General features: G+C 71.5%; 51 protein-coding genes and 1 tRNA gene (2 of these 52 cut by a window edge). 24 read left to right on the top strand and 28 right to left on the bottom strand.

The genetic code is table 11. The features are described 5' to 3' along the window. Positions 1-339, top strand: partial view of a PepSY-associated TM helix domain-containing protein gene (locus tag ACFQS7_RS05020; RefSeq protein WP_380065920.1) — the 3' end only. It extends 753 nt beyond the left edge of the window; only the last 339 of its 1,092 coding nucleotides appear in the window; its start codon lies off the left edge, out of view; the stop codon is at positions 337-339. After that, complete coding sequence (locus ACFQS7_RS05015; RefSeq protein ID WP_380065919.1) at positions 336-494, top strand: hypothetical protein; 159 nt, start codon at positions 336-338, stop codon at positions 492-494. Before ACFQS7_RS05020 ends, ACFQS7_RS05015 begins: the two co-directional genes overlap by 4 nt. Before the next feature lie 26 nt (positions 495-520). Here ACFQS7_RS05015 and ACFQS7_RS05010 read toward each other — a convergent pair whose 3' ends face one another. The 4 genes from ACFQS7_RS05010 to ACFQS7_RS04995 form a co-directional block, all read right to left on the bottom strand. Then, the gene (locus tag ACFQS7_RS05010) at positions 521-3,664 is read right to left on the bottom strand and encodes an efflux RND transporter permease subunit (protein WP_380065918.1); all 3,144 of its coding nucleotides are present in this window, start codon (positions 3,662-3,664) and stop codon (positions 521-523) included. Between the two features lie 6 nt (positions 3,665-3,670). Further along, positions 3,671-4,807, bottom strand: coding sequence for an efflux RND transporter periplasmic adaptor subunit (locus tag ACFQS7_RS05005; protein WP_380065917.1), 1,137 nt, complete (start codon positions 4,805-4,807; stop codon positions 3,671-3,673). 125 nt (positions 4,808-4,932) lie between these two features. Next, a complete protein-coding gene (locus ACFQS7_RS05000; RefSeq protein WP_380065916.1) occupies positions 4,933-5,184 on the bottom strand; it encodes a hypothetical protein in 252 nt (83 codons plus the stop codon). A 47-nt stretch (positions 5,185-5,231) separates the two neighbouring features. Continuing rightward, the gene (locus ACFQS7_RS04995) at positions 5,232-5,741 is read right to left on the bottom strand and encodes a carbonic anhydrase (RefSeq protein WP_380065915.1); all 510 of its coding nucleotides are present in this window, start codon (positions 5,739-5,741) and stop codon (positions 5,232-5,234) included. 115 nt (positions 5,742-5,856) lie between these two features. On the opposite strand from ACFQS7_RS04995, the gene ACFQS7_RS04990 reads away from it, so the two are divergent. Next, positions 5,857-7,026: an acyl-CoA dehydrogenase family protein gene (locus ACFQS7_RS04990; RefSeq protein ID WP_380065914.1), complete on the top strand. Its 1,170-nt coding sequence runs from the start codon at positions 5,857-5,859 to the stop codon at positions 7,024-7,026. 163 nt (positions 7,027-7,189) lie between these two features. Here the strand turns inward: ACFQS7_RS04990 and zupT are convergent, their stop codons facing one another. Then, entirely contained in the window at positions 7,190-7,984 is a 795-nt protein-coding gene (gene zupT / locus ACFQS7_RS04985; RefSeq protein ID WP_380065913.1) for a zinc transporter ZupT, read from the bottom strand. Positions 7,985-8,158: 174 nt separating this feature from the next. Between zupT and ACFQS7_RS04980 the strand changes: the two genes are divergently transcribed. Then, positions 8,159-9,289: a CaiB/BaiF CoA transferase family protein gene (locus ACFQS7_RS04980; RefSeq protein WP_380065912.1), complete on the top strand. Its 1,131-nt coding sequence runs from the start codon at positions 8,159-8,161 to the stop codon at positions 9,287-9,289. A 127-nt stretch (positions 9,290-9,416) separates the two neighbouring features. Here the strand turns inward: ACFQS7_RS04980 and ACFQS7_RS04975 are convergent, their stop codons facing one another. Both ACFQS7_RS04975 and ACFQS7_RS04970 read right to left on the bottom strand, forming a co-directional pair. After that, complete coding sequence (locus ACFQS7_RS04975; protein ID WP_380065911.1) at positions 9,417-10,229, bottom strand: lytic transglycosylase domain-containing protein; 813 nt, start codon at positions 10,227-10,229, stop codon at positions 9,417-9,419. Between the two features lie 360 nt (positions 10,230-10,589). Next, entirely contained in the window at positions 10,590-11,456 is an 867-nt protein-coding gene (locus ACFQS7_RS04970) for an N-formylglutamate amidohydrolase (RefSeq protein ID WP_380065910.1), read from the bottom strand. Between the two features lie 126 nt (positions 11,457-11,582). On the opposite strand from ACFQS7_RS04970, the gene ACFQS7_RS04965 reads away from it, so the two are divergent. Continuing rightward, positions 11,583-11,657, top strand: a tRNA-Val gene (locus tag ACFQS7_RS04965). A gap of 157 nt (positions 11,658-11,814) precedes the next feature. On the opposite strand, the gene ACFQS7_RS04960 is transcribed toward ACFQS7_RS04965, so the two are convergent. The 4 genes from ACFQS7_RS04960 to ACFQS7_RS04945 all read right to left on the bottom strand — a co-directional run bounded on the left by ACFQS7_RS04960 (position 11,815) and on the right by ACFQS7_RS04945 (position 16,836). Then, on the bottom strand, positions 11,815-12,963 hold the full coding sequence (locus tag ACFQS7_RS04960) for a thiolase C-terminal domain-containing protein (RefSeq protein ID WP_380065909.1): 1,149 nt from the start codon (positions 12,961-12,963) through the stop codon (positions 11,815-11,817). Beyond that, positions 12,963-13,379, bottom strand: coding sequence for a Zn-ribbon domain-containing OB-fold protein (locus tag ACFQS7_RS04955; protein ID WP_380065908.1), 417 nt, complete (start codon positions 13,377-13,379; stop codon positions 12,963-12,965). Before ACFQS7_RS04955 ends, ACFQS7_RS04960 begins: the two co-directional genes overlap by 1 nt. Before the next feature lie 135 nt (positions 13,380-13,514). Continuing rightward, positions 13,515-14,390, bottom strand: a complete 876-nt coding sequence (locus ACFQS7_RS04950) for an MBL fold metallo-hydrolase (RefSeq protein ID WP_380065907.1) — start codon at positions 14,388-14,390, stop codon at positions 13,515-13,517. 127 nt (positions 14,391-14,517) lie between these two features. After that, positions 14,518-16,836 carry a methyl-accepting chemotaxis protein gene (locus tag ACFQS7_RS04945; protein WP_380065906.1) on the bottom strand — a complete coding sequence of 773 codons (2,319 nt, stop codon included), beginning with the start codon at positions 16,834-16,836 and terminating at the stop codon, positions 14,518-14,520. Positions 16,837-16,972: 136 nt separating this feature from the next. Between ACFQS7_RS04945 and ACFQS7_RS04940 the strand changes: the two genes are divergently transcribed. The 4 genes from ACFQS7_RS04940 (at position 16,973) to ACFQS7_RS04925 (ending at position 21,445) form a co-directional block, all read left to right on the top strand. Then, entirely contained in the window at positions 16,973-17,614 is a 642-nt protein-coding gene (locus ACFQS7_RS04940) for a flavin reductase family protein (protein ID WP_380065905.1), read from the top strand. A gap of 60 nt (positions 17,615-17,674) precedes the next feature. Next, positions 17,675-19,351 (top strand): ABC transporter permease, encoded by a 1,677-nt coding sequence (locus tag ACFQS7_RS04935; RefSeq protein WP_380065904.1) that lies wholly within the window; start codon positions 17,675-17,677, stop codon positions 19,349-19,351. A 163-nt stretch (positions 19,352-19,514) separates the two neighbouring features. Beyond that, the gene (locus ACFQS7_RS04930; RefSeq protein WP_380065903.1) at positions 19,515-21,071 is read left to right on the top strand and encodes a sensor histidine kinase; all 1,557 of its coding nucleotides are present in this window, start codon (positions 19,515-19,517) and stop codon (positions 21,069-21,071) included. Further along, positions 21,068-21,445, top strand: a complete 378-nt coding sequence (locus tag ACFQS7_RS04925; protein WP_380065902.1) for a response regulator — start codon at positions 21,068-21,070, stop codon at positions 21,443-21,445. The genes ACFQS7_RS04930 and ACFQS7_RS04925 overlap by 4 nt, the downstream gene beginning before the upstream one ends. Before the next feature lie 142 nt (positions 21,446-21,587). On the opposite strand, the gene bfr is transcribed toward ACFQS7_RS04925, so the two are convergent. The 7 genes from bfr to ACFQS7_RS04890 form a co-directional block, all read right to left on the bottom strand. After that, entirely contained in the window at positions 21,588-22,088 is a 501-nt protein-coding gene (bfr, locus tag ACFQS7_RS04920) for a bacterioferritin (RefSeq protein ID WP_380065901.1), read from the bottom strand. Between the two features lie 70 nt (positions 22,089-22,158). Then, positions 22,159-22,353, bottom strand: coding sequence for a bacterioferritin-associated ferredoxin (locus ACFQS7_RS04915; protein ID WP_380065900.1), 195 nt, complete (start codon positions 22,351-22,353; stop codon positions 22,159-22,161). A 14-nt stretch (positions 22,354-22,367) separates the two neighbouring features. Continuing rightward, a complete protein-coding gene (locus tag ACFQS7_RS04910) occupies positions 22,368-23,396 on the bottom strand; it encodes an extracellular solute-binding protein (RefSeq protein ID WP_380065899.1) in 1,029 nt (342 codons plus the stop codon). Between the two features lie 174 nt (positions 23,397-23,570). Next, positions 23,571-24,362, bottom strand: coding sequence for an HpcH/HpaI aldolase/citrate lyase family protein (locus tag ACFQS7_RS04905; RefSeq protein WP_380065898.1), 792 nt, complete (start codon positions 24,360-24,362; stop codon positions 23,571-23,573). Between the two features lie 127 nt (positions 24,363-24,489). Beyond that, positions 24,490-26,322, bottom strand: a complete 1,833-nt coding sequence (locus ACFQS7_RS04900) for a tetratricopeptide repeat protein (protein WP_380065897.1) — start codon at positions 26,320-26,322, stop codon at positions 24,490-24,492. Between the two features lie 167 nt (positions 26,323-26,489). Continuing rightward, a complete protein-coding gene (locus ACFQS7_RS04895) occupies positions 26,490-28,106 on the bottom strand; it encodes a cisplatin damage response ATP-dependent DNA ligase (RefSeq protein ID WP_380065896.1) in 1,617 nt (538 codons plus the stop codon). Then, the gene (locus tag ACFQS7_RS04890) at positions 28,103-29,155 is read right to left on the bottom strand and encodes a ligase-associated DNA damage response exonuclease (protein WP_380065895.1); all 1,053 of its coding nucleotides are present in this window, start codon (positions 29,153-29,155) and stop codon (positions 28,103-28,105) included. Before ACFQS7_RS04890 ends, ACFQS7_RS04895 begins: the two co-directional genes overlap by 4 nt. A 200-nt stretch (positions 29,156-29,355) precedes the next feature. Here ACFQS7_RS04890 and ACFQS7_RS04885 point away from each other — a divergent pair, with 200 nt between their 5' ends. The 5 genes from ACFQS7_RS04885 (at position 29,356) to ACFQS7_RS04865 (ending at position 36,198) form a co-directional block, all read left to right on the top strand. Further along, positions 29,356-30,381, top strand: coding sequence for a sensor histidine kinase (locus ACFQS7_RS04885; protein ID WP_380065894.1), 1,026 nt, complete (start codon positions 29,356-29,358; stop codon positions 30,379-30,381). 56 nt (positions 30,382-30,437) lie between these two features. After that, positions 30,438-32,984: a ligase-associated DNA damage response DEXH box helicase gene (locus tag ACFQS7_RS04880; protein ID WP_380065893.1), complete on the top strand. Its 2,547-nt coding sequence runs from the start codon at positions 30,438-30,440 to the stop codon at positions 32,982-32,984. Between the two features lie 220 nt (positions 32,985-33,204). Further along, positions 33,205-33,930, top strand: coding sequence for a ligase-associated DNA damage response endonuclease PdeM (gene pdeM, locus ACFQS7_RS04875; protein WP_380065892.1), 726 nt, complete (start codon positions 33,205-33,207; stop codon positions 33,928-33,930). Between the two features lie 70 nt (positions 33,931-34,000). Then, positions 34,001-35,470, top strand: coding sequence for a cryptochrome/photolyase family protein (locus ACFQS7_RS04870; RefSeq protein ID WP_380065891.1), 1,470 nt, complete (start codon positions 34,001-34,003; stop codon positions 35,468-35,470). Further along, positions 35,467-36,198, top strand: coding sequence for a metallophosphoesterase (locus ACFQS7_RS04865; RefSeq protein ID WP_380065890.1), 732 nt, complete (start codon positions 35,467-35,469; stop codon positions 36,196-36,198). The genes ACFQS7_RS04870 and ACFQS7_RS04865 overlap by 4 nt, the downstream gene beginning before the upstream one ends. Positions 36,199-36,217: 19 nt before the next feature. Here ACFQS7_RS04865 and ACFQS7_RS04860 read toward each other — a convergent pair whose 3' ends face one another. After that, complete coding sequence (locus ACFQS7_RS04860; protein ID WP_380065889.1) at positions 36,218-36,682, bottom strand: GNAT family N-acetyltransferase; 465 nt, start codon at positions 36,680-36,682, stop codon at positions 36,218-36,220. A 157-nt stretch (positions 36,683-36,839) separates the two neighbouring features. Here ACFQS7_RS04860 and ppk2 point away from each other — a divergent pair, with 157 nt between their 5' ends. Then, positions 36,840-37,802 (top strand): polyphosphate kinase 2, encoded by a 963-nt coding sequence (gene ppk2, locus ACFQS7_RS04855; protein WP_380065888.1) that lies wholly within the window; start codon positions 36,840-36,842, stop codon positions 37,800-37,802. Here ppk2 and ACFQS7_RS04850 read toward each other — a convergent pair. The 3 genes from ACFQS7_RS04850 to ACFQS7_RS04840 are packed head-to-tail and all read right to left on the bottom strand — an operon-like array spanning position 37,799 to position 40,813. Beyond that, on the bottom strand, positions 37,799-38,563 hold the full coding sequence (locus tag ACFQS7_RS04850) for a creatininase family protein (protein ID WP_380065887.1): 765 nt from the start codon (positions 38,561-38,563) through the stop codon (positions 37,799-37,801). The two genes, ppk2 and ACFQS7_RS04850, sit on opposite strands and share 4 nt — an antisense overlap. Positions 38,564-38,615: 52 nt before the next feature. Continuing rightward, positions 38,616-40,172 carry a cryptochrome/photolyase family protein gene (locus ACFQS7_RS04845; protein ID WP_380065886.1) on the bottom strand — a complete coding sequence of 519 codons (1,557 nt, stop codon included), beginning with the start codon at positions 40,170-40,172 and terminating at the stop codon, positions 38,616-38,618. Then, on the bottom strand, positions 40,172-40,813 hold the full coding sequence (locus ACFQS7_RS04840) for a DUF6134 family protein (RefSeq protein ID WP_380065885.1): 642 nt from the start codon (positions 40,811-40,813) through the stop codon (positions 40,172-40,174). Before ACFQS7_RS04840 ends, ACFQS7_RS04845 begins: the two co-directional genes overlap by 1 nt. Positions 40,814-40,929: 116 nt before the next feature. Between ACFQS7_RS04840 and ACFQS7_RS04835 the strand changes: the two genes are divergently transcribed. The 6 genes from ACFQS7_RS04835 to ACFQS7_RS04810 all read left to right on the top strand — a co-directional run bounded on the left by ACFQS7_RS04835 (position 40,930) and on the right by ACFQS7_RS04810 (position 46,722). Further along, entirely contained in the window at positions 40,930-41,484 is a 555-nt protein-coding gene (locus ACFQS7_RS04835) for a SixA phosphatase family protein (RefSeq protein WP_380065884.1), read from the top strand. 176 nt (positions 41,485-41,660) lie between these two features. After that, the gene (locus ACFQS7_RS04830) at positions 41,661-43,010 is read left to right on the top strand and encodes a CHAD domain-containing protein (RefSeq protein WP_380065883.1); all 1,350 of its coding nucleotides are present in this window, start codon (positions 41,661-41,663) and stop codon (positions 43,008-43,010) included. A 78-nt stretch (positions 43,011-43,088) separates the two neighbouring features. Next, on the top strand, positions 43,089-43,652 hold the full coding sequence (locus tag ACFQS7_RS04825; RefSeq protein ID WP_380065882.1) for a thermonuclease family protein: 564 nt from the start codon (positions 43,089-43,091) through the stop codon (positions 43,650-43,652). Positions 43,653-43,785: 133 nt separating this feature from the next. Beyond that, positions 43,786-45,105 carry a citrate synthase gene (gene gltA, locus ACFQS7_RS04820; protein WP_380065881.1) on the top strand — a complete coding sequence of 440 codons (1,320 nt, stop codon included), beginning with the start codon at positions 43,786-43,788 and terminating at the stop codon, positions 45,103-45,105. A 229-nt stretch (positions 45,106-45,334) separates the two neighbouring features. Continuing rightward, positions 45,335-45,985 (top strand): hypothetical protein, encoded by a 651-nt coding sequence (locus ACFQS7_RS04815; protein WP_380065880.1) that lies wholly within the window; start codon positions 45,335-45,337, stop codon positions 45,983-45,985. Positions 45,986-46,026: 41 nt separating this feature from the next. Beyond that, the gene (locus ACFQS7_RS04810) at positions 46,027-46,722 is read left to right on the top strand and encodes an aspartate/glutamate racemase family protein (protein WP_380065879.1); all 696 of its coding nucleotides are present in this window, start codon (positions 46,027-46,029) and stop codon (positions 46,720-46,722) included. A gap of 1 nt (position 46,723) precedes the next feature. Here ACFQS7_RS04810 and ACFQS7_RS04805 read toward each other — a convergent pair whose 3' ends face one another. From ACFQS7_RS04805 to ACFQS7_RS04795, 3 genes are all read right to left on the bottom strand, one after another. Continuing rightward, on the bottom strand, positions 46,724-46,972 hold the full coding sequence (locus tag ACFQS7_RS04805) for a hypothetical protein (RefSeq protein ID WP_380066196.1): 249 nt from the start codon (positions 46,970-46,972) through the stop codon (positions 46,724-46,726). 464 nt (positions 46,973-47,436) lie between these two features. Beyond that, complete coding sequence (locus tag ACFQS7_RS04800) at positions 47,437-47,586, bottom strand: hypothetical protein (RefSeq protein ID WP_380065878.1); 150 nt, start codon at positions 47,584-47,586, stop codon at positions 47,437-47,439. 100 nt (positions 47,587-47,686) lie between these two features. Continuing rightward, entirely contained in the window at positions 47,687-48,757 is a 1,071-nt protein-coding gene (locus ACFQS7_RS04795) for a tartrate dehydrogenase (protein WP_380065877.1), read from the bottom strand. 151 nt (positions 48,758-48,908) lie between these two features. Here ACFQS7_RS04795 and ACFQS7_RS04790 point away from each other — a divergent pair, with 151 nt between their 5' ends. After that, on the top strand, positions 48,909-49,886 hold the full coding sequence (locus ACFQS7_RS04790) for a phosphoribosylaminoimidazolesuccinocarboxamide synthase (protein WP_380065876.1): 978 nt from the start codon (positions 48,909-48,911) through the stop codon (positions 49,884-49,886). A gap of 64 nt (positions 49,887-49,950) precedes the next feature. On the opposite strand, the gene ACFQS7_RS04785 is transcribed toward ACFQS7_RS04790, so the two are convergent. Both ACFQS7_RS04785 and ACFQS7_RS04780 read right to left on the bottom strand, forming a co-directional pair. After that, a complete protein-coding gene (locus ACFQS7_RS04785; protein ID WP_380065875.1) occupies positions 49,951-50,871 on the bottom strand; it encodes a sulfite oxidase heme-binding subunit YedZ in 921 nt (306 codons plus the stop codon). A 46-nt stretch (positions 50,872-50,917) separates the two neighbouring features. Continuing rightward, positions 50,918-51,850: a mitochondrial fission ELM1 family protein gene (locus tag ACFQS7_RS04780; protein WP_380065874.1), complete on the bottom strand. Its 933-nt coding sequence runs from the start codon at positions 51,848-51,850 to the stop codon at positions 50,918-50,920. Positions 51,851-51,910: 60 nt separating this feature from the next. Here ACFQS7_RS04780 and ACFQS7_RS04775 point away from each other — a divergent pair, with 60 nt between their 5' ends. After that, positions 51,911-52,657, top strand: coding sequence for an orotate phosphoribosyltransferase (locus tag ACFQS7_RS04775; RefSeq protein WP_380065873.1), 747 nt, complete (start codon positions 51,911-51,913; stop codon positions 52,655-52,657). A 93-nt stretch (positions 52,658-52,750) separates the two neighbouring features. Further along, positions 52,751-54,415 carry a peptide ABC transporter substrate-binding protein gene (locus tag ACFQS7_RS04770; RefSeq protein WP_380065872.1) on the top strand — a complete coding sequence of 555 codons (1,665 nt, stop codon included), beginning with the start codon at positions 52,751-52,753 and terminating at the stop codon, positions 54,413-54,415. 167 nt (positions 54,416-54,582) lie between these two features. Here ACFQS7_RS04770 and ACFQS7_RS04765 read toward each other — a convergent pair whose 3' ends face one another. Next, positions 54,583-55,514: the 3' portion of a TonB-dependent receptor gene (locus tag ACFQS7_RS04765; RefSeq protein WP_380065871.1), read on the bottom strand. It continues 1,228 nt past the right edge of the window; the window shows 932 of its 2,160 coding nt (coding positions 1,229-2,160); the start codon falls outside the window, past its right edge; the stop codon is at positions 54,583-54,585.

Raw genomic sequence — 55,514 nt, 5'->3', positions numbered from 1 at the left:
CGGGAGGCGGCGCCGGGCATGGACATCTTCTTCGTCGCCTGGCCGCAGACCATGTTCTCCGGCCCGCACCACTATGCGGTCTTCCTGCGCGGCGACACCCCGCTGACGCATCGCGTGCTGACGCCGGCGCTGGTCGATGCGGCGAGCGGCGCGCTGACGGATATCCGGCCGATGCCCTGGTACGTCCAGGCGCTGCTGCTGTCCCAGCCGCTGCATTTCGGCGACTACGGCGGGCTGCCGCTGAAGCTGGCCTGGGCGGTGCTGGACCTGGTGACGATCGTGGTGCTCGGCAGCGGGGTCTGGCTGTGGTGGCGGCGGCGGCGGGGCAGCGCGGCATGAGGCGCGGCTGGCCGATCCCCGCCGCGCTCGCCGCGGTCTCCGCCGCCGGGTTGCTCGCCGGGCTGGTGGGCGACGGGGCCTGGGACGCGATGGCGAGCCTCGGGCTGGTCCTGCCCCTGGCCGTGGCCTGGTGGGGGGGACGCCGGCGGGCCTGACGCGCCGGACGGTTCCCCGCGCGCCGTCAGTGGGTCGTTGCCGGCACCTTCGGCTTGGCCATCCCCAGCGCCGCCTTCGCCTTCTCCCGCGCCGTCTGGAACACGACATACAGCATCGGGATCATGAAGATGCCGATGGTCGATGCCGCCAGCATGCCCCAGAAGACCGGCGTGCCCACCGCGCGCCGGCTGATCTCGGACGCGCCGCTCGCCACCACCAGCGGATAGAGGCCAAGGATGAAGGCGAAGCTGGTCATCATCACCGCGCGGAAGCGCAATTTGGCGCCGAGCGTCGCCGCCTCGACGATCGATTTGCCGTGCTCCCGCTGCTCCTTGGCGAATTCGATGATCAGGATGCCGTTCTTCGCCGCCAGCGCGATCAGCACCACGATTCCCACCTGGGCATAGAGGTCGAGCGCCAGCCCCGACGCCCCGATCGAGGCCATCGCCCCCAGCACGCCGACCGCGACGGACAGCAGCACCGGCACCGGGATGGTCCAGCTTTCGTACAGGCCAACCAGGAAGAGGAAGGCGAACAGGATGGCCAGCGCCAGGATGATGGCGGTCTGCCCCTCGGCCGCCTTCTCCTGGAAGGCGGTGCCGGTCCATTCGAAGTTGTAGCCCTGCGGCAGGGTGTCGCGGGCGACGCGCTCCATCGCCGCCAAGGCCTCGCCGCTGCTGCGGCCCGCGGCGGGTTCGCCGTTGATCGTCAGGCTGTGGACGTTGTTGTAGCGGACGATGCTCTGCGGCCCGTACTCGATCCGCGCGTCGGCCACCGCCCGCACCGGCACCATGGAGCCGTCCTTGGCCCGCAGGTGCACGCGGTAGATGTCGGTGATGGCGGCGCGGTCCTGCTGCTCCGCCATCACGTTCACCTTCCAGCTGCGGCCGAACAGGTTGAAGTCGTTCACATAGGCGCCGCCGAGCGTCGCCTGCATCGCGCCGAACAGGTCGCCGATGGACACCCCGAGTACCTGCGCCTTGTCGCGGTCCACCTCAAGGAAGACCGAGGGCGTATTGGCCGCAAAGGTCGAGAAGACGCGCGACAGCGCGGGGTCCTGGTTCGCCGCCAGCACCAGCGCCCGCATCACCGCGGCCATCTCGGCCGGGGTCTGGCCCTCCAGGTTCTGCAACTGGAACTCGAAGCCGCCGCCGGTGCCGAGCCCCATGATCGGCGGCGGCGCGAAGGGGATGACCTGCGCCGGCACCCCGGCCGTCGCCCGGATCACCTCGGCCAGCAGGCCGGACACCTTGGCCTCCGGCGCGGTGCGTTCGCCGAAGCTCTTCAGGGTGACGATGAAGAAGGCGTTGTTCGACTGCGCCAGGCCCGACAGCATCGAATAGCCGGCAACGGTCGAGACATGCTCGACCCCGGGCAGCCCCTCGATCGCCGCCTCGACCTGCCTCGCCACCTCCCGCGTGCGGTTGAGCGAGGCGCCTTCGGGCAGCTTGGCCTCGACGAAGAAGGCGCCCTGGTCCTCCTGCGGCAGGAAGCCGCCCGGCGTCCTGCCGCCGACCCAGACGATGCCGGCCGTGATGACCCCGAGCAGCACAAGGCTGAGCACCGAGACGCGCACCAGCCGGGCGACGATGGCGCCGTAGCCGTCCCTCACCCGGTCGATCCCGGCCGAGATCCTGCCCATGATGCCGCGCTTCGGGCCGTGATGCCCCTTCAGCAGGATGGCGCAGAGCGCCGGCGACAGGGTCAGCGCATTGACCGCCGAGAACAGCATCGAGACGCTGACGGTTACCGCGAACTGCCGGAACAGCTCGCCCGAGATGCCGGGGATGAAGGCCAGCGGCACGAAGACGGACAGCAGAACCAGGGTGATGGCGATGATCGGCGCGGTGATCGTCTCCATCGCCTGCTTGGTGGCATCCGGCACCGAGAGCCCGGGATGGGCCTCCATCGTCGCCTCGACGGCTTCGACCACCACGATGGCGTCGTCCACCACGATGCCGATCGCCAGCACCATCGCCAGCAGGGAGATGGTGTTGGCCGAATAGCCCATCGCCAGCAGCACGATGAAGGTGCCGATCAGGCTGACCGGCACCGCGACCAGCGGGATCAGCGTGGCGCGCAGGTTGCCGAGGAAGATGAAGACGACCAGCACCACCAGGATGAAGGCCTCGACCAGGGTATGGATCACCGATTCGATCGTCAGCTTGACGAATTCGGTGGTGTCGTAGGTGACCTGGTAGGACAGGCCGGCGGGGAAGCGCGCGGACAGCCCCTGCATCACCTTGTCGACCGCGCTGGCCACGCCGACCGCATTCGCCCCCGGCGCCAGGTAGACCGGCACCAGCACGGCATCCGCGCCGTCCTGCCGCGTCTGCACATCCTGGTTGTAGGCGCCGAGCTCTATGCGCGCCACGTCACGCACCCGCAGCACGCTGCCGTCCGGGTTGGCGCGGATCAGGATGCGGCCGAACTCCTCCGCCTCCACCAGCCGGCCGGTGGTGCGGATGTTGAGCTGGTAGGAGGTGTCGTCGCTGATCGGCTGGGCGCCGATCCGGCCGATCGGCGCCACCTTGTTCTGCGCCTGGATGGCGCCGATGACGTCGGCCGGCGTCAGGCCGAGCCCGGTCATGCGATCGGTCTGGAAGGAGATCCGCATCGCATAGTCGAGCGGGCCGAACATGGTGGCATCGCCCACGCCCGGCACCCGGCGCAGCGCATCCAGGATGTTGATGGTGACGTAGTTGCTGATGAACAGCGGATCCTGCTGGCCGGCGTTCGACTGCACCGCGATCACCTGCAGCAGCGCCGCCGACTTCTTCCTGACCGAAAGCCCCTGCCGCTGCACCTCGTCCGGCAGCAGGGCGAGCGCCAGCTGCACCCGGTTGTTGACGTTGGTGGTGTTCTGGTCCGGGTCGGTGCCGACGGCGAAGGAGACGCTCAGCGTATAGCTGCCGTCGTTGCCGCTGGTGCTTTTCATGTACAGCATCTTGTCGACGCCGTTGACCTGGCTCTCGATCGGCTGGGCGACCGTCGCCTCGACGATCTCGGCGGAGGCGCCAGGGAAGCGCGCCGTCACCTGCACCTGCGGCGGGACGATGTCGGGGAACTGCGCCACCGGGATCTGCAGCAGGGACACCAGCCCGGCGATGACGGTGACGATGGCGATGACCAGCGCCAGCCGCGGCCGGTCGACGAAGAGCTTCGACATGGCGGCTCAGCCCGCCCGCGCCTGGCCGAGCATGGGCGGCGCCGGCCTCGGCGCCACCACCGCGCCGGGCCGGGCACGCTGGCCGCCCTCGGTGATCACCCGCGCGCCCACCGCGAGGCCCTCCTCGACCACCTGCTGCCCGGTCGGGCCGCGGCCCAGCTTCACCCGCTTCTGCTCGACCTTGTTGCCCTCGCCCACCACCAGCAGAAAGGCGCCGGCCTGGTCGACCTGCACCGCCGATTGCGGGATCAGGATGGCCTGTTTCGGCGCCTCGGCCTCCACCACCACGCCGACGAACTGGCCGTCCGACAGCAGCGCCTGCGGGTTCGGGAACAGGGCCTGGACCAGCACGCTGTCGGTCGCCTTGTCGGTCTGCACGTCGAGGAAGTTGACCTTCCCCACCTGGTCGAAGACCGTGCCGTCCGACAGCTTCAGCCGGACCTGGATCTGCTCGACCGCCTTGTCCGCGGCCTTGCGGCGGAATTCCAGGATCTGCCGCTGCGTCACCGGGAAGGTCACCCGCATCTGGTCCTGCCGCACCACCGATGTCAGCACCCCGCTGTCCGGCCCCACCACGTTGCCCGGCGTCAGCGTGGCGCGGCCGATGCGGCCGGCGATCGGCGAGACGATCTGGGTGTAGCCGAGCTGGATCTGCGCCCGCTGCAGCTCCGCCTGGGCGCCGGACAGCGCGGCCGCGGCGGTCTGCTGCTCGGCGATCCGCTGGTCGAGCGTCGATTGCGGGATGGCGTTGGTGCGGATCAGCTCCCGCCCGCGGGCCACCTGCAGCTCGGCATTGTGCAACTCGGCCTTCGCCCGGTCGATCGCCGCCTGCTTGAGCGCCACCTCGGCCTGGAAGGGCTCGGGCTCGATCTGGAAGATCATGTCGTCGGCGGCGACCACCTGGCCTTCGACGAAGGTCCGCTCGCGCAGGAAGCCGGTGACCCGGGCGCGGATGTCGACGCGTTCCAGCGCCTCCACCCGGCCGACGAATTCCATCCCCTGGGTCACCGGCTGCTCGGCCGCGGTCACCACCAGCACCGCGGGCGGCGGCGCGGCGGCGCCGGCTGGGGCCGGCTTCTTCTCGTCGCAGCCGGCAGCCGCCAGCACGAGCAGGCTCGCCAGGACAAGGCGGAGAACGGACATCGGCGGCTCCAGCCCGGCCTGTTTGGCCGGCACAACGACAAGGGTTCCCGTCACCCTAGCGCGAGGCGAAGGAGTTTGTCACAGCTGCGGAACCGGTGGTGCTTGCGGGACGGTGCGAGCCCCCCTCAGGCCAGCAACGCGGCGGGCTGCGGGCGAAGGCGGCGAGGAAGCCGGCCTCGTCTGCCCGGGGCGGGGGCCAGTCCTGGCCGCTCGCCCGCCACCGGGTCGGCGGCCTGGACCAGCCGGCTGTTCACCGCGTAGACCCCGTGCAGCACGGTGATCACCCGGCCGCCGCCGCGTGCCAGGTCCTTCTGCAGCATGAAGGCGCCAGAGGCCGCGTTCAACGCGAACGCGAACGCGACCGCGACCTCGACCAATGCGGCACGCCGGCCAGGGCGCCGCGCAGCAGCCGCGCCAGGCGCCGTCACCAGCAGCCGGGCCGCGGCTGCACCACCAGCGGCAACCTATCAAGCAGGCCGCGCAGCGCGTGGTCGGTGGCGAGCGCCACCAAGCCGGCCGGGCGCTGGAACAGGTCCACCACCGCGGCGACCGCGCCGCAGCCGCCATGGCCCGGCACCACCGCGGCGCGCAGCGGCAGGCGGTTGGTGGCATAGCGCAGGCTGCCCAGCACGTCCTGCCCCAGCACCTTGCCGGCGACGCGGACCACGAAGAGGTCGTTCGGCCCTTCGCCGAGGATCAGCTCGGCCGGCACCCTTGCGTCGGCGCAGCCGAGCAGCGCGGCATAGGGCCTCTGGGCCGGCGCGCCGCCGTCGCCCAGCAGCCCGATACCGCGGGCATCGAGGGGAATCATGAGCCGCTGGCCGCCTTCCGGGGCTTCCAGCGCCGCGAGCAGGGCGGCGGCGCCCTCGGCCGGCAGGGGGCGGCCGGCGCCGGGGACGGCCTGGGAGCGATAGACGATCCCGACGGCCGCCATGATCCCCTGCCCCGTGCTACGGGCGTCATCCTGCGGCAGCGGGCCGGATGCGGCCAGCGCCCGCCTTGCCACCCCGCGATGCCGGTCCTAATCCGGCGGGACGGAGGAGAATCCCATGGACCAGCAGCAGCTCGCGACCGATCCGCATGCCGAGATCCGGGAGGAGGTGGCCAAGCTCTGCGGGCGCTTCCCCGGCGAATACTGGCGCCGGGTCGACCGCGACCGCGCCTACCCCACCGAATTCGTCCAGGCCTTGACGGAAGGCGGCTGGCTCGGCGCGCTGATCCCCGAGGAATACGGCGGCGCCGGCCTGCCGCTCTCGGCCGCGGCGGCGATCCTGGAAGAGATCCACCGCTCGGGCGGCAATGCCGGCGCCTGCCACGCGCAGATGTACATCATGGGCGCGGTGCTGAAGCATGGCAGTGCGGAGCAGAAGAAGCGCTACCTCCCCGGCATCGCCTCCGGCGCGCTGCGGCTGCAGGCCTTCGGCGTCACCGAGCCGACCAGCGGCACCGACACCACCGCGCTGCGCACCGTGGCGAAGCGCGACGGCGACCGCTACATCGTCAACGGCCAGAAGATCTGGACCAGCCGGGCCGAGCATTCCGACCTGATGCTGCTGCTGGCCCGCACCACGCCGCGCGGCGAGGTCACCAAGAAGACCGACGGGCTGTCCACCTTCATCGTCGACATGAAGGCGGCCCTCGGCAACGGCCTGACCATCCGGCCGATCCGCACCATGATGAACCACAACACCACCGAGGTCTTCTTCGACAACATGGTGGTGCCGGCGGAGAACCTGGTCGGGCTGGAGGGCAAGGGCTTTCGCTACATCCTCGACGGGATGAATGCGGAGCGGCTGCTGATCTCGTCCGAGTCCATCGGCGACGCCAAGTGGTTCATCCAGAAGGCCGTGGACTACAGCAAGGAACGCGTGCTGTTCGGCCGGCCGATCGGGCAGAACCAGGGCGTCCAGTTCCCGATCGCCAAGGCCTATGCGCAGATGCGCGCGGCGGAAGCGGTGGTGAAGCTGGGACTGGCGAAGTTCGAGGCCGGCCTGCCCTGCGGCGAGGAAGCCAACATGGGCAAGATGCTGGCCGCAGACGCCGCCTGGGCCGCCGGCGAGGCCTGCATCCAGACCTTCGGCGGCTTCGGCTTCGCGGAAGAGTACGACATCGAGCGCAAATACCGCGAGGCGCGGCTGTACCAGGTGGCGCCGATCAGCACCAACCTGATCCTCTCCTATATCGGCGAGCACGTGTTGGGGATGCCGCGGAGCTACTGAGCCTCGTGTCCCGCCGGCGCCTCCACCGGCGCCGGTACCCGGGCGACAGCAGGACATCTTCTGCGGCCATGCCGGCCTCGTGCGCATGCCCGGGCGGGCACCGCGCAACGGGCCGCCATGATCCGAAGCCCCGGTTGCCCGGCCTGACGGAGACGACCCTTCGCTACCGCAGCAGCACGAGGCTGACCGCCAGGACGGCCATGCCGCCGAGCATGCCGTAGGTCGCCTCGTGCCCGCTGGCATAGCGCTTGGCCGCGGGCAGCAGCTCGTCCAGCGAGAGGAAGACCATGATGCCGGCGATGGCGCCGAAGAGCAGCCCGATCACGGTCGGGGTCAGGATCGGCGCCAGGACGAGGTAGCCGAGCACCGCGCCCACCGGCTCCGCCAGCCCTGCGACGACGGTGGCCATCGTCGCCTTCCAGCGGCTGCCCGTGGCGTAGAAGACCGGCACGGCGATGGAAATCCCTTCCGGGATGTTGTGCAGCGCGATGGCGAAGGCCAGCGTGCTGCCCAGGACCGGGTCGTCCAAGGTGGCGAAGAAGGTCGCCATCCCCTCCGGCAGGTTGTGTGCGGTGATCGCGGCGGCGGCGAGCAGCCCGACCCGGCGGAGCTCGGTCTTCTCCGCCGCCGCGGCGGCCGCGACATCCGCATGCGGGTTCGGCACCAGCCGGTCCAGCCCGATCACCGCCAGCACGCCGGCGAAGAAGGCGAGCGTGGCCAGGCCATGGCCCCAGCGCAGGCCATGCTCCATGACCAGGGCACCGGCCGACTTGCCGAGGATCTCGACGAGCGAGACATAGACCATGGCGCCGCCGGCGAAGGCGAGCGCGATCGCCAGCAGGCGCGGATCGGCGCGGTCCGCCCGCAGCACGGCGAGGCTGCCGAGGATGGTGGAGAGCCCCGCGAGCACGGTCACGCCGAGCGCGAGCAGGGCGGCTTCGGTGAACAGGCCGGACATGGCGGGTCGGGGTTCCTCCGGCGGCGATCGGCAGCGCCCGGCGCCGCCGGGCATCCTTAGGGACGGGAGCGCCAGGAAGGCTGGCACCGGGCCGAAGTCAAGCCCGGTGCGGACGGATCCGGCCGGTCCCGAGCCGCCTCGACGCGCGGCGAAGGCTCGGCCAGAGTGCGCCCCATGACCGGATCGAAGCCCCTCCAGGGCCTGCTCGTCGTCTCGATGGAACAGGCCGTCGCCGCGCCCTATTGCGCCTCCCGCCTCGCCGATGCCGGGGCGCGGGTCATCAAGATCGAACGCGCCGAGGGCGACTTCGCCCGCGCCTACGATGCGGTGGCCAAGGGGCAATCCAGCTACTTCGTCTGGCTGAACCGCGGCAAGGAGAGCCTCTGCCTCGACATCAAGGCGCCGGAGGACAAGGCGCTGCTCGAACGACTGCTGGAGAAGGCCGATGTCTTCATCCAGAACCTCGCCCCCGGCGCCATGGCGCGGGCCGGCTTCGGTAGCGCCAAGCTGCGGGAGAAACACCCGCGGCTGATCACCCTCGACATCTCCGGCTATGGCGAGGAGGGCGAATATGCCTCGATGAAGGCCTACGACCTGCTGGTGCAGGCGGAGACCGGCCTCGCCCATGTCACCGGCCGCGCGGAGGGCCCGGGCCGGGTCGGCGTCTCGGCCTGCGACATCGCCTGCGGCATGAACAGCTACACCGCGGTGCTGGAAGCGCTGATCGAGCGCGGCATCACCGGCCGGGGCAAGGGCATCGCCGTCAGCCTGTTCGACGGCATGGCGGACTGGATGTCGGTGCCGCTGCTGCAATACGAGGGTACGGGCAAGAACCCGCCGCGCATCGGCCTGGCGCATCCCTCCATCTGCCCTTACGGCGCCTTCGAGACCAAGGACGGCCAGTCGGTCCTCATTGCCATCCAGAACGAGCGGGAATGGGCCAGCTTCTGCGCCCATTTCATGGAGGAGGCCGGGCTGCCGCAGCGCGAGGGCTTCCGCAGCAACAACGAGCGCGTCGCCAACCGCCCCATGGTGGATGCCCATATCGCCGCGGTCTTCGCCGGGCTGACCCGGGCGGAGTGCGCCGCCAAGCTCCGCCGGGCCAATACCGCCTATGGATTCGTCAACGACTGCGAGGGGCTGCGCACCCATCCGGCGCTGCGCCGGGTGGTGGTGGAGACGCCGAACGGGCCGGTGGCGATCGGCGCGCCGCCGGCGGTGCTGTCGGACGGGCCAAGGGTGTTGGGGCCGGTGCCGAGCATCGGGCAGCATTCGGCGGCGATCCGGGCGGAATTCGGCGGGTAGGAAGGGCTGGGAAGCGAAACGTATCCCCTCCCTTCCCTTTTGTGGGTCTGGCACCCGCCGCGCGGCGAATGCCAACCCACAAAAATAGAGGCGGGTCCAGGGAGGATACCTCCTCCCTGGCCTTTTCTTACCTTCTCGCGGCGAGCGGCGGCGCCTCCGCCACTTCCAACAGCCCACGGCGCCCTGCGGCGCTCGGGCGCAGGACCGGTGTCCCCATCATCAGCAGCGGCTGGCCCGCCCCGCGACGCGGGCTGCCCTGGGTCGCCATGGCGACGATCTGGAAGCCGTTGGTACCGATCGGTTTGGACGACACCACCTTGCCATCGGCCCAGGCGGCGATCATCGCCTCGCGCCGCTGCTCCTCGGCCAGCCGCACCGCCATCGCCGGCCAGGCGGCCATGACCTGCTGGCGATAGGGCTCGCCGCGCTCGGGCGTCGCCGAATGATAGTTCGCCGCGGCTTTCTCCCAGCTGCCGGCCTGGGCCTGCAACCGCCTGAGGAAGCCCCCGGCATAGCGGGCATTGGCCAGCGGGTCGAAGGCGGCGGCCAAGTCAGGGAAGGCGTCCGGGTGGTACTTCAGGTTCACCTGCAGGCAGCCGACATCGATCACCGTCACGCCGCGGGCCCGCAGCGCCTCGACCGCGGCGATCGCCTCGGCCTTTGTTGCGAAGTAGCGGCCCTGCCCCTCGGCATTGATGGTCCAGGGCCAGGCGGCGACGTTGCGGCCGCTGGCATCGGGGCGGCCGGATTCGACCTTGCCGATCGCGTGCAGCAGGCCGGTGGGCACCTTGTGCTCGCGTTCGGCCGCCTGGATCGCCGGGCGGCAGAGCTGGCCGGGGTCCGGCGGCGCCGGGGCCGGCCGCTCCGCCCGCGCCGCCGGGACGGCACAGGCCATGGCCAGACACGCCACGGCTGGGGCGAGGAAGGCGGCACGAAGCATGCGGTGGTCTCCAGAAGGACGGCGCGAGCCGCACCCGCTAATCACGTCGAGGATGGAAGGGTTGCCATCGGGAGCGGTCATCGATGCGGGAGGGCGATGAATTATGGTGCAGCGCAAAATTTCCCTTGTCAGACGCCGGGGCGGCACCTAACTTGTGCATCGCAGCAACACGGCGTTGCCGGGTTGCCTGCTTTCTTGGACGTTTCCTCCCTAAACTCGGCGGTGCCTCTGGCACCGCCTTTTTTTTGCACGCTTCGCGGCCAAGCGGTGTCACCGACCGGTGAGGTCAGTCACGTTCCCGTCGCATCCAGGCCGGTGTCGAAACTCCGCCAGGCTGCGTCCGCGCCAAGCCCGGCCCAGTCAGGCGAGGCTGGACCAGTCCGCCTGGGCGAGACCGGCGATCATTCGGGTCAGGTCGGCCTGCAGCGCCGGCATTCGCGGCAGCCGCTCGATCCGCGCCTCGTCCATATAGAGCGGCCGGGCAATCTCGACCTGCAGCGCATGCACCCCTTCGCGCGGCCGGCCGTAGTGCCGGGTGACATAGCCGCCGGCATAGGGGTCGTTGCGCCGCACCCGGTAGCCGAGGCCGGAGAGCAGTTCCTCCGCCAGCCGGGTCGCCCGTGGGGCGCAGGCGGTGCCATGCGCGTCGCCCAGGACGAAATCCGGCGCGTTGCCGACATGCGCCGGGTGGGTCGGCATGGAATGGCAGTCGATCAGCAGGCAGTAGCCGAATTCGTCGCGGGTCTCGGCGATCAGCGCGGCCAGCGCGGCATGGTAGGGCTGCCAGTAATGGCGGATGCGGTTCTCCGCCTCCTCGAAGCGAAGCTTGTTGCGGTAGACCGTCTCCCCGGTCGCCACCACGCGGGCGATGGTGCCGAGGCCCGCGCCGACCCGAGGGCTGGCGGTGTTCACCCAGGCCGGCAGCGGCCCGTCGAACATCCCGGGGTCGAGTTCCCAGGGTTCCCGGTTCACGTCGCAGAAGACCCGCGGGAAGGTCGCCGCCAGCAGGGGCGCGCCGAATTCCGGCGCGGCGGCGAAGAGCTCGTCGACGAAGCCGTCCTCCGACCGCCGCAAGGCGAGCGGGTCCAGCCGCGCCGCGGCGACGAAATCCGGCGGATAGGCCCGGCCCGAATGCGGCGAGGCGAAGACCAGCGGCGCCGTCCGCCGCGCCGGCCGCGTCAGCAGGTAGGGCGGCGGGGCGGGGGTGATTTCCAGGGGGAGGTCCATCGGCACGCCGGATAAAGCCACGGGCGGCGGCGTCTGTCATCAACCCGCATCATGCACATCGAGAAGGTGGTCGGTGGAGGCTTGCCGACCCCGCACCGCCGGGTTAGATACGCGGCCCCGGGCGATGGGCGCATAGCTCAGCGGTAGAGCACTACCTTGACACGGTAGGGGTCACAGGTTCAATCCCTGTTGCGCCCACCATTGCCCCGGGATTTCAAGCACTTCCACGGATCCGCGATCCGCTGCTGGCCAGCGGTCCGCGTGCCGTGGCTGGCATCCGCCTACCCGAAGGCAGTGTCGCGGGACAACCGGCCGCCCAACCATGGCGCGGGAGTTGCCCCCCGCGCCATCGCTCGTGTCAGGGCCGCTCGTTCGAGAAGACGACCGTGCCGCTGGCGGAGAACATCCCGCCGACCCCGTGACAGACCGAGACCTTCGCCCCCGGCACCTGCGCCGGCGCGGTGCCGCGCATCTGCCGCACGCTCTCCTGCAGGGCGAACATGCCGTACATGCCGGTATGGGTGTAGGACAGGCCGCCGCCCGTGGTGTTCAGCGGCAGCTTGCCGCCGGGACGGGTATTGCCCTCACGGATGAAGTCCTTCGCCTCGCCCGGCTTGACGAAGCCGAGGTCTTCGAGCCCGTACATTGGCAGGTGCGCGAAGGCGTCGTAGATCATCATGTGGTCCACGTCCTTGCGGTCGATGCCCGCGGCATCGATCGCCGTCGGCCCGGCCACCCGGAAGGCGCGGGAGGAGGTGAAGTCCTCCATCTGCGAGACCATGTTGCTCTCGACCGATTCGCCGGTGCCGAGGATGTAGACCGGCTTGGTCGGGAAGTCCTTGGCCCGCTCCGCCGTGGTCAGGATCAGCGCGCCGCCGCCATCGGTCACCAGGCAGCACTGCAGGATGCGGAAGGGGTAGGCGATCATCCTGCTGTTCAGCACGTCGTCGACCGTGATCGGGTCGCGGAACATGGCGCGCGGGTTCTTGCCGGCCCATTCGCGCTGCACCACCGCGACCGTCGCCAGGTCCTCGTGCGTCACGCCATACTTCTTCATGTAGCGCAGCACGGGGATGGGGAAGAGCGTCGGCGGGCCGAAGGGCCCGTAGGGCATCTCGAACTGGCCGTTCAGGCCTTCGGGCTCGGCCGGGCGGGGCGTCGCGTTGATGCGGGACTTGCCGCTCTCGCCATGGGTGATGAGGATGGTGTTGGCATAGCCGGCATGGATGGCCGCCGCGGCGTGGCGGACATGCAGCATGAAGGAACAGCCGCCGACGCCGGTGCCATCGACCCATTTCGGGGTGATGCCCAAGTAGTGCGCGATCTGCTGCGGCATCATCGGGCCGACGCAGGCGACGCCGTCGATGTCCTTCGGCTTGAGGCCGGTCTCCGCCATGGCATTCAGCGCCGCATCCGCATGCAGCATGATCTGCGACATGCCGGGGATGGCGCCGAGCTGCGTGGTTTCCGCCGCACCGACGATGGCGATCTCACCGCGACCGAGCATCACTTGGCTCCCTTTGCCGGACGGAACAGCGGCAGGGTGATCTCGTCGTCCATCGGGGTGAAGGCGACCTGCAGTTCCATGTCGAGCACCAGCGCCTCGGGCGTCTGCTCGCAGTCGACGATGTTGGTCATCATGCGCGGGCCTTCCTCAAGCTCGACCACCGCGATCGCGTAGGGCGGCGTGAAGCCCGGGACGGGGCGGTGGTGGATGACGTAGGAATGCAGCGTGGCGCGGCCCGAGGCCTCGAACACCTCCACGTTGCGCGTGCCGGTATAGGGGCTGAAGGGGCGCGGCGGGAAATACGCCTTGCCGGTATCGCCGCAGCGCTGCAGCAGCAGCTTCCCGTCCTTGGTGCCGTCCCAGAAATGCCGGGTCTCTGGCGTCGGTTTCGGCTTCGCCCTGCCGGGTGCAAGCATGCCCGTTTCCTCCTTGGTTTCGAAATGCTGGTAGCGCGGCCTGCCGGTCCCCGCCGGTCGCCGCGAGCAATGGCGACCGGCGGGGGCAGGACGCCGGAACCCTGCCATGCCCCGCCCGGCAGGGCGAGGGGGCCGCTACATCGCCGGGTACCAGCCGTCGTTGACCATGGCATAGCCCTCGCCACGGCGGACCAGATGCAGGAAGCCGGGAAAATGCATGTGCATGCCCGCCACCGCCTGGCCGTCGGTCGCCACCATGTCGAAGACCCGGCGGCGGGTCGCCGCGGCCTGCACGGGGTCGATGTCGAAGGCCATGGTCACTTCGGGCCGGGGGATCTGGATCTCCGGCACGTGGATGATGTCGCCCCAGATCAGCAGGCTGTCGCTGCCCGAGCTCACCATGTAGCCGCTATGCCCCGGCGTGTGGCCGGGGAAGGGCATCGCGGTGACGCCGGGGAAGACCTCGCCGCCGGTATGCGTGCGCGTCCGGGACTTGTAGGGCGCGACCTGGTCGCGACCGGCCTGGAAGTTGCGCTTGCGGCTCACCTCATCGGCCTTCGCCATCGCCGCGTCGTCGTGCCAGAAGGCCAGTTCCGCTTCGTGCATCACCAGCTCTGCATGCGGGAACAGCGGCCGACCTTCGGCATCCGCCAGCCCGTTCGAATGGTCGGGATGCATATGCGTCAGCAGCACGGTGTCGATCTCGTCCGGCGCGACGCCGAGCGCCGCCAGATTCTCGAACAGCTTGCCCCCCGTGGCCGCCATGGCGCCGCCGCAGCCGGTATCGACCAGTGCCGTCCGCCCGCCTGCGGTGATCAGGAAGGTGTTCACCGCGGTGCGGCGGGGGACCGGGCGGAAGCTGTCGCGCAGCAGTTGCACGGCCTCGGCTTCGGGGATGTTCTGGATGACCGCCATCGAGCCATTGAGGAAGCCGTCGCTGACCGTGCAGACGGTGATGTCGCCGATCCGCCGGTGATGCACCGCCGGCACCTGCCTCTCCGCGAATGCCATGGCCGTTTCCCCTCATGCCTGTTGGGGGAATCCTAGTCGCGGCGACCCCGGCTGCCTACCCGCGGCGCACCTGCATCCATCATCCCCGGCGCACCTGCATCCATCATCCCCGGCGCACCTGCGCCCATCATCCCCGGCGCACCTGCGCCAGGAACTCCCCGGCCCGGCCGCGCAGGGTGGCGGCATGTCCGGTGAGATCGTTCGCCGCATGCAGCAGCGAGGCCGAGGCCTCCCCGGTCTCCTGCGCCGCCTGCTGCACCTCGCCGATCCGGTGGGTCACCGCCGTCGTGCCCTCGGCCACCTGGGCGGCGCTGCGGGCGATCTCGCGGGTCGCGGTACCCTGCTGCTCCACCGCCGCGGCGATGGCGCTGGTCACCTCGGTCATCCGCTCGACCGTGCCGCCGATGCCGCGCAGCGCAATCACGGCTTCCGCGGTCGCGGCCTGGATGGCGTGGATCTGGGTGCCGATCTCCTCGGTCGCCCGGGCGGTCTGGCTGGCCAGGGTCTTCACTTCCGAGGCCACCACGGCAAAGCCCTTGCCCGCCTCCCCGGCCCGCGCCGCCTCGATCGTCGCGTTCAGCGCCAGCAGGTTGGTCTGCCCGGCAATGTCGCCGATCAGCCGCACCACGTCGCCGATCCGCTGCGCTGCCTCGGACAGGCCCTGCACCGTGCCGTCGGTCGCCCGCGCCGCCTCCGCCGCCTCGCGCGCCACCGCGGCGCCGTCGGCCACCTGCCGGGTGATCTCGGCAACGCTGGCGGCCAGTTCCTCGGCGCTGGTGGCCACCGCCTGCACATCGGCGCCGGCGCGGCCGCTGGCCTCCGCTACCACCGCGGCCTGCCGGCCGCCGGTCGCGGCGGAGCCGGACAGCGCCTGCGCCGCGCCATGCACCTGGCCGGCGGCGGCGGCCACCGCCTCCACCACCCCGCCGATCTCGGCCTCGAAGCTGTCGGCCAGCCGGGCCTGCGCCGTTGCCAGCGACCAGGTCAGCATGGTGTTCACGTAGCGTCCGGCGGGGTCGCGGATGGCGCAGGCGTGCAGGTCGAGCACCTCCTCCCCCACCCGGATGCGGCTGCGGTGCGGCAGCCGGTCCGGGTCGGCCAGCAGGGCGCGCCGGTCCTCCGGATTGCCGGGCAGCAGGTCGATGCTCTGGCCGACCAGCGCCGCCGCCGACACTGGCAACAGGGGCTCGATGCGGCGCAGCAGGTCCATGCCACAGGGGTTGCAGGAGGTGATGCGGAAATCGTCGTTCGGGTCGGCGGTCATGATGCCGGCCGCCATCTGTTCGAGCATTTGTTGCTGGCCGAAGGCGCGCTGGACGGTGCCGCGCAGTGCCTCCAGCGCCCCGGCGATGGCGCCGATCTCGTCCCGCCGGTCCTGGTCCGGCACCGGCACCGCGGCATCGCCGCCGGCGATGGTGCGGATCGCCTGCGCCAGGCGTCGCAGCGGCGTGCCGATCACCCGCGTCGCCGCCCAGCCGGAGGCGATCAGGATCAGCGCCACCGCCAGGCCGATCCAGGTCGTCGCCGCCGCGCCCCGGTCGGTGGCCGCCGCACTCGCCGCGATCCGCGCCGCGGCCAGGTCGCCGAGCCGCGCATTGGCCTCGCCCAGCCCCGCCTCAAGCCGCTCGCGCGCCGGGGTGCTGTGGTCCGCCCGCGCCCGCTGTGCCGCCTCGGCCAGCCGAACCATCTCCAGCGCCGCCTGGGCGCTGGCCTCGGCGATGCCGGTGATGCGCCGGAGATCGGCCGCGCCCGAGCCATCGGCGCCGACGCCGGCCAGGGCGCGGGCATGCACCCGCAGCTGCGCCGCCGCCCGGCGGACCCGGCGCGCCTGGCCCTCGTCGCCCGCGGCCAGATAGCGCTGGCTGCCCAGGCGGACGTCGCCCACCGCCTGGTGGAAGGTCATCAGGCGCTGCCGCGCCTCCTCCCGCAGCGCCTCGGGCACGTCGATCTCGACCATGCTGGAGACCGCCTCGAAGGCCTGGTCGTATTCGCCGACGCGGGGGAAGAAGCCGGTATCGCGCTGGAGGATCAGGTCCCGCCGGAACCGGGCCTGGTCGCCGATCGAGGCGGCGTATTCGGCCAGTTCGCGGCGGGCGAGGCCCAGCCTTTCGGTCACCGCCGGCTCGGCCGCGGCCGCGGCGGCCACCTCGAGCCGCTCCCGCGCCAGGCCGATCTCCCGGTCCATCGCGGCGGCCAGGCGGTCCACCGCATCGGCCGCCTGGGCAAGCTGCACGTCGCGCAGCGCCATCGCCGCGCGGGCGACATGCAGCGCGCCCTGCTGCGCCGCCGCCCGGGCCTGCACGGTCTCCCGCTCGGCCGCCTGCTGGTCGCCCGCCGCGGCCAGTTCCCGCTGCACCAGCAGCACCAGACCGCCGAGCAGCAGGATGGCCAGGATGGCGCTGGCGGCGAGCTTCCGGCCGACCGACAGGTTGCGGAACAGGCGCATGGCGGGTCCTCCTGCCCGGCAGGCTGCGTCCGCCCGGGTTAAGCCGGCGCAAACGCCGCCGGCTTTTCCATCCCCCATGGACAGGCCCCGGCCGCCGCGCCACCGTCCGCGCCGAGACAAGTGGGGAACCGGGACGATGCTGTTCGACTTCGAGACGATGTCCGCGCAGGACTGCTACAAGCTGGTGGTCTCCTCCGTCGTGCCGCGGCCGATCGCCTGGGTGGTGACCCAGGACGCCGCCGGCGCGGTGAACGCGGCACCCTATTCCTTCTTCAACGCCTTCTCCGACGACCCGGTGGTGGTCGGCTTCGGCGCCGGGCCGCGTGGCCCCGGCGTGCTGAAGGACACCGCCGACAACATCCGCCAGACCGGCGAGTTCGTGGTCAACCTGGTGCCCGAAAGCGCCATCCACGGCATGAATGCCACCGCCATCGACTTCCCCGCGGGGGTGGACGAACTGGCCGAGGCCGGGCTGCACAAGCTGCCGTCGTCGAAGATCAAGCCGCCGCGGATCGCCGAGAGCCCGGTCGCGCTCGAATGCGTCACCTTCCAGCTCATCCCGGCCGGGCGGCACACCATCGTGCTCGGCCGGGTGGTGGCGATGCACATCAACGACGACTGCATCCTGGATGCGGCGAAGTTCTACGTCGACACGCCCAGGCTCGGCTTGGTCGGGCGCATGCATGGCCGCGGCTGGTACACCCGCACCGAGGACCGCATCGAGGTGCCGCGGCTGACGGTCGAGGAGTGGGAAGCCAGGAAGAAGGCAGCGGAATAGTCGTTCCGGCTTCCGGTGACAGGGAGGCCATGATAGGGGGCATTTGAGAACCGCTCGCAAATGACCTCGATCCCCGCCTCCCCTGCCCTCGCCCCCGCCACGGCGCCGCCCCGGCCGCGCCGCCGGCGCGCCGGCTGGAGCCTGCTCGCCCTGCCGCTGGCCGGGCTGGTGGCGGCACCGCTGCTGGCGGTGCTGGTCTCGGCCGCGGTGCCGGCGGGGGCGGTCTGGCGCCATATCGCCAGCACCACCCTGCCGGAGATGCTGGCCAATTCGGCGCTGCTGTTCCTGCTGGTCGGGCTGATGACGGCGACCGCCGGGGCGGTGTCCGCCTGGCTGGTCACCGCCTGCCGCTTTCCCGGCCGCGACGTGCTGGAAGTGGCGCTGCTGCTGCCGATGGCGATGCCGGCCTATGTCTGCGGCTATGCCTATACCTGGCTGCTGGACGTCGCCGGGCCGGCGCAGACCACGCTGCGCCAGGTCACCGGCCTGCGCTGGGGGCAGTACTGGTTCCCGGAGATCCGCAGCCTGCCGGGCGCCGCGCTGATGCTGGCGATGGTGCTCTATCCCTATGTGTACCTGCTCTGCCGCAACGCCTTCCAGCAGCAGAGCGTCTGCCTGCTGGAGGCGTCCCGCACCCTCGGCCATTCGCTGGGGTCGTGCTTCGTCCGGCTGGCTTTGCCGATGGCGCGGCCGTCGATCGTCGCCGGGGTGGCGCTGGCGCTCATGGAGACCCTGGCGGATTTCGGCACGGTCCAGCATTTCGCCGTCCGCACCTTCACCACCGGCATCTACGAGGCCTGGTTCGGGCTCGGCGACCGCGGCGCCGCCAGCCAGCTGGCCGCCTGCCTGATGGGGCTGGTGGCGGTGCTGCTGGCGCTGGAACACGCCTCGCGCGGCGGCAGGCGCTTCCACCCGACCACCAACCGCCACCCGGTGCTGCGGCCGGTGGCGCTGCACGGCTGGAAGGCGCTGGCGGCCTTCACCCTGTGTGCCCTTCCGGTGGCACTCGGCTTCCTGCTGCCGGCAGGCACCCTGCTGGCGCTGATGCTGCAGGTCGGCGACCCGCTGGAGCCGGCCCGCTTCCTGCCCTTCGCCCGCAACAGCGTGGTGCTGGCGACCCTCGCCGCCGCCGCCGCGGTTCTGCTGGCGGCCTTCCTCGCCTGGGCGGCACGGCTGCACCCGCAGCCGGCGCAGCGGCTGGCGGTGCGGGTGGCAGGCCTCGGCTATGCCATTCCCGGCTCGGTCATCGCGGTGGGCACGCTGGTGCCGCTCGGCCTGTTCGACAACGCGCTGGATGGCTGGATGCGGGCGAAATTCGGCATCTCGACCGGGCTGCTGCTGTCGGGCGGGGTGCTGGCGCTGGTCTTCGCCTATCTCGTGCGGTTCCTGGCGGTGGCGCTGTCCGCGGTCGAATCGGGCCTGGGACGGGTGAAGCCCTCGCTGCGGCAGGCGGCGCGGGTGCTCGGCGCCTCACCCGCCGGATCTGTCTGGCGGGTGGAATTGCCGCTGGCGCGCGGTAGCCTGTTCACCGCCTTCCTTCTGGTCTTCGTCGACACGATGAAGGAGCTGCCGGCGACGCTGATCGTGCGGCCCTTCGATTTCGATACGCTGGCGGTCAGGGTCCATGGGCTGGCGGCGGATGAAAGGCTGGCGGAAGCCAGCACCGCCGCCCTGCTGATCGTCGTAAGTGGCCTTTTGCCTGTCCTGGCACTGACCCGGGCGATGCGTCGAGGCTGAGGATGGCGCATATTAGTTCACGGGGAATATATTACTCCTTTCACAGTATTGTGGGCTCCAGGCTGCATACCTCGCAACATCTCGATCGATGCGGCATTACACATGCCCCAGGCAGGTATTTTCGCACCGTGCCCATCCTGTCCCATCGAATGGCCGTCCCCTGATGCCCAGCCTCGCCGCGCTCTTCGACACGGAGGCTCTGGCGCCGCATGGCGTGTGCCTGCTCTGGCGGCCCGAATTGCTGTGGCTGCACGTGGCCTCCGACGCAGTCACCGGCCTGGCCTACTGGTCGATCCCGGTGGTGCTGCTGGTGATCGCCATGCGCCGGCGCGACCTGGTCTTCCCCTGGGCGTTCGAACTCTTCGCGCTGTTCATCCTGGCCTGCGGGGCAACGCATTTCATGTCGATCTGGACCCTGTGGAACCCCGATTACGGGTTGCAGGGCGCGGTCAAGGGAGTCACCGCCGTTGTCTCGCTGGTCACCGCCATCGCGCTCTGGCCGCTGCTGCCGCGCGTGCTGGCACTGCCTTCCCCCGCCGACATGGCCGACGCCAATGCCCGGCTGACCCGGGAAGTGGCCGAACGGCGCGAGGCCGAGCAGCGCGCCCGCAGCAGCGAGGCGCGGCTGGCCGGCTTCTTCACGCACCAGGCCGATGCGCTCTTCGTGGTCGGCGCCGGGCCGGCGGGCTTCGCCTTCGAGACGGTAAACCCGGCCTTCTGCCGCATGTTCGCCATCGACCACGAGCGAATTCTGGGCGCCGGGCCGGACCGGCTGCTGGCGCCGGAGGCGGCCGCGGACCTCGAACGCGAATTCACCGCCTGCCTGGCGACCGGCCAGCCACGCAACTGGGAAAGCACCACCGCGGGGCCGGAGGGGATGCGCCACTGGCACACCGTGCTGGTTCCGCTGCCCGCCGATCCGGACGGCATGGTGCGGCTGCTCGGCAGCCTGCGCGACGTGACCGAGTTGCGCCGGCTGCAGCTCGACCTGGTGGAGACCGCGCGGCGGGCGACGATCGGCGCCATGTGCGCCGGGGTGGCGCATGAGATGAGCCAGCCGGTCAACATCATCGGCCTCTGGGCCGACCGCGCCCGGGGAACGCTGGATGCCGGCATGGTCGGGCCGCGTCGGGCGCTGGAGGTGGTGCTGGACCAGACCCGCCGGCTTGGCGCGCTGCTGGAGCGGATGCGCGACCTGGCGCGCGACCCGACCCCCGGCGCCGAGTCCTTCGATGCAACCGCCGCCGTGGACGCCGCGGTCGAAGTGGCCCGCCGCGCCTGGACGCTGGACCGGATCGAGGTGACGCTCGACCCGCATGCCGAGGCGCCGGTGCGCGGCCGCCCGGCGCAGCTCGAACAGGCAGTGCTGCATCTGCTGGAGAATGCCCGTGACGCCGTGCTGCAGCGGCGGCAGCGGGAGCCGGCGGCGCCGGCCCGCATCGCGGTGTCGGTCGCCGCCGGCAGCCAGCCGGGCAGCGTGACCATCGCGGTGCGCGACACCGGCGGCGGCGTGCCGGCGGCCATTGCCGGGCGGATGCTGGAGCCCTTCGTCACCTCGAAGGATCCCGGCCAGGGTACCGGGCTGGGCCTGCCGCTCGCGGTCGGCATCGCCCGCGGCATGGGCGGCCGGCTGGCCTGGGCCAATACCGCCGATGATGGGCCGGAGGCGGGCGCGGTGTTCCGGCTGATCCTGCCCCTGGCGGCAGGCGAAGCGGCATGACCGAGACCCTGCGGGTGCTGATGGCCGAGGACGAGGGGCTGGCCGCCGAGGTGCTGGCCGAGGCGCTGGCCGAGGCCGGCTTCTCCGTGCTGACCGCGGCGGACGGGCTGGCGGCGCTGGAACTGGCGGCCGGCGGTGCCCCATTCGACCTGCTGCTGACCGATCTGCGGATGCCGCGGATGGATGGGCGGGAGTTGATCGCCCGGCTGCGGGCCGACCGGCCGGACCTGCCGGTGGTGGTGATGACCGGCTTCCCGCCGCCGGACGGGGCCGGCGCGCTGCATGCCGGCCAGGCGCCGCTGCGGCTGCTGACCAAGCCGATCAGCATCGGCCCGCTGGTGGCGGCGCTGCGGGCGGTGGCGGGGCTGACATAAAGCCGGAAGCCTGGGGCTAGGCAAGTATCCCGCCCCCAGGCTCATCCATCCTGTGCCTGCAGGACACTGGTACCGCCACGCGGCGAATAACGACCCACAAAATACAGGCGGGGTCCGGGGAGGATACTTCCTCCCCCGGCCCTCAGTCCTTTTCGCCCTCGGCCTGTTCCGGCGCCGAGGCGCTGTTGAGCAGGATGTAGTTCTGGATGCCGATCAGCTTGATCAGGTCGAACTGCCGTTCGAGGAAGTCGACATGCTCCTCCTCGTTATCCAGGATCCGGCGGAACAGGTCGCGTGAGACGTAGTCGCGCACGGATTCCATGTAGGCGATGCCCTCCCGCAGGTCGGCCATCGCCTTGATCTCGACCTTCAGGTCGCATTGCAGGACCTCCTCGACCGTCTGGCCGACCAGCACCTGGTCCAGCCGCTGCAGGTTCGGCAGCCCGCCGAGGAAGAGGATGCGCTCGATCAGCCAGTCGGCGTGGTGCATCTCCTCGATCGACTCGGCGTATTCGTGCTTGCCGAGCTTGGTGACGCCCCAATGCCGCAGGATGCGGGCGTGCAGGAAATACTGGTTGATCGCGGTCAGCTCGTTGGTGAGCTGGGTGTTCAGGTATTCGACGACCTTGGGATCGGACTGCATCTCGGGGCTCCCGGCAAACGAGGCTCAAGGCGGTGGGGCGGCGGACCTTGCCGCCACCCGTGCCTCGGGCTCACGGGAGACCAGCGGGATTCGCGGCGACGGGTTCCTGCGCCTCGCGGATCATGCCGAGGATCATCCGGGTGCAGGTGCCGCATTGCGCCTTGCAGTCGCAGGCGGCGTAGACGTCGCGCGGGCGGCGGGCGCCCTGCGCCACCGCATCGTTCAACTGGCGATCGGTGAGGGCATTGCAGAGGCAGACGATCACGCGCGCGGTCCCCTTCAGCGCCAGCCGGCGCGCTGCAGCAGCTGCAGCGCGGGGGCGGCATTGGCATTGGTCGTCTCGGCGTCGACCGGCTCGGCGCGGAAGCGGCCCATGGCTTCCAGCGCCGGATGCAGCGGCGCATCCGGCACCGCCGGGTATTCCATGTTGCCCAGGGCGATCATGGCCTGCGCCTGGTCACTGGTGAGAAAATCCAGGAAGCGGGCGGCATTGGCCGCGTTCGGCGCGGTGCGGACCAGGCCGGCGCCGGAGATGTTCACATGCGTGCCGCGGTCGCCGGCGCCCTGGTTGGGGAAAACCACCCCGATCCGCTTGAACAGCGCCTGGTCGTCAGGCTTCTGCGACGCGCCGAAGGCCGCCAGGTAGTAGGTATTGGCCAGCGCCAGCCTGCACTGCCCGGCCGGGATGGCGCGGAACTGGTCACGGTCGCCGCCCTGCGGCGGGCGGGCCAGGTTGCCGGCGACACCCTTGGCCCAGGCCTCGGTCTTCTCCGGCCCGTCGGCGGCCAGGATCGAGGCGGCGAGGCTGACATTGTAGGGGTGGTTGGAGGAGCGGACACAGAGACCGGCGCCGGCCGGGCCGGCCAGGTCCTCGTAGCGGGCGAGGCCGGCGGGCGCGCCCTTCTCCTTGTCGTACATGATGACGCGGGCGCGCTGGGCGATGGCGAACCAGAGCCCGTCCTTCGACCGCAACGCCGCCGGGATGCGCGTCTCCACGGCGGCGGACTTGAACGGCTGCAGGATGCCGGCGCCGGCGGCGCGGGCGAGGCGCGCGGCATCGACGGTGATGAAGACATCGGCCGGGCTGTTGGCGCCCTCGGAGCGGATGCGCTCGATCAGCTGGTCGGCATCGCCCTCGATCAGCCGGAGCCGGATGCCGGTTTCCTTGGTGAAGGCCTCATAGAGCGCGCGGTCGCTGTCGTAGTGCCGGGAGGAATAAAGGTTGACCTCCTGGGCTCCGGCGGCGGCGGGAAGCAGGCCGATCGCGGCGAGCAGGCCGAGGAGACGGCGCTTCGGACGGGCGGTCATGGGAACACTCCGGGTCGGTCGCGGTCCTTGATAGCGATAATGAGAACCATTCGCAAGTGCTTCCGGCAGCATCGCGCCGGAAAGCCTGCCCGTAGCCCAGGCCACCGCGCCTTGCGTTGGCGCAAAGGCGAGGCGGTCGCGCGTCCGGGCGCAGGCGCCCGGACGCGCGCGGGCTCAGCCCTTGGGCTGCAGCCCGCGCAGGAATTTCGCCCGGGTCGAAGCGCCGGTCATCAGGAAGGACTGGTCATTGCCCGAGAGCAGGAAACGGGCGCCGAGGCCGATATAGGTCGAGGCATGCTCCTCGTCGTAGACGCCGCCCATGCCGAGCGTCTTGCCATGCGCCTTGCAGGCCCTGGCCACCGCCTCGTAGGCCGCCTTCACCCGAGGATGGCCGATCTGGCCGCTGATGCCCATGGAAGCCGTGAGGTCGCTGGTGCCGATCATCAGCGCGTCGATCCCCGGCACGGCGGCGATGCTGTCGGCCGCCTCCACCGCTTCCGGCGTCTCGATCATGACGCAGACCAGGATCGCCTCGTTCAGCTCGGCCTGCGCCTCGGCGTTGGACGGCGGCAGCATGTTGTAGGCGAAGGGCGGGCCGCCCCAGCTGCGGGTGCCGACCGGCGGGAAGCGGTAGGCCGCGGCGACGGCCCGCGCCTCCTCCGCGGTGTCGACATGCGGCACCACCACGCCCATGGCGCCGTTGTCGAGCGCCCGGGTGCCCTCGAACAGCGCGTCCTTGCAGCAGCGCACCACCGGCGTGACGCCCTGGTTCAGCGCGGCGATGGCGATCTGCGTCGCCTCGTGCACCGACATCGCGCCATGTTCCATGTCGATGAACAGCCAGTCGAAGCCGGCGGCGGCGGCGATCATGCCGGTGCCGCTGGTGCGCAGGTGGTGCACGCCGAAGCCGAGCGCGAGCTCGTCCTTCGCCAGGCGCTGCTTCAGGCGGTTGGGCGGGAGCGGCATGGGTGGTTCCCTTTCTTGGACGAGGCGCAGGGCACCATGCGCATCCGGCGGGGTCAATCGACCCGCCGGATGCCGCCGCGGCAGGCTGCCGCCGGCCGCGGCGATCCACGCCCGTCCGCGAGCGGCGCTACAGCCGGTCCACCGCCGGCTGCTGCGGCCCGAACCAGCTCTTCGCCAGCATCGCCCGCGCCGCCTCGGCGCCCGCCGCGTCGCCGCGCAGCTCGGCCGCGCGCAGCAGCCCGGCCGCCGCCCAGGCATTGTTCGGCACGCGCTTCAGTGCCTGGCGGAAGGCCTCCTCGGCCTCGACCGGCTTGCCCTGCGCCAGCAGCGCCGCACCCAGCGACTGGTGCACCGGGTAGTACCAGAAGGGCGGCTCCATGTAGGGCAGCGTGTCCTGGATCGCCGCGGCCTCGGCGAACAGCGTCGCCGCGGTGCCATGGTCGCCGGCCGCCTGGGCGATGCGGGCATTGACCACGCGCATGGCGATGCCGAGCACCTCGGGCGCCGGGACGCCCTGCGCCGGCAGCTCCTGGATCGACGGTACCTTGGCCAGCACGCCGATCGCGGCGGCCTCCCCGCGCGCCTCGCCGGCGCGGCCGGACTGCGCCAGGGCGACGCCACGGGCATAGTGCCAATGCGCGCGGATGAAGGGGAACTCCTCGGCCGGCGCTGGCAGCGCCAGGATCGTCTCCGGCGTGGAGAAGCGCGCATGCGCGACGAAGGGCGCCGAGACCACCGGCTGGGTCAGGCCGGGGAAGGCGCGCTTGGCGTCGTCCGAGACGATCGAGGCCAGCCGCGTCGCCGCCGCCACCGCGCGCGGCCCGTCGCCGCCCATCAGCGACGACACCATGACGAAGTGGACGTTGTGCGCGAAGTAACCCTGGGCATAGAGCGCGCTGGCCCCGCCGCGGGCGATCAGTGCCTCGTCCGCCGCCACGGCGCGGAGGTTGGCGTCGAGGCTGTCGCGCCACATCCCCAGCCGGTACCAGATATGCGCGGGCATGTGCACGACATGCCCGGCGCTCGGCATCAGCGCCCCGAGGCGGGCCGCATGCGGCGCCGCGCGCTCCGGCCGGTCGGAGGCCTCGACGGTGTGGATATACAGGTGGATCGCCCCGGGGTGCAGCGGGTTGGGCGTGATCGCGGAAGGCCGCGCGCCGAGCACGCCTTCCAGCAGCACCAGGGTTTCCGCCGTCGCGCCCTTCGGCTTGCGGCCGGCATCCTCCCAATAGTCCCAGGGCGAGAGATTCATCAGCGCGTCGGCGGTCAGCATCGCCACCTCGGGGTCGGCCGGCCAGCGCGCCTGGACCTGCCGCATGGCATCGGCGAAGGCCTGGTCGAGCGGCTTGCGCTCCGCCGTCGGGTCGGCGGCATAGCGCCGCGACAGCGCGGCGATCAGCGCCGCGCGCTGCTCCCCGGCCTGCGGCGCCAGTTGCCGGGCACGCTCCAGCGCGGCGAAGGCGCGGCGGCCGGCATCCGCCTCCATGCCGAAATTGATATGCGGGCCGAGCACCCAGGCCTCGCCCCAGAGGCACATGGCGCAATCGGGGTCGGCGGCCTGGGCCATGCGGAAGGCGCGCGCCGCCTCGGCATGGTTGAAGCCCCAGGCATGGCGGTAGCCCTGGTCGAACCAGGCCTGCGCCTCGGCACTCGTGGTGCCGGCCGGCCAGGTCAGGCTGCCGAGGCCGGGGTCCAGCACCGGCGGCGCGTCGCTGGTCGGCGCCGCGGCGCCGCGCGGCAGGTCGGGGACATGGCCGCCGAGCTCGGTGCGGCGCGGCAGCGCGGCGCGGGCGCTCTCGGCCTGGGCGAGGGCGGGGTTGATGCGGAAATGGTCGTGCTGCGGCGGCTGCGCGGCGTGGCCGTCATGGGTGGCCTGGGCGCGCGCCGCGGCGGGCGTGGCGACGGCAAGGCTGGCGAGGAGCAGGGCACGGCAGGCGCTGGAATGCGGCTTCGGACGCATGATGTCCTCCCTGACGGCATGGGCCTGGCGGCGCGGGACCCCTGGCTGGGCGCCCCGCTATGCGCGGCCGCACAGTTTGCTTGCCGTTCCCGCGAGAGGCGACGTCGCATCGGGCCGCGCGGCCAGCCTAGCCGATCCGCCGCGGGTGCCGGCTCAAGGCTCGGTGATCAGCTTTCGGCCTCGGCCGGTGCGCCCTGCTCGACATAGGCCATCAGCATGTCCAGCCGGTCCGCCTCGCTCGCCGGCTTGTCGGTGCGGATGCGGGCGATGCGCGGGAAGCGCAGCGCGACGCCCGACTTGTGCCGGGTGGAGAGTTGCGCCGCATCGAAGATGACCTCCAGCACCAGCGCCTTCTCCACCTCCCGCACCGGGCCGAAGCGGCCGGTGGTGTGGTTGCGGATCCACTTGTCGAGCCAGCCCAGTTCCTCGTCCGTGTAGCCGGAATAGGCCTTGCCGATGGGGACCAGTTCCTCGCCCCCTGCCCCGTCCGGGCGCCACAGGCCGAAGGTGTAGTCGCTGTAGAAGCTGCTGCGCTTGCCGTGGCCGCGCTGGGCGTACATCAGCACCGCGTCGATCGACAGCGGGTCGCGCTTCCACTTCCACCACAGCCCCTTCTGCCGGCCGGCGACATAGGCGCTGTCGGCCCGCTTCAGCATCAGCCCCTCGATCGACGCCGCCCGCGCGCCGTCGCGCACCTCGGACAGCTGCGCGACCGAGGCGAAGGCGATCTGCGCCGAGAGGTCCATCCGCGCCGGCGCGATGCGCGCCACCCAATCCTCCAGCCGGGCACGGCGGGCGTCGAAGGGCAGCGGGCGCAGGTCCTCGCCGGCCTCGAACAGCAGGTCGTAGAGCCGGACGCCAACCGGATAGTCCGCCTGCATCTTCGCCGACACGGTCTTGCGGTTCAGCCGCTGCTGCAGGTCGGCGAAGGGCGCCACGGCCCCGTCGCGGATCACCAGCAGCTCGCCATCCAGCACGGCGTGGAAGTCCATCGCCGCGAGGATCTCGGGGAAGGCGCCCGACACATCCTCGCCGCCGCGCGACCACAGCCGCCGGCCGCCTGGCCCGGCGGTGAGCTGGACGCGGATGCCGTCCCATTTCCACTCGGCCCGCCAGGCCTTGGGGTCGAGATTGGCGACATCCGCATCCTCCAGCGGATGCGCCAGCATCAACGGCCGGAAGACCGGCGCCTCGCGCGGGTCGGGCTTCTCGTCGCGGCCCTCCAGCCAGCGGAAGAGCGGCAGGTAGGGGGGCGCGACGCCGTGCCAGACCTCCTCGATCTCCGCGACCGGCTGGGCGGACCACTCCGCCAGCGCGACGCGGGCAAGCCGGCCGGAGACGCCGACCCGCAGCCCGCCGGTGATCAGCTTTATCAAGGCCAGCCGGCCGGACGGGTCCAGCGTGTCCAGCCAGCCGCCGATCAGCGCCGGCAGCTCGGATTTCGGCGTCAGCTCCAGCGCCTCGACCACCTCGGACAGCGCCGGCGGCGGCGCGTTCACGCCTTCCCGCTGCGGCCAGATCAACGCCACCGTCTCGGCGAAGTCGCCGACATAGTCATGGCTCAGCGCCAGCAGCACCGGGTCGGTCCGTGCCGCCACCAGGTCGCGGATCAGCGCCGGCTTGGCGGCGGTGAAGACCAGCTCCTCGGTCAGCGCCGCCAGCCCCACCCCGCGGTCGGGGTCCGGCTGCGTCGCGAACCAGTCGCGCAGCAGGGCCAGCTTGGCGTTGCGGCCGGGGGTGAAGACCAGCCGCTCCAGCAGCGCGGCGAAGGCCGGGACGCTCATGCCACAGCCTCGGGCTGCGGCTCCGGCGCGGGGGCGTCGTCCTCCTCCTCGCCCAGCCCAACCAGATGCAGCGCCCGGCCGCGGATGCCGCGCAGCGCCATGGCATGCACCAGCGCGTCGTCGCGGCCATGCGTCACCCAGACCTCGGGCGCGCCCACCTCGTCGATGGTGCGGTTCAGGTCGTCCCAGTCGGCATGGTCGGAGACCACCAGCGGCAACTCCACGCCCCGCGTCTTGGCCCGCTGCCGCACCCGCATCCAGCCGCTGGCCACCGCCACCACCGGCTCGGCCAGCCGCCGTGCCCAGCGGTCCTGCACCGCGGAAGGCGGCGCCAGCACGATGGCGCCTGCCAGCGCCGCCTTGTTGGCCACCGTCGCCGGGGCCAGCGGGCCGAGCGGCACGCCCAGCGATTCATAGAGCGTGCAGAGCGTCGCCAGCGCCCCATGCAGATGGATCGGCCGGTCCCAGCCGGCCTCCCGCAGCAGCCGGATCAGCCGCTGGGACTTGCCCAGCGCGTAGCAGCCGACGACATGCGTGCGGTCCGGGAACAGCGCCAGGCTCTTCAGCAGCTTGGCGATCTCCTCCTCGGGCGGCGGATGGCGGAAAACCGGCAGGGCGAAGGTCGCCTCGGTGACGAAGACGTCGCAGGGCACCGGCTCGAAGGGCGTGCAGGTGGTATCGCGCTGCCGCTTGTAGTCGCCCGAGACCACGGCGCGGCTGCCGCGCCAGTCCAGCACCACCTGGGCCGAGCCCAGCACATGGCCGGCCGGCACCAGGCGGATGGCGACGCCGTTCTGCACCAATTCCTCCCCATACCGCATCGGCTGCTGCACCGTACCGGCCCCGGCCTCCCCCATCCGCGCCCGCATGATCGCCAGCGTCGCCGGGGTGGCCAGCACCGCGGCATGGCCGGGCCGCGCATGATCGGCATGGCCATGGGTGATGACCGCACGGTCGACCGGCCGCTGCGGGTCGATGAAGAACCCACCCGGTTCGCAGAACAATCCCTGCGGGGTGACGCGAAGCCAGGTTTCTGGATGCGGTGGCATGGATCAGGCGACATCCCCGGCCGGTTCATCGGGGTGCAACGCCGCTGCCCCCCTCATGGCGCCGTCCCAAATGTGACCCAGAGGTCGCAAGACAAGCACGTCCGGGGCATTCCACGGAACCTACCGCCATGTCATGCGTCAACCAGGATCGGGTACGCAACGGCACCGGCCAGGACACCCGGCGTAGGAGACGGTCCCGCATGGCGGCTGAGACTGGCGGGTCGGAGATGCTGGGGCAGGAGGCGCAGTTCCGGGCACTTGCCGATCATGCGCCGGTGATGATCTGGCGTGCCGACATCTCCATGGGCTGCGACTTCTTCAACCAGCCCTGGCTGGAATTCACCGGCCGCCGGCTGGACCAGGAACTCGGCCAGGGCTGGGTCGAGGGCGTCCACCCGGAGGACCGCGACCGCTGCCTGCGGACCTTTGCCGAGGCCTTCGCCGCACGGCAGGCGTTCTCCATGGACTACCGCCTGCGCCGGCATGACGGCGCCTGGCGCTGGCTGCTGGACCGCGGCCGGCCTTTCGAGGTGGCCGGCCGGTTCGCCGGCTTCATCGGCAGCTGCGTCGATTACACCGACACGCGCCAGGCGCTCGACGACCACCGCCACGCCCTGGAAGAGCGCGAGAACCTGCTGTCGGAGCTGCATCACCGGGTCAAGAACAACGCCCAGGCCACCACCTCCTTCCTCAGCCTGCAGGCCAGCCGGGCGAGCGACCCAGCCGTCGCCGCGGCGCTGCGCGGGGCGGCGATGCGGGTAATGCTGGCCACCCTGGTGCAGGACCGCATGTTCCGCGTGCCGCCCGATGCCGGGGTCGAGCTGGGGCCGGAGCTGGAGACCACCGCCCGCACGGCGCTCGACGTCGTCGGCCGGCTGGGGGTGCAGCTGGACCTCGATATCGACGCTGACTTGGCCCTGCCGGTGACGCAGGCGACCGCCCTGGCGCTGATCGTCAACGAGCTGGTGGTCAATGCCGCGCGCCACGCCTTCCCCGGCGGCGTGGCCGGGACGATCACGCTCAGCCTGCGCCGGGCCGGGCCGGGGCTCGGCGAATTGGTGGTGGCCGACGACGGCATCGGCCTGTCCGAGGCGCCGCGGCGCAACACGCCGCAGGGTTGCCTCGGGCTGCACCTGATCCCCCGGCTGGCGCGGCAGGCGCATGCGACGCTGAAGCTGGACGGCAGCCAGGGGGTCCGGGCGACCTTGCGCTTCGCCTGCCGCTGACCGCGCGGCGGCAAGCCGCTTCACGGCAGCGCCGCCGCCCGCCATAGTGGCCGGGCATGGGAACATTGCCGGAACTTTTTGCCGCCTGGTTTGCCGGGCGGGGCTGGACGCCGCGGCCGCACCAATTGGCGCTGCTGCGCGCCGCGGCGGCGGGAAGCTCCGCCCTGCTGGTGGCGCCGACCGGCGGCGGCAAGACGTTGGCGGGGTTCCTGCCCAGCCTGGTCGACCTCGCCGCCCGGCCGCGCCCCGGGCTGCACACCCTGTATGTCTCGCCGCTGAAGGCGCTCGCGGTCGACATCGCCCGCAACCTGATGGCCCCGGTGGATGAGCTCTCGCTGCCCATCCGCATCGAGACCCGCACCGGCGACACCCCGCAGAACCGCCGGACGCGGCAGCGGGAGGACCCGCCGCACATCCTGCTGACCACGCCGGAAAGCCTGCTGTTGCTGCTCGCCAACCCGGAGGCCACGGGCTTCTTCGCCGGGCTCGGCGCCGTGGTGGTGGACGAGATCCACGCGCTGGCCGGCACCAAACGCGGCGACCAGTTGGCGCTCGGGCTCGCCCGGCTCGCCAGCCTGGCGCCGGCGGCGCGCCGGGTCGGCCTGTCCGCCACCGTGGCCCATCCGGAGCCGCTGCGCGCCTTCCTCTCGCCCAGCGGCGACCCGGCCGATGTCCGGCTGGTGCAGGTGCGCGGCGGGGCGGCGCCCGAGCTGTCGATCCAGTTGCCGGAGGGGCACCTGCCCTGGGGTGGCCATATGGGCCTGGCCTCGGCGCCCGACATCTACCGCCGCATCGGCGAGGCCCGGGTCACCATCGTCTTCGTCAACACCCGGGCCCAGTCGGAGCTGGTCTTCCAGGCGCTGTGGCGGCTGAACGACGCGGTGCTGCCGATCGCGCTCCACCACGGCAGCCTGACCGTCGAGCAGCGCCGCAAGGTGGAGGCGGCGATGAGCGAGGGGAAGCTCCGCGCCGTGGTCGCCACCGCCTCGCTCGACCTCGGCATCGACTGGGGCGCGGTGGACCAAGTGATCCAGGTCGGGGCGCCCAAGGGCGTCGCGCGGCTGCTGCAGCGGGTCGGCCGCGCCAACCACCGCATGGACGAGCCTTCCCAGGCGGTGCTGGTGCCGGCCAACCGCTTCGAGGTCATCGAATGCACCGCGGCGATCGAGGCGGTGCGGCACGAGGACCTGGACGGCGACCTGCCGCGGCCGGGCGGGCTCGACGTGCTGGCGCAGCACCTGCTGGCCATGGCCTGCGCCGGCCCCTTCCACCCGGACGACCTGTTCGCCGAGGTGACCCGCGCCGCGCCCTATGCCGCGCTGCCTCGCCGGGACTTCGACGACACGCTGCGCTTCGTCGAGGACGGCGGCTACGCGCTGCGGGTCTATGAGCGCTTCCGCAAGCTGTTCCGCGACTCGGAGGGCATGGTCCATGTGCGGGACCAGCGGGTGGCCCGGCAGCTCAGGATGAACCTCGGCACCATCGTCGAGACGCCAATGATCAAGGTGCGCCTCCGCGGCGGCCCGGTCCTGGGCGAGGTGGAGGAATGGTTCGTCTCGACCCTGGAGCCCGGCGACAACTTCATGTTCGCCGGCCAGGCGCTGCGCTTCGAGGCGCTGGATGCGATGAGCGCCGTGGTGACCCGCGGCGGCGAGGGCGAGCTGCGGGTGCCGACCTATGCCGGCGCGCGCATGCCGCTTTCCACCTGGCTGGCGGCGCGCGTCCGGGAGATCCTGCACGACCCGAAGAAATGGCGGCTGCTGCCGGAGCCCGTCCGCGACTGGCTGCGGCTGCAGCAGAAGCGCTCCGCCCTGCCCGACCCCGAGGGCCTACTGGTGGAGACCTTCCCGCGCGGCAACCGCTGGTTCATGGTCGCCTATTGCTTCGAGGGCCGCTTGGCGCACCAGACGCTGGGGATGCTGGTGACCAAGCGGATGGAGCGCCTGGGCTACGCACCCATGGGCTACCTTGCGACCGACTACGTCATCGCTACCTGGTCGGCCTTCGAGCCGACCGACGTCGCGCCCCTGTTTGAGGAGGACATCCTCGGTGAGGACCTGGAGGAGTGGATGGCGGAGTCCTCGATGCTCCGCCGCACCTTCCGCAACATCGCCACCATCGCCGGGCTGATCGAGAAGAACCATCCCGGACAGGAAAAACGCCCCCGCCAGATGACCATGAATTCCGACTTGATCTACGACGTGCTGCGCAAGCACGAACCCGACCACGTGCTGCTGCGCGCCACCCGGCAGGAGGCCGCCGGCGGGCTGACCGACATTGCCCGCATCGGCATGGTGCTGGCCCGGGCGAAGGGGCGCATCCGCCACATGCGGCTCGCCCGCGTCTCCCCGCTCGCGGTTCCGGCGCTGATCGAGGAAGGCCGCGAATGGGTCGCCGGGGGCGCCGAGGATGCGCTGCTGGCGGAAGCCGCGGCGCTGGTCGACGAGGTGACGGATGGCGACGAGATCTTCGCCGGCCTGCTGGCCGACGTGACCGAAGGTGTGCGCGTCCGCGCCGGCGTGGTCGACACGCCGCGCCACCGCGACCGGCCACGCCGCAACCGCTACGTCCGCAGCGCCCCGAAGCGCGTGACCGGCGCATGAGGGCGCAGCAAGGCAAGGTCGGGGAGAAGGTATTCTCCCCGAACCCCTCATCTATTTTTCTGGGTTGGCGACTGCCGCGCGGCGAGTGTCAGACCCACGGAAAGGAAGGGAGAGGTTCGGGGAGGGAATACCTTTCCCTCCCCGACCTTCCTGCCGCCCCGGTCCAACACGCCGCTCGCCACGCCAGCCCTGCCCCGTCGGCCGGGGCGGCAGGCCGCGCATGACCCCCGCCCCGCTGCATGTGGCCGGCGAGCGGCTGATGCTCGACCCCGCCGGGCTGCTCGCCTGGCCGGCCCGCAGGACCCTGGTGGTCGGCGACCTGCACCTGGAAAAAGGCAGCCACTTCGCGCAAGCAGGGCGGATGGTGCCGCCCTACGACACGCGGGAGACCCTGCAGAAGCTGCAACTGGCGCTGCGCCGCTGGCGGCCGGCGCGGCTGGTGGCACTCGGCGACAGCTTCCACGACGCCGGCGGGTCCGGCCGCATGGCGGCGGAGGATGCGGCGCTGCTGCACCGGCTGCTGGCCGGCATCGAGATGGTCTGGGTGCTGGGCAACCACGACCCGGTCCCGCCCGCCGGCCTGCCCGGCGCGGCGGTCGAGGAATTGCAGGACGGCAGGCTGGTCTTCCGCCACGAGGCCCGGCGCGGCCCGGTCAAACCCGTAGAGATCTCCGGCCACTTCCACCCCAAGGCCACCATGCCGACGCGCTGCGGCGGGGTGACCCGGGCCTGCTTCATCGCCGATGCCTGGCGGGTCATGCTGCCGGCCTTCGGCGCCTATACCGGCGGGCTGGACGCCGGCGACCCGGCGATCGCCGGGTTGTTCCCGCGCGGGGCGCGGGTGTTCCTGCTCGGCAACGATCGCTGCTACAGCATGCCGGTCGCGCCCAGCCGGGCGCGGCGCCCGCCGGCGGGCAACGAGGCGGCGGGGACGGCCGCGGGCTGACCGGGCGAGGCCCCTCCCCCGGCATGACGTGGCGGGTCGCCTTTCCCGCCCGGCACCCTAGATAAGGGGCATGGACAGCCCTGCCTTGCTCTGGTTTCGCCAGGATCTTCGCCTCGCCGACAATCCCGCGCTGCATGCGGTGGCCGACCGGCCGCTGCTGCCGGTCTTCGTGCTGGACGATGCCGCGGCCGGCGCCTGGGCGCCGGGGGCGGCGTCCCGCTGGTGGCTGCACCGCTCGCTGGACGCGCTCGGCCGCGACCTCGCCGCGCGCGGCGCGCCGCTGCTGCTGCTGCGCGGCCGGGCGGAGATCGTCATCCCGGCCCTGGCCTCGGCGATCGGCGCGACCGAGGTCCTGGCCGGGCGGCTCTATCAGCCCTGGGCGCGGGAGCGCGACCGCCGCACCGGCGAGGCGCTGGAGGCCGCGGGCAGCCGGCTGCGCCTTGCCACCTCCTCGCTGCTGCGCGAGCCGGCGCGGGTGATGAGCGGCAGCGGCAAGCCCTATGCGGTCTATACGCCCTTCGCCAAAGCGGTGGCGGCGATGGGCGAGCCGGACCTGCCTTTGCCGGCGCCGGCGCGGCTGCGCCCGGTCGCCGCGCCGCCGCCGGGCGAGACGCTGGACAGCCTCGGGCTCTACCCGGTGCCCGGCGAGCCCGACTGGGCGGCCGAATTCCCCGTGCTGTGGACCCCGGGCGAGGCCGGGGCGCAGGCGCGGCTCGCCCGCTTCATCGCCGGGCCGGTCGCCGGCTATGCGGCGCAGCGCAACGCCCCGGGCACCGAGGGCACCTCCGGCCTCTCGCCGCATCTGCACTGGGGCGAGGTCTCGCCGCGCCAGGTCTGGCACGCGGTGCGCGAGGCGCAGCCGGGCGAGATTGCGCAGTCCTGGCCCTTCCTGTCGGAGGTGCTGTGGCGGGAATTCTCCTACCACCTGCTCTGGCATCGTCCGGAGCTGCCGGAGCGCCCGCTGCGCGGTCGCTTCGCCGGCTTCCCCTGGCAGCCCGATGCGGCGCTGCTGCAGGCCTGGCAGCGCGGCCGGACCGGCTACCCGATCGTCGATGCCGGCATGCGGCAGCTCTGGCGGCATGGCTGGATGCACAACCGGGTGCGGATGATCACCGCCTCGCTGCTGGTGAAGCACCTGCTGCAGCCCTGGCAGGCCGGGGCGGCCTTCTTCTGGGACACGCTGGTGGATGCCGACCTCGCCTCCAACAGCGCCTCCTGGCAATGGGTGGCGGGCAGCGGCAGCGATGCGGCGCCCTATTTCCGGGTCTTCAACCCGGTGCTGCAGGGCGAGAAATTCGACGCCGGCGGCGGCTATGTCCGCCGTTTCGTCCCGGAGCTGGCGAAGCTGCCCGACAAATGGCTGCACCGCCCCTGGGAGGCCCCGCCCGAGGTGCTGCGCGGCGCCGGAGTCACGCTTGGCCGCGACTACCCGCGCCCGGTGGTCGACCATGCCGCGGGCCGCGCCCGGGCGCTGGCCGCCTTCGCCGCGCTGGGGACATCGGATGACGTCCCAGAGGACGTCGCGGAGCCGGCGGCGTGACCGATGCGGCCACCATCGACCTGCGCCGACGCGGCTTCACCGGGCTGCGCGTGGTCGGCGACGTGCATGGCGATGCGGTGGCCTTCTCCCATGCGGTGGCGGGGGCGGAGGCCGAGGGCCTCTTCCTGCTGCAGCTCGGCGACCTGACCGACCACGGGCCGGACAGCCCGGCGGTGCTGCGGCTGATGTTCGGCCTGCTGGATGCCCGGCGCGGCCGCTTCCTGCTGGGCAACCACGACCACAAGCTGCGCCGGGCGCTGCTGGGCCAGCGGGTGAATTTCGCCGCCGAGGGGCTGGGGCGGACCCTGGCGCAGCTGCAGGCGGCGCCGGATGGCGAGGCCCTGGCGCAGCGCGCCATCGCCGAGGTCGCCGTGGCGCCGGCCTGGCTGCGCCTGGGCGACCGGCTCTTCGTCCATGCCGGCTGGCATCCCGGCATGCTGGCCGGGCCGCCGGCGCCGGATGCCGGCACGCGCAAGCCCGACCCGCTGCTGTCGCGGGCGATGTTCGGCCAGGTGACCGGGCGCCTGCAGGCCGATGGCTACCCCGAGCGGCTGGATGCCTGGGTGGACCGCATCCCGGCCGGGCTGGTGGTCTATTGCGGGCATGACCGGCGCTCGCCGGATGGCCGCCCCTTCGTGCTGGACGGCTCGGCCGGCGGCCGCGCCATCTTCCTTGACACCGGGGCCGGCAAGGGCGGGCACCTGTCCTGGGTCGACCTGCGGTTCTGATGCGGCCCGATGGCTGGCTTCAGCCGTCGCGGCGGATGATGAAGCCGTTCGCCACACGCTCCATGCCCAGCTTCGGGTACCAGGTCATCGGGTCGGGCGCCGAGAGCAGCAGCAGCATGCAGCCCGGGCCGATGATTCGCTTGGTCTCGGCGATCAGCCCCCGGCCGACGTTCCGCCCCTGGAAGGCGGGATCGACGCAGAGGTCGGACAGGTAGCAGCCATAGGCGAAGTCGGTGAAGGACCGCGCGACGCCGGCGAGCCGGCCGGCCGCGTCACGGGCGGTGACCACCAGGTTGGACCCGGCCAGCATCGCCGCCATCCGCGCCGCGTCGTCCACCGGGCGGACCAGGCCGGAGGCCCGCACCACCGCGGTGAACTCGGCCGGGTCGAGCCGGCCTTCCTCCCGCGCGAAGGCCATGCCGGGCGGTGGGGCGGCCAGCGCCGCCCAGGCGGCGTGGCCGGCGAGGATGGGTGGGTCGGACATGGCGGTCGGCTCCGGCTGCGGCGGGGCAGGATCGCGGCGCTTCCGGCCCAGGGCAAGCCGCGCCGGTACGACCGCCATGTCATGCGATTGACCTGGATCATGGGGCGCCCGGGCCCAGGGCGCGCAACTTCGGCGCTTCCTGGGGATTGCAGACAGCATGGCCGAAGACATGCCGGCGCCGCCGGTCGACAGCGCCCGTTCGATCGGCAACGCGGCGGGCGACCTGCTGAAGCCGCGGCCACGCCGGCCGGCCCAGCCGCGCCCCGCGCACGACCCGGAAGCGGTCCGCCGCGCCTTCGAGACCGGCGAATTCCCCTACGCCACCAAGCTGACGGAAAAGGAATACCTGCAGCGCGTGCTGCCGCTGCAGGTCGAGCTGCTGAAGGCGCAGAACTGGGCGAAGCAGGCGAACGAGCGCATCGCCATGCTGTTCGAGGGGCGCGACGCCGCCGGCAAGGGCGGCACCATCAAGCGCTTCATGGAACACCTGAACCCGCGCGCCGCCCGCATCGTGGCGCTGGAGAAGCCCTCCGAGCGCGAGCGCAGCCAGTGGTACTTCCAGCGCTACATCCAGCATCTGCCCTCGGGCGGGGAGACGGTGTTCTTCGACCGGTCCTGGTACAACCGGGCGGGGGTAGAGCGGGTGATGGGATTCTGCTCACCGGCCGAGTACCTGGAGTTCATGCGGGAATGCCCGGAGCTGGAACGCATGCTCACCCGCTCCGGCATCCGGCTGTTCAAGTACTGGTTCTCGGTGACGCGGGAGGAGCAGGCGCTGCGCTTCCAGGCGCGCGAGACCGACCCGCTGAAGCAGTGGAAGCTGTCGCCGATCGACAAGGCCAGCCTCGACAAGTGGGACGACTACACCGAGGCGAAGGAGGCGATGTTCTTCTACACCGACACCGCCGACGCGCCCTGGACCATCGTCAAGTCGGACGACAAGAAGCGGGCGCGGCTGGAATGCATGCGGCATTTCCTGTCCATGCTGCCCTATCCGGACAAGGACCCGCATGTGGTGCATGCGCCCGACCCGCTGATCGTCGGCAGCACGGCGCATGTCATCGGCCGGGACGCCCACATCCTCGGCAAGTCGCTGCACCCGGAGGCGAAGCGGGGCTAGGCCCAGAGCTTCCCGTTCGACAGCAATTCCGCCAGCTTGGCGCCGATCGCCGCCAGCAGAGCCTCGCCCTTCGCCGCCGTCGCCGGGCGCGCATCGCCGATGACGCCGGTCGCGGAGATGGCGCGGAAGGACCGGCGCAGCGCCAGGCCGGGCGGCTGGCCCTCGACGCGGGTCGACATCGGCCCATGCGCCTCGGCCAGGCGGTCGAGCCGCACGCTGTCGGGGCGGAGCGCCAGCATCATCGAGGTCTCGGCCTCGCAGGCATGCATCAGGCCGGACTGGACCTCCAGGATCGGCGCGATCACCTCCGGCACCATGTGCCAATAGGTGCCGGCGGCGACCTTGATGCCGAATTCGATGGTGAACTCGGACGCCGCGACCATCACCGCCTCGGCATTGCCGCCATGGCCGTTCAGCAGCATCACGCGGCGGAAGCCGTGCCGCGCGGCGGATTTCACCACGCCGCGCAGGACCGCCGAGAAGCTGTCGAAATCCAGCGTGACCGTGCCGCCGAATTCCATGTGGTGCTCGGCCAGGCCCGTCCAGACGCAGGGCATGACCACCACCGGCGCGCCGGCGGCGGCGATGCCGGCGGCGGTGCGGGCGGCGACGCCGGTCGCCAGGATGATGTCGACGCCCGTCGCCATGTGCGGCCCGTGCTGCTCCAGCGAGGCGACGGGGATGATGACCAGCGCATCCGCGGCGGCGCGGGCGCGCAATTCCTCCGCCGTCAGCCGCATCCATTCGCACTCGGTGGCCATGGCCCGACTCCCCCGCCTGTCCTGACCAGACTGGCAGAAAGCCGGGCCGCGGTCAGCCCGGGGCGGGGTTCAGCTCCGGCCCGGCGAGGAAGGCGGCCGCACTGTCCTGCAACGCCTGGCGCTTCGCCGGGTCCATCTTCCGCCAGGTCTGCTGCGGCATGGCCATGCGCGGGTTGTTGGCGAAGCGCCGCTCGTGCCGGGCGATGAAGTCCCAGTAGAGCGCGTTGAACGGGCAGGCCACCGGGCCGGTGGACTGCTTCACGTCATAGGCGCAAGATCGGCAGTAGTCCGACATGCGGTTGATGTAGGCGCCGCTCGCCGCATAGGGCTTGCTGGCCATGACGCCGCCATCGGCATGGATCGCCATGCCATGGGTGTTCGGCAGTTCGACCCATTCATAGGCATCGGCATAGACCGTCAGGTACCATTCATTGACCTGGGCCGGGTCGAGCCCGGCGAGCAGGGCGAAATTCCCCGTCACCATCAGCCGCTGGATATGGTGGGCATAGGCCAGGTCGCGGGTCTGCCGCACCGCCTGGGCGATGCAGTTCATCCGCGTCTCGCCCGACCACCAGGACCAGGGCAGCGGACGGGTCGCCTCCAGCGCGTTCAGCCCGGCATAGTCCGGCATCTTCAGCCAGTAGACGCCGCGGACATACTCCCGCCAGCCGAGGATCTGCCGGATGAACCCTTCCACCGCGTTCAGCGGCGCCCGGCCTTCGCGCCAGGCCGCCTCGGCCGCCTCGCAGCAGGCGCGCGGGGACAGCAGCCCGGCATTCATGCTGGTCGAGACCAGGGCGTGGAACAGCACCGGCTCCCCCGTCGCCATGGCATCCTGGAAGTCGCCGAAGCGCGGCAGCCGGGCGGCGATGAAATCCGCCAGCGCCGCCTCGGCCTGTTGCGCCGTCACCGGCCAGGCGAACTCCTCCAGCGTGCCGAAATGGCCGGGGAAGCGGGCCTCGACCAGGGCCATGACCTCCCGCGTGATGGCGTCCGGCGGGAAGCGCCGCGGCGCAGGCGGCACCAAACCGGGCTCCAGCCGGCGGCGGTTCTCGGCGTCGTAGTTCCAGGCGCCGCCCTCGGGAGAGTCGCCGTCCATCAGCAGGCCGGTGGCGCGGCGCATCTCGCGGTAGAAGAATTCCATCCGCAGCTGCTTCCTGCCGCCACCCTTGCCCTGCGCCCAGCGGCGGAACCAGCCGAGGTCGCAGAGGAAGCGGTCGTCGTCGCGAATCTCGACCGGGATGCCGGTCGCCGCCTCCCAGCCCCGCATGTCGGCCAGCACGCGGAATTCGCCGGGGAAGGTGCAGACGATCCCCGCCGGCGCATGGCGGGCCACGGCGCGGGCCACCTCCCCGGCCAAGGTCCCGGTATTCCCTGGGTCGTCCAGCCGGATGTAGTCCACCCGCACGCCGCGCGCCTCGAGCGCCCGGGCGAAATGCCGCATCGCCGACAGGACCAGGACGATCTTCTGCTTGTGGTGGCGAACATAGGTGCACTCGTCCATCACCTCGGCCAGCAGCACCACGTCCCGCGCCGGGTCGAGGTCGCGCAGCGCGGCCAGCCCGCGTGAGCACTGGTCGCCGAGCACGACCCGCAGGATGCCTGCCATCAGAGGCGCTCGTAGACCACGGTGCTGCCGTCCTCGGCCCTGGTCCGCCAGCCGGTCCAGGTGCCGTCGGCAGCATAGGTCCCCTCCGACTCCTCCTCCCCGGTCGCCCGCCAGAGCGTGCCGCCGTCGGGCAAGGCGCTGCGGGTCCAGCGCAGCGCCAGCGGCTTGCCGGTGTCGTTGGCGAAGAGCGGCCGGTCCAGCCGCCGGCTGTTCCACCAGGACAGCGGCGCCGCCTCGGCCGGCAGGCGGAACCGGCCGGCGCTGCCCTGCGCCAGGATCGCCCCTTCGGCCGGCGTGGCGCGCATCTCGGTCACCGTCCCGTTGCGGTCGCGCCGCGAGCTGGCGCCCAGCAGCCGCTCGCCGGCCCAGGCTTCCTCGAAGCGGTGACCGAAGCGGAAGACGGTGACGCCGAGCAGCGTCACCGCGATCTCCACCACCGTCAGGGCCGTCAGCACCCCGCCCGACTCGGCGAAGGTGACGCCGTGGGTGCCGATCGCGCTGCCCTGCCGCACCACCCGGAACCGCAGCGCCGCCGGCAGCGCCGTCGCGGGGGCGGCGGCCAGGATCGCCGGCGTCGCCAGCAGCCCGCGGCGGGAGAGGCCCCAGGGCCGGTCGGACGGGGCCGGGCGGGCAGCGGGCATGCGGTCGGGTCCTCCGGCGGCGGAGGCGGGAACATAGGCCGGCGCGGCGCCAGCGGTAGGGGCGGCCCGTGATGGGGGCAGGACAAGCCCGGCCGGGCGTGCCAACATGCCGTCCGATGCGACAGCTCCTGCTGCTGCGGCACGCGAAGTCCTCCTGGGACGACCCGGCCCTCTCCGACCACGCCCGGCCGCTCAACGCGCGTGGCCGCCGGGCCGCGGCCGCCATGGCGCAGGCGATGCGCGAGCTCGGCCTGGCACCCGACATCGTCCTGGTCTCCTCCGCCCGGCGCACCCTGCAGACGCTGGAATCACTGACCCCCTTCGACGATCCGGCGCTGGTCGAGCCGATGGACGCGCTCTACCTCGCGCCCTGGCGCGGCCTGCTGGCGGCGATCAGGGAGGTGCCGGAGACCGCCCGCAGCCTGCTGGTGCTCGGCCACAATCCCGGCCTGCACGAGCTGGCGATGGAATTGGCCGGCATCGGGCCTGGGCCCCCCGGCCGCAGCGGCCCGATCGCGCACCGCTTGGCGGAAGGCTACCCGACCGGCGCCCTGGTCGAATTCAGCATCGCCAGCCCCTGGCACCTGCTTGAGCCCGGGGGTGGACGACTGATACGATTCATCCAGCCCCGGGATCTGCTCGCGGCGGATTCGACGGAGCTGCTCGGCTGACCCACCTCGATAGCGCCGGCCCGGAGAGCCCGCCGGCGCCGGACCCGGGCGGCGGTCCCGCCGGACCGCGGCTGGCGCTGGAATTCGCGCTCGACCCGGCAGCAACGGCACGGCTGTCGCGCCACCCGGCCATTGCGGGCGCCCGCGGCGGGCGCTCCCGCGGCACGGCCGAGGAATTGATCTGGCTGGACAGTGCCGAGGCGGCGCTGGCCGAGCGCGGCCTGGCGCTGGAACAGTCGCAGCGCGGCCTGCGGCGGATGCTGCGGACCATGCCGGAGGCGGCGCAACCCTGGCTGCCCGGCAGCCCGGCCGAGATGGTGAAGGCCAGCGACCCGCAGGACGGGCCGATGGTGCCGGTCGCCGCCTTCAGCGGCCGGCGCAGCCTGATGCCGCTGACGACGCCGGAAGGCCCGGTCCAGGCGGTGCTCCTGGCCGGCAAGCTGCGCGCCGTGGCGGATGAGCGGCCGGTGGCGCGGCTGCTGCTGGAAGGCTCGCCGGAGGCGGTGCTCGGCCTGGCCACGCGGCTGGCCACCGACCTGCCGCTGCTGCCGCAGCACGCCGCCCTGGCCGAGGAAGGCCGGGCGCTGGCCCGGGGCAAGAGCCCGCGGGCCCGTCGCCGCGGCCCGCCCGACCTGGCCGAGGCCGCCACGGTGGAGGAGGCGCTGCTGGGCGCGCTCGGCCACCTGTTGGAGGTGATGCTGCACCATGCCCCGGCCTGCCGGCTCGGCGCCGGGCCGGAGGGCGTGCACCAGATGCGGGTCGGGCTGCGCCGGCTGCGCTCGGTGCTGAAGGTCTTCCGCCCGGCGGCCGGCTGCCAGGCGATGCAGGAATTCGATGCCGGGCTGAAGGCGCTGGCCGACCGGCTGGGCCCGGCGCGCGACTGGGATGTCTTCCTCGGCGGCCTGGGCGCCAAGGTGGCCGCGGCCATGCCGGGCGACAAGCGGATCGCCGCCCTGCTGAAGGCCGGCGAGGCGCGTCGCCAGGCCGCCTATGCGGCGCTGCGTGCGGAACTCGACGGCGCCGGGTTCCGCCGGCTGGTCCTGGCCGGGCTCGGCCTGCTGCTGCAACGCCCCTGGCGCGCGGTGGAGCCGGCCGAGGCGGCGGACCGTGCGGCCCGGCTGGAAGAGAGCCTGCCCGAATTCGCCGCCGCGCTGCTCGACAAGCGCTGGCACAAGCTGCGTTCCGAGGGCGAGGAGATCGAGGGCCACTCGGCCGAGGCGCTGCACGAGGTGCGGTTGGAGGCCAAGCGGCTGCGCTATGCGACGGAACTCTTCGCCCCGCTCTGGGCCGGCAAGGCGACCCGGCGCTTCCAGCGGCGCCTGGCGGCGCTGCAGGAGGAACTCGGCATCGCCAACGACACCGCGGTGGCGCGCAGCCTGGTCGCCTCGCTCGGCAGCGGCGTCCCGGCCTGGGCGATCGGCGCGGTGGAGGGCTTCGCCACGGCCCGGGCCGGCGGTGCGCGCAAGGATGCGCTCGACGCCTGGGAGGATCTGATGGTTGCAGGGCCTTCCTGGACCCGCCTCTGAACCGTTTGAAGCAGTCTGGTCGCAATGGCGTGAAGATTGGGTTGCGGACCTCCCGCGGGGCGCGATACGCGTGGCGGCATGCGCATCCGCCGCATCTTCCGACCGAGTCCGGCCACCCGCCTGCGGGCGCCGCTCGCCTTCGCCACCGGCCTCGGCCTGCTCGGCCTGCTGCTCTCGGCCGCGGTGCCGCGCGGATTCCTCGGCGCTGCGCGACCGCTGCCTGTCCTGGCCGCGGCGGCCGGCGATATCCGCGTGCTGGATGGTGAGACCCTGCGCCTGGGCGAGCAGGTGCTGCGGCTGCATGCGGTGCAGGTGCCGCAGCGTGGCCAGGCCACCTGCCGCGATGCAGCCGGCCAGACCACCGACTGCGGCGCCGCCGCGGCCGAGGCCCTGGCCGGCCTGGTGGCTGGGCACGGCCTGACCTGCCAACCGCGGGGCGAGGACCGGCACGGCAGGGTGCTCGGTACGTGCGAGGCCGGTGGGGTCGAGCTGAATGCCGCCCTGGTCGCCGCCGGCTGGGCGTTGGCCGATGGCGACGCGGCGCCCGGCCTTGCGCCGATCGAGACGGCGGCACGGCAGTCCGGGCGGGGCCTCTGGTCCAGGGCGCAGCCGGCGCTGGACGCCTGGCGGCGCGGATTCTGACCGACCGGCAGCATTCCGCGTTCCCGCTTCGTGCCAAGGCGCGTTGCCAATCCCTGCCCCGGGCCGATATTCTGCACCGCACCACGCGAACGCCCCGTTGTGAGGCGGCGCATTCCTCAAGGACGCATACGCCATGAGCAGCTCGGCAACCGGAGCGGCCAAGCCGACCATCACCGTCACGCTGGATGGGTCGAACCGCAGCACGAGCCTGCCGGTCCTGTCCGGCACCGTCGGCCCGGACGTGGTCGATATCCGCAAGCTCTACGGCGACCTCGGCGTCTTCACCTTCGACCCGGGCTACGGCGCGACCGCGAGCTGCGACAGCAAGATCACCTATATCGATGGCGATGCCGGGGTCCTGCTCTACCGCGGCTTCCCGATCGAGCAGCTGGCGGAGAACTCGGACTTCATCGAGGTTTCGTACCTGCTGCTGTACGGCGACCTGCCGACCCCGTCCCAGCTGGAAGAATTCCGCAAGGGCGTCACCTACCACACCATGGTGCACGAGCAGCTGCGGCGGTTCTTCGACGGCTTCCGCCGCGATGCGCACCCGATGGCGGTGATCTGCGGCGTGGTCGGGGCGCTCGCCGCCTTCTACCACGACAACCTCGACATCAACGACCCGAAGGCGCGGGAGATCGCCTGCTTCCGGCTGATCGCCAAGATCCCGACCATCGCGGCCTGGGCCTACAAATACTCGATCGGCCAGCCCTTCATGTATCCGCGCAACGACCTGAGCTACGCGGAGAACTTCCTCTACATGCTCAACGCCGTGCCGGCGGAGCCCTGGAAGCCGAACCCGATCCTGTCGCGCGCCATGGACCGCATACTGATCCTGCACGCCGACCACGAGCAGAACGCCTCGACCAGCACGGTGCGGCTGGCCGGCTCGACCGGCGCCAACCCCTTCGCCTGCATCGCCGCCGGCATCGCCGCACTCTGGGGCCCGGCGCATGGCGGCGCCAACGAGGCGGTGCTGAAGATGCTGGGCGAGATCGGCAGCCCGGAGAACATCCCGCAGTTCATTGCCGAGGTGAAGGACAAGAACAGCCACACCAAGCTGATGGGCTTCGGCCATCGGGTCTACAAGAACTTCGACCCGCGCGCCAAGATCATGAAGGAGACCTGCCATGAGGTGCTGGCCGAGCTCGGCATCAAGGATGAGCCGCTGCTCGACATGGCAATGGAGATGGAGCGGATCGCCCTGTCGGACGACTACTTCATCCAGCGCAAGCTCTACCCGAACGTCGATTTCTATTCGGGCATCATCCTGAAGGCGATGGGCATCCCGACCAGCATGTTCACCGTGCTGTTCGCGGTCGCCCGCACCGTCGGCTGGGTGAGCCAGTGGAAGGAGATGATCGAGGACCCGTCGCAGCGCATCGGCCGGCCGCGGCAGATCTATACCGGCGCCGCGCAGCGCGACTATGTGCCGGTCACCCGCCGCGGCTGATCCGCCACGACACCGGCCATCCTGCCAGCCCGCCGGCGCAAGCCGGCGGGTTTTTCATGCATGTTCCATAACAATTATAATATAGTTCGAAACAATCACAATAGATCGCGGCGGAGTGATTGCGGATTTCCACGCAAGTTACACGCCAGACGCGAATAACCCTTGCCTGCACCCCATCACGACCGCAGCATTAACCTGTTGTTGAATAAAACATCCAGGAATGCTCCCCATGAGCGAGGCTTTAGCCGCGGCGTGCCACGTGGCTCTCGACCGCAAGGTCCGGAGCCAGTTGCGGAAATGGCCCCAGCGCCCGCCCGGCGTCGTCCCCAGCACCAAGCAGCCGGGCACCTGGCTGCGCGGCCGCCCGGGCGATGCCGATGGCCCGGCCCATCCCTTCCTGAAGCTGCCCGGCTCCGACCGGCTGCGCACCCTGCCGGACGGCATGTGGCTGCATTTCAGCCCCTCGGCGGTCGACCCCTATGTCGACATCCTCTGCATCGAGGCCTGTTCCTCGCTGCAGAACCTGCTCGACAAGCGGTCGCGCTTCGCGCCCTCGACCTCCTCGCTGCTCGCGGTCTGCCCGGTGCCCTGGCTGCTGGCGCCGGTGCAGCCGAAGGATCCGACCCCGCGCTGGCGCTTGGTGCTGATGCTGAAGGAGGAACCGGTGCAGCCGCTCACCCTGCCGGTGCGCGACATCCGCGTGGTCTTCGGGCTCAAGAGCCGCCACTACGACGGCTTCGCCCGCAGCCAGGTGGCGCATCCGCACGAGTTCTTCTGCCCGATGGAGGCACTGACCGCCGAGCATGGGCATGAGGACCCGGACATGCGGGCGATGATGTCGCGCGCCACGGCCAGCGCCAACTTCATGCGGCTGCCCTGATCGGGCACACTGCGCCCCGGCAGCAACGGGGTGTGGCGGTGGTGGACAAGGTATTGGGCGTGCTGGGCGGCATGGGACCGCTGGCCAGCGCGCAATTCATGGTGCGGCTGACCCTGCTGACCCCGGCGGAGCAGGACCAGGAGCACATCCCCACCGTCCTCTGGTCCGACCCGCGGGTGCCGCCGCGCACCGCCGCCAAGCTGGCCGGCGGGGCCGACCCCCTGCCTGCCCTGCTGCGCGGCATCCGCGGCCTGGAAGCCGCCGGGTGCGGCGCCATTGCCATCCCCTGCAACACCGCGCATGGCTGGTTCGACGCGATGCGGGACGCCACGGCGCTGCCGATCCTGCACATCGTCGATGCGGCGGCCGCCGACCTCGCCCGGCTGGGCGTGGCGCCGGGCCGGATTGGACTGATGGGCACCGCCGCGACCCTGGCGATGCGGCTCTACCAGGAAAGGCTGGAAGGCGCCGGCTGGGACTGCCTGGTACCGGACGCAGCCGAGATGGACCGGCTGGTCTCGCCCGCCATCGCCCTGGTGAAGGCCAACCGGGTGGCGGACGCCTATCCGCCGCTGGCCGAGGTCGCGCGGGGCCTGGCGGCGCGCGGCGCCCGGGCGGTGGTGCTGGGCTGCACCGAGATCCCCTTGGGCATCGCCGCGGGGCCGGAACTTCCCTTCCCGGTGATCGACACGATCGATGCGCTGGCGCGGGCCTCGATCGGCTGGGCGCTGAATTAGGTCAATCGCAGTCGCAGCCGGGGGTGGGGCCGGATTCGCCGCGGACGATGTGGTGGTCGATCCATTCGGCCACCAGCCGGCGGGCTTCCTGCATCGAGGCTTCCGGGTGGTGCACGCGGTACAGCGTGGTGCAGGCCCGGAAGGCGGAGAGGTCGTCGGTCCCCGCGACCCGCAGCTCGCCGTAGGCGGTCACCACCGCGCGCTCGCAGCGGCGGACGATGGTGCTCACGGGGATGGTGGCCTGACCCATTCGGGAACCCTCCGGCTGCGAGCCAGTTGAGAATCGCTCGCAACCACGACCAACTCTAGCGACACCTGAACATCGGTTCAAGGGTCGGGGTTCAAGCCTCGCGGGCAATCGCGTCCGGGTCGGCCGGCAGGTCCATGCCCGCATCGCATTCGGCCAGCGGCGGCTCGAGGCCGATCTCCGGCAGGTGCAGAGCGTCGGCGGCATCGCCAGGGTGCCGCGCCACTCGCCCTCGATGCGGGCGAAGACGGTGGCGGCGATGCGGTCCTGCTCCAGCATCACGTGATGGCGGACCGAGGCGGTCGCGGCATGCTCGCGGGTCTTGGTGATGCGGTCGGTCGAGGCGGTCGAGGGGCTGAGCACCTCGAAGATCACCACCGGGTCGCGGACGACCATGGCATTGGCGGCGACCGGGGTGCGGCCTGCGCAGGCGCCCGGGTCGCGGATGGCGCCGGCGACCTCGGCCTTCAGGCCGCTCCCGTAGACGGCGCAGGCCTGGCCGCGATCATCAGGTTGCGCTGGATGCGGGCATGCCCCGCGGTCCCCCCGGTCATGGCGACCGGCCGGTAGCCGTCGAACCCCGCCAGGCTCATCCCGTGGCGAAGGGCGACCGACATGCCGCCAACCCAGGCAGGCCGGGCCACCTCCGCCAGCGTCACGGCCGGGCGTGCCCAGTCAGATCCCCGCGCTCGGCGGCATGGCAGTCACCGGATCGCTTCAGGCCCGGGCGATCGCCTCCGCCAACGCCTTGCCGACATCGACCGTGCCGGCCTGGCCGCCCATGTCACGGGTGCGCGGGCCGCCGTCGCGCAGCATCGCCTCGATCGTGTTGACGATGGCATCCGCCGCCGCCTTCTCCCCCAGATGTTCCAGCATCATGGCGCCCGACCAGATCTGGCCGATCGGGTTGGCGATCCACTTGCCGGCGATGTCGGGGGCCGAGCCGTGCACCGGCTCGAACATCGAGGGGAAGGCCTTCTCCGGGTTGATGTTGGCCGAGGCCGCGATGCCGATCGACCCCGCCACCGCCGGGCCGAGATCGGACAGGATGTCGCCGAACAGGTTGGAGCCGACCACCACGTCGAACCAGTCCGGGTGCTGGACGAAATGGGCGCAGAGGATGTCGATGTGGAACTGGTCGGTCTGCACCTCAGGATAGGACTTCGCCATCTCGGCGAAGCGCTCGTCCCAGTAGGGCATGGTGAAGGTGATGCCGTTCGACTTGGTGGCGCTGGTCAGCTTCCGGCGTTTGCGGGTCATCGCCAGCTCGAAGGCGTATTTCATGATCCGGTCCGTGCCGATGCGCGTCAGGATCGACTGCTGGGAGACGAATTCCCGCTCGGTCCCCGGGAACATCCGGCCGCCGACGCTACTGTACTCGCCCTCGGTATTCTCCCGCACCACGTAGAAGTCGATCTCCTCCGGCGTGCGGTTGGCCAGCGGCGACTTCGACCCCGGCAGCAGCTTGCAGGGGCGCAGCGACACGTACTGGTCGAAGCCGCGGCGGATCGGGATCAGCAGGCCCCAGAGCGAGACATGGTCCGGCACGCCGGGCCAGCCGACCGCGCCGAGGAAGACGCTGTCGCTGTCCTTCAGGCGATCCATCCCATCATCGGGCATCATCTTGCCGGTCTGCGCATAGGTCTCGCAGGACCAGTCGTAGTGGGTCAGTTCCAGCTCGAAACCGAAGCGGCGGGCGGCGGCATCCAGCACGCGCAGCCCCTCGGGCGTGGTCTCCTTGCCGATGCCGTCGCCGGGGATGACGGCGATCTTGTACTTCCGCGCCATGCGGGCTTCCTCCGATCAGGGCGCGCAACCTGAAGGGCGCGGGGCGGGCGGGCAAGACCCCACCGGGGCAAGCGCGCGCCGCGTGGGGCAGGTGCGCGCCGCCCGAGGTATGCTATGCCCTCGCCCCGCCCCTGCCCGACCAGGACCGCAGATGCCCCCCAGCGCCGCCGACCTCGCCGCCTACGCCGATTTCGTCCTGCGGGACGCCGCAATCCCGGAGCTGCCGAACCACTACCGCGGCAAGGTGCGGGAGAATTACGACCTGCCGGATGGCCGCCGCATCATCATCGCCACCGACCGCCTCAGCGCCTTCGACCGCATCCTCACCGCCGTGCCGCTGAAGGGCCAGGTGCTGACCCAGCTCGCGCGCTCCTGGTTCGAGCACACGGCCGATATCTGCCCCAACCACGTGATCGAGTACCCCGACCCCAACGTGCTGGTCTGCCGGAGGCTGGACATCATGCCGGTCGAGGTGGTGGTGCGGGACTACCTGGCGGGCACCACCTCGACCGCCATCCTGACCATGTACGAGGCCGGGCGGCGGGAGATGTACGGCCACCGCTTCCCCGATGGGATGCGGCCGAACCAGAAGCTGCCGCAGACCATCCTGACGCCCACCAGCAAGGCCTTCGACGTCGGCCACGACGAGGAGATGACGCCGGCGCAGATCGTCGCGGGCGGGCTGCTGACCCAGGCGCAGTGGGACGAGGTGAGCGCCCTCGCGCTCAGGCTGTTCGCCCGGGGGCGGGAGATGGCGGCGGCGCGCGGCCTGATCCTGGTCGACACCAAGTACGAATTCGGCTTCGACGCGGCCGGCAACATCGTCCTGGCCGACGAGATCCACACCCCGGATTCCAGCCGCTATTGGTTCGCCGGCAGCTACCCTGAGCGCTTCGAGGCCGGGACGGCGCCGCAGAGCTTCGACAAGGACTTCGTCCGGTCCTGGGTCGTGGCGCGCTGCGACCCGTACAAGGACGCGATCCCGGAGATCCCGGCCGAGGTGAACCTCGACGCCGCGCGGATCTATATCGAGGCCTTCGAGACCATCACCGGCACCCGTTTCCCGCTGCCCGATCCCGGGCAGCCGGTGCTGGAGCGGATCCGGGCGAACCTGCGGCCGTATTTCTGACGACGGCAGCGAGATTGGGGAGGGATGGGTTGTCCCTCCCCAACACCACGCGGCAGGTGCCTGCTTACGGAAACAGATGAGGGGGCTTGGGGGAGAATACCTTCTCCCCCGGCCTTCGCTGCATCGCACGCCACGCCGCCGCCAGCACCGGCACCCCCAGCGCCGCCACCCCCGCCCAGACCGCCGGGCGCAGCCCGAAGCCCACATCCAGGTTGGCCAGCAGGATGCGCTCCGCCGGCAGGTTGGTCGCCAGGGCGAACCAGGCATACTCGATCCCCGCCGCCGCCAGCGCGGTCAGCGGGGCGAGTGCCAGCAGCACCGGCAGCCGGCCTCGCCAGCCCGCCGGCAGCGCCCGCCAGGCCAGCAGCCAGGCCAGGAAGCCGGCCGCCAGCACCGCCTCCCAGACCACCAGCTTCGACTGCATGTAGAAATGCAGCACGCCGAGCGCGGCGATCGGGAAGGCCAGGGCGTGCAGCCGCTTCCAGCGCGGCCCGAGCGCCCGGATCCAGCCATCGGTCGAGGTCCAGCCCAGCACCGCCAGTCCAGCCAAGGCGACGAAGCCGATGGTCAGGTAGACCCGCAGGACGATCTCGGAGGCGACCTTCCACAGGCCGAAATTCTCATGTCCGGCGTAGAGCACCAAGTGCAGCACCGCGTAGGCCAGCGTCACCAGGCCGAACAGCCGGCGCAGCGCCAGGATGCGCGGCTCCGCCAGGATCCTGCCCAGCGGCGTCACCGCCAAGGTCAGCAGGAGCAGCCGGATGGTCCACAGGCCGATCTCCTTCGTCGCCGCCTTCCAGGGCTCCGGCCCCAGCAGGCCCAGCGCGGCCTCCCCGGCCACCCAGGCCGCTGGCGCCAGCAGCAGGGCGAAGACCACGGCGCGCAGCGCGGAGAATCGCCCGGCACGGTCCTGCCAGGGCCAGGTGAAGGGGCGGGCCCGGCCGGCGGGCAGCGGGAAGGCGGTGCGGAGGATAGCCTGCATCATGCCCGTCATTTCGTCGCAGCGGCCCCTTCGGTAACCCTCCGATCGGTCAAACCCAACCGCGCGCGCGAATCTCGGCGGCGACCCGCGCCGCCTCGTCCAATTGCGGGCGGGGAAAGGGCGCCGGCGCCGCCGCCAGCATCCGCGCCTGGCGGGCGGCGATCAGCGCGCCGTGCAGCCGCAGGTGCCGCGGCCCCAGCCCGCCCGGATCGGCGATGAAGACCGGCACCGTGGTCGCCAGGGCCTCCGACAGCATCGAGACGCTGTCGCCGGTGACCACCACCGCATCGGCCCAGGCAAGGAAGCCGGCATAGGGGTTCGGTCCGGCATCGCCCCAGCGGTGCAGCCGGTGCGGCACCCCGGCAAGCGAGGCGGCCAGCGACTCGGTGGCCGCCGCGCCGGTGCGGCGGCTGGCGGTCGCCATGACGCTGCCGGCGAAGCGCGCCACCTCGGCGCCGAGCGCCGCGGCGCGGGCCGGGTCCATCCCCTCCGCCCGCACCGGCCCGCCGACCAGGAAGGCGACCCGCGGCGAGGGCAATTCGGCCAGCACCGCCCAGTCCTGCCGCGCCGCCTCCAGCCGCGCCCGGGTCATCCGGTGGCAGGCGCCGAGGATGGGGAAGATGTTGGCGGCGTCCTGCGGCCGGTCGTGCTGCCCCAGCACCAGCAGGTCGAATTCCGCCGCGCCGAAGCCCGGCCGCATGCAATGCGCCAGCTTCGCCCCGCGCCGGCCTAGCCAGCGCGCCACCGGCGCCGCGCGCCGTCCCGCCGAGAGCACGATTCGCGGCCAGGGCGGCTGGAAGCCGGCCCGCGATGCGGGCGTCAGCCCGGCCAGACTCGGCCAGGGCCAGGGCAGCCGGGCCATGCCGCTCCAGCCCAGCGGGACGGTCCGGTAGGGCAGGCCCAGCCGTTCGGCGATGCCGAGCGCCTGCGCCGCGGTGCCGGCGCGGGGGTCCGCCAGGGCCCAGATGGCCGCCTCCGTCATGGACGCCGCACCCCTCGGGGGTTACGAGACGGCGACACGACGCCGGCAGGGATACGCGCCATGGCCATGCAACACGCTTCCGTCCAACACGCTTCAGATTGGGACCGTGACGCCGCGCTGACGACCGCGCGAATCCTGCTGGAGATCAAGGCGGTGAACTTCCGTCCGGAGGAGCCCTATACCTTCACCAGCGGCTGGAAGAGCCCGGTTTATATCGACTGCCGGAAAATCATATCCTTCCCGCGCGCCCGCAACAAAATCTGCGACCTCGGCTTCGAGAAGATCGGCCGGCATATCGGCTACGAGACCATCGACGTGGTGGCGGGCGGCGAGACCGCCGGCATCCCCTTCGCCGCCTGGATCGCCGACCGCATGGCCACCCCGATGGCCTATGTGCGGAAGAAGCCGAAGGGCTTCGGCCGCGGCGCGCAGATCGAGGGCGAGGTGCCGGAGGGCAAGAACACCCTGCTGGTCGAGGACCTGACCACCGATGGCGGGTCGAAGGTCCGCTTCGCCCAGGCGCTGCGCGACGCCGGCGCGATCTGCGACCACACCTTCGTCGTCTTCTACTATGGTGTCTTCCCCGGCAGCTTCGAGGCGATGAAGGCCATGGGGCTGAACCTGCACCACCTCTGCACCTGGTGGGACGTGCTCGAGGTCTGCCGCGAGCGGCCCTATTTCGCCGAGAGCGCGCTGAAGGAAGTGCGCAAATTCCTCGAGAACCCGGTGGCCTGGTCGAAGGCGCATGGCGGCATCGGCTCGGTCGAGGAGGCGCGGGCGATCCGCGACGGGGCGGAGAAGGAATAGGGTGCCGGTCGCCGGCGGGATCCGACCCCGCCGGCCCTAGCCTGCCGGGCAGCCCGGCACCACCATGTCCAGAGTCCTGCCTGGAGCCCGAGCATGGCCGCCCGATTCCTGCCGACCCTCGGCGCCGCCCTGGCCCTCGCCGTGCCCGCTTTGGCACAGCCGCAGCGCGACACGCTGACCATCGGCATCACCCAGTTCCCCAGCACCTTCCATCCGAACATCGACTCGATGGCGGCGAAGACCTACGTGCTCGGCTTCGCCCGCCGCCCCATGACCGCCTATGGCACCGACTGGACGCTGGCCTGCCTGCTGTGCGAGACGCTGCCGACGCTGGAGAACGGCCTCGCGGTCCGCGAGACGACGGCCGAAGGCAGGCCCGGCCTCCGCGTCACCTACGAGCTGCGCGCCGATGCGCGCTGGGGCGACGGCACGCCGATCTCGGCCGCCGACCTGCGCTTCGCCTGGGAGGCCGGACGGAACGGCGAGACCGGCATCGGCCCGGCCGAATTCTACCGTTCGGCCTATGAGCTCATCGTCGAGGATGCACGGACGATCACGCTGCGCTTCGACAAGGTAACCTTCGACTTCGCCTCGCTCGGCGAGTTCCAGCCGCTACCGGCGCATGTCGAGCGGGCACGGTGGGAGCAGGAGCCACGGACCTATCGCAGCCGCACCGCCTATGACACCGAACCCGCCAACCCCGCGCTCTGGTCCGGCCCCTACCGGATCACCGCGGTGCAGCCCGGCGCCGGGGTGACGCTGGAACGCAACGCCGCCTGGCAAGGTGCGGCGCCGGCCTTCCGCCGCATCCAGATCCGCAGCGTGGAGAACACCGCGGCGCTGGAAGCCCAGCTGCTGGCCGGACAGGTCGACATGGTCTCCGGCGAGCTCGGCCTGCCGGTCGAGCAGGTGGCGGCGCTGGAACGCCGCACCGCCGGGCGGTTCAAGGTCGAATACAAGTCCGGGCTGGTCTACGAGCATCTCGACCTGCGGTTGGACAATCCGATCCTTGCCGACCTGCGGGTGCGGCAGGCGCTGCTGCTCGCCATCGACCGGGCGCAGATCGTGGCGCGGCTGTTCGAGGGCCGCCAGGTGGTGGCGCATGGCAATGTCAACCCGCTCGACCCGATGCACGATGCGGGCGTGCCGCAATGGCCCTTCGATCCGGCCCGCGCCGCGGCGCTGCTGGACGCCGCCGGCTGGCCTCGCGGCGCGGACGGCATCCGCCGGAACGCCGCCGGCGAGCGGCTGTCGATCGAGCTGATGACCACCGCCGGCAACCGGGCGCGGGAGGCGGTGCAGCAGGTCCTGCAGGGCATGTGGCGCCAGGCCGGCATCGAGGCCCGCATCAGGAACGAGCCGCCGCGGGTCTTCTTCGCCGAGACCCTGTCGAAGCGGAAATTCCAGGGTGCCGCACTGTTCGCCTGGATCAGCGCGCCGGAAAGCGTGCCGCGCAGCACCCTGCATTCGGACGAAATCCCGACCGAGGCGCGCAACTGGTCCGGCCAGAACTATCCGGGCTACCGCAACCCGGAGATGGACGCACTGCTGGAGACGATCCCGCAGGCGCTCGACCGCGACAGGCGGCGCGCGCTGTTTTCCAGGCTGCAGGCGATCTACGCGGCGGACCTGCCCGCCCTGCCTTTGTGGTTCCGGGCGGATGCGCATGTCTGGCCGCAATGGCTGGAGAATGTCCGGCCGACCGGGCACCTGAACCCGAGCTCGCTGTGGGTGGAGGAGTGGCGGGTCAAGCCGTGACCTACGCCGGTCGTTCGGAAGAAAGGCAGGGGTTCGGGGAGGGAAACGTATTCCCTCCCCGAACCCCTGCCCTTTCGTGAGTCTCGCATTCGCCGCGCGGCAGGTTCCGACTCACAAGAATAAAGGTGGGTCCAGGGAGGATGCTTCCTCCCTGGCCTTGCCTGCCCTCAGAACCGCGACGTCAACGCGAAGCGCGCGGCGAAGGGCGCGCCCGGCGTGATGTTGTTGTTGCTGTTGGCCACCGGGTAGTACTTCACCCCAAACAGGTTCTCGAAATTCGCCTGCAGCGCCACGCGCTCCGTCAGGTTCCAGAACAGCGCCGCGTCGAACCGGGTGAAGGCCGGGATGCGCACCGCGTTGTCGGTCGCGGCGTAGTAGCCGGACTGGTGCACCACGCCGAGCCCGGCGCCCAACTGCGGCAGGAAGTCGTAGCGGTTCCAGAGCGAGACGGTGTTGTGCGAGACGAAGGGCACGTTGTTGCCCTTCCTGATGGTTGCCGACTGGTCGCTGGTGATCTCCGAATTCATGATGGCCCAGCCGCCCAGCACGCTCCATTTGTCGGTGACGCGGCCGCGCCCGCCCAGCTCGAAGCCCCGCGTGCGGGTGCCGTCCACCAGGACGGAGCGGGTGATGTCGTTCGGGTCGGTCACCGCGACGTTGGTGCGGTCGAGGTTGAAGAGCGCGGCGGTCACGGCGAAGTCCGGCCGCACGTCCCACTTGGCGCCGACCTCGTAGTTGGTGAACTGCTCCGGCTTCAGCGACTGGTTGGCCAAAGTGAGCGAAGCGAGCTGCTCGCCGGCCCGCGGCAGGTAGGTGTTGCTGAAGCTGGCATAGAAGGAGACCGGCTCGAAGGCCTGCCAGACCAGGCCGATGCGCGGCGAGACCTTGTTGTCGGTGACGTCGAAGCCCTGGCCGGTGCGGTTGTTGGTGAAGTCGGTGTTGAAGTGGTCGAAGCGCAGCCCGCCGATCAGCTGCACGGTGGGCAGCAGCTGCACCTGATCCTGCACATAGACTGCGGCGGTGGTGGCGACGCCGCTGTTGTTGGCGTCCGTGGCACTCTGGCGGAAGCTGACCGGCACGTTGATCCGCGTCGCGCCGA

Source organism: Dankookia sp. GCM10030260 (assembly GCF_042666655.1).
In the GTDB taxonomy this organism is placed as follows: Bacteria; Pseudomonadota; Alphaproteobacteria; order Acetobacterales; family Acetobacteraceae; genus Paracraurococcus.
This window is presented reverse-complemented; position numbering and strand designations above follow the sequence as displayed.

Excerpts from the sequence above, each read along its gene's own strand:
- ACFQS7_RS05015 (WP_380065919.1), top strand. The coding sequence starts at position 336 with ATGAGGCGCGGCTGGCCGATCCCCGCCGCGCTCGCCGCGGTCTCCGCC.
- ACFQS7_RS05010 (WP_380065918.1), bottom strand. The coding sequence starts at position 3,664 with ATGTCGAAGCTCTTCGTCGACCGGCCGCGGCTGGCGCTGGTCATCGCC.
- ACFQS7_RS05005 (WP_380065917.1), bottom strand. The coding sequence starts at position 4,807 with ATGTCCGTTCTCCGCCTTGTCCTGGCGAGCCTGCTCGTGCTGGCGGCT.
- ACFQS7_RS04995 (WP_380065915.1), bottom strand. The coding sequence starts at position 5,741 with ATGGCGGCCGTCGGGATCGTCTATCGCTCCCAGGCCGTCCCCGGCGCC.
- ACFQS7_RS04990 (WP_380065914.1), top strand. The coding sequence starts at position 5,857 with ATGGACCAGCAGCAGCTCGCGACCGATCCGCATGCCGAGATCCGGGAG.
- zupT (WP_380065913.1), bottom strand. The coding sequence starts at position 7,984 with ATGTCCGGCCTGTTCACCGAAGCCGCCCTGCTCGCGCTCGGCGTGACC.
- ACFQS7_RS04980 (WP_380065912.1), top strand. The coding sequence starts at position 8,159 with ATGACCGGATCGAAGCCCCTCCAGGGCCTGCTCGTCGTCTCGATGGAA.
- ACFQS7_RS04975 (WP_380065911.1), bottom strand. The coding sequence starts at position 10,229 with ATGCTTCGTGCCGCCTTCCTCGCCCCAGCCGTGGCGTGTCTGGCCATG.
- ACFQS7_RS04970 (WP_380065910.1), bottom strand. The coding sequence starts at position 11,456 with ATGGACCTCCCCCTGGAAATCACCCCCGCCCCGCCGCCCTACCTGCTG.
- ACFQS7_RS04960 (WP_380065909.1), bottom strand. The coding sequence starts at position 12,963 with ATGCTCGGTCGCGGTGAGATCGCCATCGTCGGTGCGGCGGAAACCACG.
- ACFQS7_RS04955 (WP_380065908.1), bottom strand. The coding sequence starts at position 13,379 with ATGCTTGCACCCGGCAGGGCGAAGCCGAAACCGACGCCAGAGACCCGG.
- ACFQS7_RS04950 (WP_380065907.1), bottom strand. The coding sequence starts at position 14,390 with ATGGCATTCGCGGAGAGGCAGGTGCCGGCGGTGCATCACCGGCGGATC.
- ACFQS7_RS04945 (WP_380065906.1), bottom strand. The coding sequence starts at position 16,836 with ATGCGCCTGTTCCGCAACCTGTCGGTCGGCCGGAAGCTCGCCGCCAGC.
- ACFQS7_RS04940 (WP_380065905.1), top strand. The coding sequence starts at position 16,973 with ATGCTGTTCGACTTCGAGACGATGTCCGCGCAGGACTGCTACAAGCTG.
- ACFQS7_RS04935 (WP_380065904.1), top strand. The coding sequence starts at position 17,675 with ATGACCTCGATCCCCGCCTCCCCTGCCCTCGCCCCCGCCACGGCGCCG.
- ACFQS7_RS04930 (WP_380065903.1), top strand. The coding sequence starts at position 19,515 with ATGCCCAGCCTCGCCGCGCTCTTCGACACGGAGGCTCTGGCGCCGCAT.
- ACFQS7_RS04925 (WP_380065902.1), top strand. The coding sequence starts at position 21,068 with ATGACCGAGACCCTGCGGGTGCTGATGGCCGAGGACGAGGGGCTGGCC.
- bfr (WP_380065901.1), bottom strand. The coding sequence starts at position 22,088 with ATGCAGTCCGATCCCAAGGTCGTCGAATACCTGAACACCCAGCTCACC.
- ACFQS7_RS04910 (WP_380065899.1), bottom strand. The coding sequence starts at position 23,396 with ATGACCGCCCGTCCGAAGCGCCGTCTCCTCGGCCTGCTCGCCGCGATC.
- ACFQS7_RS04905 (WP_380065898.1), bottom strand. The coding sequence starts at position 24,362 with ATGCCGCTCCCGCCCAACCGCCTGAAGCAGCGCCTGGCGAAGGACGAG.
- ACFQS7_RS04900 (WP_380065897.1), bottom strand. The coding sequence starts at position 26,322 with ATGCGTCCGAAGCCGCATTCCAGCGCCTGCCGTGCCCTGCTCCTCGCC.
- ACFQS7_RS04895 (WP_380065896.1), bottom strand. The coding sequence starts at position 28,106 with ATGAGCGTCCCGGCCTTCGCCGCGCTGCTGGAGCGGCTGGTCTTCACC.
- ACFQS7_RS04890 (WP_380065895.1), bottom strand. The coding sequence starts at position 29,155 with ATGCCACCGCATCCAGAAACCTGGCTTCGCGTCACCCCGCAGGGATTG.
- ACFQS7_RS04885 (WP_380065894.1), top strand. The coding sequence starts at position 29,356 with ATGGCGGCTGAGACTGGCGGGTCGGAGATGCTGGGGCAGGAGGCGCAG.
- ACFQS7_RS04880 (WP_380065893.1), top strand. The coding sequence starts at position 30,438 with ATGGGAACATTGCCGGAACTTTTTGCCGCCTGGTTTGCCGGGCGGGGC.
- pdeM (WP_380065892.1), top strand. The coding sequence starts at position 33,205 with ATGACCCCCGCCCCGCTGCATGTGGCCGGCGAGCGGCTGATGCTCGAC.
- ACFQS7_RS04870 (WP_380065891.1), top strand. The coding sequence starts at position 34,001 with ATGGACAGCCCTGCCTTGCTCTGGTTTCGCCAGGATCTTCGCCTCGCC.
- ACFQS7_RS04860 (WP_380065889.1), bottom strand. The coding sequence starts at position 36,682 with ATGTCCGACCCACCCATCCTCGCCGGCCACGCCGCCTGGGCGGCGCTG.
- ppk2 (WP_380065888.1), top strand. The coding sequence starts at position 36,840 with ATGGCCGAAGACATGCCGGCGCCGCCGGTCGACAGCGCCCGTTCGATC.
- ACFQS7_RS04850 (WP_380065887.1), bottom strand. The coding sequence starts at position 38,563 with ATGGCCACCGAGTGCGAATGGATGCGGCTGACGGCGGAGGAATTGCGC.
- ACFQS7_RS04845 (WP_380065886.1), bottom strand. The coding sequence starts at position 40,172 with ATGGCAGGCATCCTGCGGGTCGTGCTCGGCGACCAGTGCTCACGCGGG.
- ACFQS7_RS04840 (WP_380065885.1), bottom strand. The coding sequence starts at position 40,813 with ATGCCCGCTGCCCGCCCGGCCCCGTCCGACCGGCCCTGGGGCCTCTCC.
- ACFQS7_RS04835 (WP_380065884.1), top strand. The coding sequence starts at position 40,930 with ATGCGACAGCTCCTGCTGCTGCGGCACGCGAAGTCCTCCTGGGACGAC.
- ACFQS7_RS04825 (WP_380065882.1), top strand. The coding sequence starts at position 43,089 with ATGCGCATCCGCCGCATCTTCCGACCGAGTCCGGCCACCCGCCTGCGG.
- gltA (WP_380065881.1), top strand. The coding sequence starts at position 43,786 with ATGAGCAGCTCGGCAACCGGAGCGGCCAAGCCGACCATCACCGTCACG.
- ACFQS7_RS04815 (WP_380065880.1), top strand. The coding sequence starts at position 45,335 with ATGAGCGAGGCTTTAGCCGCGGCGTGCCACGTGGCTCTCGACCGCAAG.
- ACFQS7_RS04805 (WP_380066196.1), bottom strand. The coding sequence starts at position 46,972 with ATGGGTCAGGCCACCATCCCCGTGAGCACCATCGTCCGCCGCTGCGAG.
- ACFQS7_RS04800 (WP_380065878.1), bottom strand. The coding sequence starts at position 47,586 with ATGTCGGTCGCCCTTCGCCACGGGATGAGCCTGGCGGGGTTCGACGGC.
- ACFQS7_RS04795 (WP_380065877.1), bottom strand. The coding sequence starts at position 48,757 with ATGGCGCGGAAGTACAAGATCGCCGTCATCCCCGGCGACGGCATCGGC.
- ACFQS7_RS04790 (WP_380065876.1), top strand. The coding sequence starts at position 48,909 with ATGCCCCCCAGCGCCGCCGACCTCGCCGCCTACGCCGATTTCGTCCTG.
- ACFQS7_RS04785 (WP_380065875.1), bottom strand. The coding sequence starts at position 50,871 with ATGATGCAGGCTATCCTCCGCACCGCCTTCCCGCTGCCCGCCGGCCGG.
- ACFQS7_RS04780 (WP_380065874.1), bottom strand. The coding sequence starts at position 51,850 with ATGACGGAGGCGGCCATCTGGGCCCTGGCGGACCCCCGCGCCGGCACC.
- ACFQS7_RS04775 (WP_380065873.1), top strand. The coding sequence starts at position 51,911 with ATGGCCATGCAACACGCTTCCGTCCAACACGCTTCAGATTGGGACCGT.
- ACFQS7_RS04770 (WP_380065872.1), top strand. The coding sequence starts at position 52,751 with ATGGCCGCCCGATTCCTGCCGACCCTCGGCGCCGCCCTGGCCCTCGCC.